The sequence below is a fragment of the Pigmentiphaga sp. genome (assembly GCF_033795525.1).
In the GTDB taxonomy this organism is placed as follows: domain Bacteria; phylum Pseudomonadota; class Gammaproteobacteria; order Burkholderiales; family Burkholderiaceae_B; genus Pigmentiphaga.
In genome coordinates, this window is sequence record NZ_JARYGM010000011.1 from 57,554 (window position 1) to 108,810 (window position 51,257).

44 protein-coding genes, 1 tRNA gene and 1 pseudogene (1 of these 46 cut by a window edge) are annotated in these 51,257 nt (G+C 63.9%); 39 read left to right on the forward strand and 7 right to left on the reverse strand.

All coding sequences use genetic code 11. The features are described from left to right. Positions 1–528, reverse strand: partial view of a YiaD family glycine zipper/OmpA-like lipoprotein gene (locus tag QHC78_RS18370; RefSeq protein ID WP_319747144.1) — the 5' portion only. It extends 117 nt beyond the left edge of the window; the window shows 528 of its 645 coding nt (coding positions 1–528); the start codon lies at positions 526–528; its stop codon lies off the left edge, out of view. Positions 529–668: 140 nt separating this feature from the next. Further along, positions 669–1,487, reverse strand: a complete 819-nt coding sequence (locus tag QHC78_RS18375) for an alpha/beta hydrolase (RefSeq protein WP_319747146.1) — start codon at positions 1,485–1,487, stop codon at positions 669–671. 229 nt (positions 1,488–1,716) lie between these two features. On the opposite strand from QHC78_RS18375, the gene QHC78_RS18380 reads away from it, so the two are divergent. The 12 genes from QHC78_RS18380 (at position 1,717) to QHC78_RS18435 (ending at position 11,923) form a co-directional block, all read left to right on the forward strand. After that, positions 1,717–2,292: a BPSL1445 family SYLF domain-containing lipoprotein gene (locus tag QHC78_RS18380; protein ID WP_319747148.1), complete on the forward strand. Its 576-nt coding sequence runs from the start codon at positions 1,717–1,719 to the stop codon at positions 2,290–2,292. A gap of 147 nt (positions 2,293–2,439) precedes the next feature. Next, a complete protein-coding gene (locus QHC78_RS18385) occupies positions 2,440–2,727 on the forward strand; it encodes a hypothetical protein (protein ID WP_319747149.1) in 288 nt (95 codons plus the stop codon). A gap of 9 nt (positions 2,728–2,736) precedes the next feature. Further along, a complete protein-coding gene (locus tag QHC78_RS18390) occupies positions 2,737–4,146 on the forward strand; it encodes a hypothetical protein (protein ID WP_319747151.1) in 1,410 nt (469 codons plus the stop codon). Continuing rightward, a complete protein-coding gene (locus QHC78_RS18395; RefSeq protein ID WP_319747153.1) occupies positions 4,143–4,862 on the forward strand; it encodes a hypothetical protein in 720 nt (239 codons plus the stop codon). Before QHC78_RS18390 ends, QHC78_RS18395 begins: the two co-directional genes overlap by 4 nt. After that, on the forward strand, positions 4,859–5,530 hold the full coding sequence (locus QHC78_RS18400; protein WP_319747154.1) for a hypothetical protein: 672 nt from the start codon (positions 4,859–4,861) through the stop codon (positions 5,528–5,530). Before QHC78_RS18395 ends, QHC78_RS18400 begins: the two co-directional genes overlap by 4 nt. Beyond that, on the forward strand, positions 5,527–5,724 hold the full coding sequence (locus QHC78_RS18405) for a hypothetical protein (protein WP_319747156.1): 198 nt from the start codon (positions 5,527–5,529) through the stop codon (positions 5,722–5,724). The genes QHC78_RS18400 and QHC78_RS18405 overlap by 4 nt, the downstream gene beginning before the upstream one ends. Before the next feature lie 41 nt (positions 5,725–5,765). Continuing rightward, complete coding sequence (gene cpaB / locus QHC78_RS18410) at positions 5,766–6,710, forward strand: Flp pilus assembly protein CpaB (protein ID WP_319747158.1); 945 nt, start codon at positions 5,766–5,768, stop codon at positions 6,708–6,710. Continuing rightward, positions 6,707–8,128: a type II and III secretion system protein family protein gene (locus tag QHC78_RS18415; protein WP_319747159.1), complete on the forward strand. Its 1,422-nt coding sequence runs from the start codon at positions 6,707–6,709 to the stop codon at positions 8,126–8,128. The genes cpaB and QHC78_RS18415 overlap by 4 nt, the downstream gene beginning before the upstream one ends. Continuing rightward, the gene (locus QHC78_RS18420) at positions 8,128–9,822 is read left to right on the forward strand and encodes a TadA family conjugal transfer-associated ATPase (RefSeq protein WP_319747161.1); all 1,695 of its coding nucleotides are present in this window, start codon (positions 8,128–8,130) and stop codon (positions 9,820–9,822) included. Before QHC78_RS18415 ends, QHC78_RS18420 begins: the two co-directional genes overlap by 1 nt. Beyond that, positions 9,819–10,676, forward strand: a complete 858-nt coding sequence (locus QHC78_RS18425; RefSeq protein ID WP_319747163.1) for a type II secretion system F family protein — start codon at positions 9,819–9,821, stop codon at positions 10,674–10,676. Before QHC78_RS18420 ends, QHC78_RS18425 begins: the two co-directional genes overlap by 4 nt. Positions 10,677–10,749: 73 nt before the next feature. Then, positions 10,750–11,619, forward strand: coding sequence for a type II secretion system F family protein (locus QHC78_RS18430; RefSeq protein WP_319747165.1), 870 nt, complete (start codon positions 10,750–10,752; stop codon positions 11,617–11,619). 1 nt (position 11,620) lies between these two features. Continuing rightward, complete coding sequence (locus tag QHC78_RS18435; protein WP_319747166.1) at positions 11,621–11,923, forward strand: DUF192 domain-containing protein; 303 nt, start codon at positions 11,621–11,623, stop codon at positions 11,921–11,923. 99 nt (positions 11,924–12,022) lie between these two features. Here the strand turns inward: QHC78_RS18435 and argH are convergent, their stop codons facing one another. Beyond that, positions 12,023–13,444 (reverse strand): argininosuccinate lyase, encoded by a 1,422-nt coding sequence (gene argH, locus QHC78_RS18440; protein WP_319747168.1) that lies wholly within the window; start codon positions 13,442–13,444, stop codon positions 12,023–12,025. A 22-nt stretch (positions 13,445–13,466) separates the two neighbouring features. Here argH and QHC78_RS18445 point away from each other — a divergent pair, with 22 nt between their 5' ends. The 7 genes from QHC78_RS18445 to cysW all read left to right on the forward strand — a co-directional run bounded on the left by QHC78_RS18445 (position 13,467) and on the right by cysW (position 21,094). After that, on the forward strand, positions 13,467–14,273 hold the full coding sequence (locus QHC78_RS18445; protein ID WP_319747170.1) for a LytR/AlgR family response regulator transcription factor: 807 nt from the start codon (positions 13,467–13,469) through the stop codon (positions 14,271–14,273). Further along, positions 14,270–15,409: a GNAT family N-acetyltransferase gene (locus tag QHC78_RS18450; protein WP_319747172.1), complete on the forward strand. Its 1,140-nt coding sequence runs from the start codon at positions 14,270–14,272 to the stop codon at positions 15,407–15,409. The genes QHC78_RS18445 and QHC78_RS18450 overlap by 4 nt, the downstream gene beginning before the upstream one ends. A gap of 176 nt (positions 15,410–15,585) precedes the next feature. Next, positions 15,586–17,670 carry an NAD(+) synthase gene (locus QHC78_RS18455; protein WP_319747174.1) on the forward strand — a complete coding sequence of 695 codons (2,085 nt, stop codon included), beginning with the start codon at positions 15,586–15,588 and terminating at the stop codon, positions 17,668–17,670. Between the two features lie 53 nt (positions 17,671–17,723). Beyond that, the gene (locus QHC78_RS18460) at positions 17,724–18,062 is read left to right on the forward strand and encodes a P-II family nitrogen regulator (RefSeq protein ID WP_087783252.1); all 339 of its coding nucleotides are present in this window, start codon (positions 17,724–17,726) and stop codon (positions 18,060–18,062) included. Positions 18,063–18,209: 147 nt separating this feature from the next. Then, positions 18,210–19,226 (forward strand): thiosulfate ABC transporter substrate-binding protein CysP, encoded by a 1,017-nt coding sequence (cysP, locus tag QHC78_RS18465; RefSeq protein WP_319747177.1) that lies wholly within the window; start codon positions 18,210–18,212, stop codon positions 19,224–19,226. Between the two features lie 157 nt (positions 19,227–19,383). Further along, positions 19,384–20,220 (forward strand): sulfate ABC transporter permease subunit CysT, encoded by an 837-nt coding sequence (cysT, locus tag QHC78_RS18470; RefSeq protein WP_319747180.1) that lies wholly within the window; start codon positions 19,384–19,386, stop codon positions 20,218–20,220. A 13-nt stretch (positions 20,221–20,233) separates the two neighbouring features. Then, positions 20,234–21,094 (forward strand): sulfate ABC transporter permease subunit CysW, encoded by an 861-nt coding sequence (gene cysW / locus QHC78_RS18475; protein WP_319747182.1) that lies wholly within the window; start codon positions 20,234–20,236, stop codon positions 21,092–21,094. A gap of 15 nt (positions 21,095–21,109) precedes the next feature. Here cysW and QHC78_RS18480 read toward each other — a convergent pair whose 3' ends face one another. Next, positions 21,110–21,769, reverse strand: a complete 660-nt coding sequence (locus QHC78_RS18480) for a Smr/MutS family protein (RefSeq protein WP_319747184.1) — start codon at positions 21,767–21,769, stop codon at positions 21,110–21,112. 14 nt (positions 21,770–21,783) lie between these two features. Further along, on the reverse strand, positions 21,784–22,740 hold the full coding sequence (gene trxB, locus QHC78_RS18485) for a thioredoxin-disulfide reductase (RefSeq protein WP_319747186.1): 957 nt from the start codon (positions 22,738–22,740) through the stop codon (positions 21,784–21,786). 207 nt (positions 22,741–22,947) lie between these two features. Here trxB and QHC78_RS18490 point away from each other — a divergent pair, with 207 nt between their 5' ends. The 14 genes from QHC78_RS18490 (at position 22,948) to QHC78_RS18555 (ending at position 38,902) form a co-directional block, all read left to right on the forward strand. After that, positions 22,948–25,290 (forward strand): DNA translocase FtsK, encoded by a 2,343-nt coding sequence (locus tag QHC78_RS18490; RefSeq protein ID WP_319747189.1) that lies wholly within the window; start codon positions 22,948–22,950, stop codon positions 25,288–25,290. A gap of 39 nt (positions 25,291–25,329) precedes the next feature. Next, complete coding sequence (lolA, locus tag QHC78_RS18495; RefSeq protein WP_319747191.1) at positions 25,330–26,007, forward strand: outer membrane lipoprotein chaperone LolA; 678 nt, start codon at positions 25,330–25,332, stop codon at positions 26,005–26,007. An 18-nt stretch (positions 26,008–26,025) separates the two neighbouring features. Then, positions 26,026–27,351 (forward strand): replication-associated recombination protein A, encoded by a 1,326-nt coding sequence (locus QHC78_RS18500; protein WP_319747193.1) that lies wholly within the window; start codon positions 26,026–26,028, stop codon positions 27,349–27,351. 133 nt (positions 27,352–27,484) lie between these two features. Continuing rightward, positions 27,485–28,165 carry a hydrolase gene (locus QHC78_RS18505; RefSeq protein WP_319747195.1) on the forward strand — a complete coding sequence of 227 codons (681 nt, stop codon included), beginning with the start codon at positions 27,485–27,487 and terminating at the stop codon, positions 28,163–28,165. 78 nt (positions 28,166–28,243) lie between these two features. Next, positions 28,244–30,133, forward strand: coding sequence for an amidohydrolase (locus tag QHC78_RS18510; RefSeq protein ID WP_319747196.1), 1,890 nt, complete (start codon positions 28,244–28,246; stop codon positions 30,131–30,133). A gap of 27 nt (positions 30,134–30,160) precedes the next feature. Continuing rightward, complete coding sequence (locus QHC78_RS18515; RefSeq protein WP_319747198.1) at positions 30,161–31,780, forward strand: MFS transporter; 1,620 nt, start codon at positions 30,161–30,163, stop codon at positions 31,778–31,780. Between the two features lie 81 nt (positions 31,781–31,861). Continuing rightward, positions 31,862–33,184 (forward strand): serine--tRNA ligase, encoded by a 1,323-nt coding sequence (serS, locus tag QHC78_RS18520; RefSeq protein WP_319747199.1) that lies wholly within the window; start codon positions 31,862–31,864, stop codon positions 33,182–33,184. 69 nt (positions 33,185–33,253) lie between these two features. After that, the gene (locus tag QHC78_RS18525; RefSeq protein WP_319747201.1) at positions 33,254–33,430 is read left to right on the forward strand and encodes a DUF1328 family protein; all 177 of its coding nucleotides are present in this window, start codon (positions 33,254–33,256) and stop codon (positions 33,428–33,430) included. Between the two features lie 89 nt (positions 33,431–33,519). Next, positions 33,520–33,610, forward strand: a tRNA-Ser gene (locus QHC78_RS18530). Between the two features lie 111 nt (positions 33,611–33,721). After that, positions 33,722–34,912: a tyrosine-type recombinase/integrase gene (locus QHC78_RS18535; RefSeq protein ID WP_413816490.1), complete on the forward strand. Its 1,191-nt coding sequence runs from the start codon at positions 33,722–33,724 to the stop codon at positions 34,910–34,912. A gap of 375 nt (positions 34,913–35,287) precedes the next feature. After that, complete coding sequence (locus tag QHC78_RS18540) at positions 35,288–35,602, forward strand: helix-turn-helix transcriptional regulator (RefSeq protein WP_319747204.1); 315 nt, start codon at positions 35,288–35,290, stop codon at positions 35,600–35,602. A gap of 8 nt (positions 35,603–35,610) precedes the next feature. Next, on the forward strand, positions 35,611–36,906 hold the full coding sequence (locus QHC78_RS18545) for an AAA family ATPase (RefSeq protein WP_319747205.1): 1,296 nt from the start codon (positions 35,611–35,613) through the stop codon (positions 36,904–36,906). A 233-nt stretch (positions 36,907–37,139) separates the two neighbouring features. Continuing rightward, positions 37,140–37,763, forward strand: coding sequence for a rolling circle replication-associated protein (locus QHC78_RS18550; protein ID WP_319747207.1), 624 nt, complete (start codon positions 37,140–37,142; stop codon positions 37,761–37,763). 227 nt (positions 37,764–37,990) lie between these two features. Then, a complete protein-coding gene (locus QHC78_RS18555) occupies positions 37,991–38,902 on the forward strand; it encodes a hypothetical protein (protein WP_319747208.1) in 912 nt (303 codons plus the stop codon). On the opposite strand, the gene QHC78_RS18560 is transcribed toward QHC78_RS18555, so the two are convergent. Beyond that, positions 38,903–39,319 carry an NUDIX hydrolase gene (locus tag QHC78_RS18560; RefSeq protein ID WP_319747210.1) on the reverse strand — a complete coding sequence of 139 codons (417 nt, stop codon included), beginning with the start codon at positions 39,317–39,319 and terminating at the stop codon, positions 38,903–38,905. After that, on the reverse strand, positions 39,316–39,648 hold the full coding sequence (locus QHC78_RS18565) for a hypothetical protein (protein ID WP_319747211.1): 333 nt from the start codon (positions 39,646–39,648) through the stop codon (positions 39,316–39,318). Before QHC78_RS18565 ends, QHC78_RS18560 begins: the two co-directional genes overlap by 4 nt. Positions 39,649–39,793: 145 nt before the next feature. On the opposite strand from QHC78_RS18565, the gene QHC78_RS18570 reads away from it, so the two are divergent. From QHC78_RS18570 to QHC78_RS18595, 6 genes and pseudogenes are all read left to right on the forward strand, one after another. Beyond that, positions 39,794–40,684, forward strand: coding sequence for a helix-turn-helix transcriptional regulator (locus QHC78_RS18570; RefSeq protein ID WP_319747212.1), 891 nt, complete (start codon positions 39,794–39,796; stop codon positions 40,682–40,684). Further along, the gene (locus QHC78_RS18575; protein WP_319747214.1) at positions 40,681–43,596 is read left to right on the forward strand and encodes an SNF2-related protein; all 2,916 of its coding nucleotides are present in this window, start codon (positions 40,681–40,683) and stop codon (positions 43,594–43,596) included. Before QHC78_RS18570 ends, QHC78_RS18575 begins: the two co-directional genes overlap by 4 nt. A gap of 36 nt (positions 43,597–43,632) precedes the next feature. Next, positions 43,633–46,785, forward strand: coding sequence for a site-specific DNA-methyltransferase (locus tag QHC78_RS18580; RefSeq protein WP_319747215.1), 3,153 nt, complete (start codon positions 43,633–43,635; stop codon positions 46,783–46,785). Beyond that, positions 46,785–50,171, forward strand: a complete 3,387-nt coding sequence (locus QHC78_RS18585; RefSeq protein ID WP_319747217.1) for a DEAD/DEAH box helicase family protein — start codon at positions 46,785–46,787, stop codon at positions 50,169–50,171. Before QHC78_RS18580 ends, QHC78_RS18585 begins: the two co-directional genes overlap by 1 nt. Positions 50,172–50,325: 154 nt before the next feature. Next, positions 50,326–50,667, forward strand: a complete 342-nt coding sequence (locus QHC78_RS18590) for a hypothetical protein (protein WP_319747220.1) — start codon at positions 50,326–50,328, stop codon at positions 50,665–50,667. 102 nt (positions 50,668–50,769) lie between these two features. Then, positions 50,770–51,180, forward strand: a pseudogene (locus QHC78_RS18595) (DUF932 domain-containing protein); the annotation flags it as partial. Positions 51,181–51,257 lie beyond the last annotated feature (77 nt).

Here is a 51,257-nt window from a genome sequence, read left to right on the forward strand (position 1 = left end):
GGGGGAAACGCCCTTGCTGATCAGGTAGTTGGTGACTGCCAGCGCGCGATTCTGCGACAGGGTCTGGTTGAGCGACAGCTGGCCGGTATTGTCGGTGTGGCCGACCGCCTTGGCGCGCAGTTCGGGATGTTCATTCAGCGTCTTGGCTACGCTGTCGAGCACGGGCAGCAGGGCTGGCTTGAGCGCATAGCTGCCGGTATCGAAGGAAACATTGCTAGGCACGTTGACCTTGAGCGAGCCATCCGGCTGTTCCGTCATGTCGATGCCGAGGTTCTTGGAACCCGATTGCTCGACGTTCTGCTTGACCGTCTTCCAGTTGTAGCCGACCAGTCCGCCGGCGACTGCACCGAGACCTGCGCCGATGGCTGCTCCCCGGGAGTTACCCAGCAGTGCTCCCAGGCCGGCCCCGAGCGCGGCCCCACCGCCAGCGCCGATGGCCGTGTTGGTGTGCTGCTGGTTGGCGCAGCCGGCGACGAACGCACCGAGCGCGGCGACCAGCGCAAGTTTGGAGAGAGTCTTGGTTTTCATGTTGAGCTCCTGGTGTGGACTGGGCATAAGGCGTCGTTACGTATTGACTGCGCTTAAGCCTGGCAGATGTTAGCGTCTACCCCAGGAGGGGAATCGAAACATTTTGTACGTTTATGCGCATTGTTTGCATTTTCCGCGGGTCAAGCTGATCGCGCCTGGCTTCGCACGAATTGCCGGATGCGGTCCATCGCGTGCAGCGATGCGGGCGCGGAGGGTTCCACCGTGATGAACATGTGGCATTCATTGTCGTATTTCAGCACCTCGATAGCGCCGCCGGCCCGACGGTACTGCTCGCCGAAAGCGTCGGCTCCGAAGTGGTCCACATTCGTGTCGCCGGTGCCTTGTATCAACAATACAGGGGGCAAGTGAAGCCATTCCCCGCGTTCCATGACGAGGTGGGGGTTGTCGCGTTCCATCGCCGCCTCGTCCGGCCAGAAGGCGCGATGCGCGTCCACGAGCTTCACGATGCGGCGCTCCTGCGCCATGCGGTAGCGTGCGAGCGGATCCAGAATGGGCCAGCAGACAACCGCATAGTGGACCAGCGGCGCCGCGTCGTCCGGAGGGCCGGCATAGCGCGGGTCGTGGGGACGCAGTACGTTGAGCATCAGGAGGTGCCCGCCGCTGGACGTCCCCAGCCCACCGACCCATTCCGGTCGGCTGCCCAGCTCCGCAGCATGCTGGCGGGCCCATCGCAGGCCGGCGTTGACGTCGGCAATGGTCCCGGGGAACGTTACTTGCGGAGGCATGCGGAACTCCAGCGCGAAAACGGCAATGCCTTCCTCGGCCAGCGTTTCGTGCATGGAGGCATTGTTGAGGCGGTTGCCGCGTATCCACGCGCCGCCATGCACGTCGACCAGGAGCGGTACCGGGGTGTCGCCCTGAGGCCGATACAGCCGGCCCAGCAGCGTGTGTCCGTCTGAAGAGGGGAATTCGATGTCTTGAACGTCAAATCCGGACATGGGGTGCCTGTGGCGGGAACGGTCGCTTTCGTGGGATCTTCGCACAAATAGTCGCTTGTCGTTCGGAGCGTTTTCCCGACCGGGCCGCCCATGCCTACGCACAAGCCGGTTACGTTTGTGTACGCCGTTTTGACGTATATCCGGCAGAATGCCTATGCTTGTCCCTGCCGGCCGGCGTGCCGGCTTACGGAAGCCGACTTCCCGGCAAGTTCACTCAAGGAGAGAGAACATGAAACGTCGCCAGTTTCTCTACGCCAGCGCGGCTGCGGGCCTGCTCGTCGCGGCAGGCTGCACTACCACCAATCCCCAGAACGGGGATGGTTCCCCTGCCGCAAGACGGGCGCGGATCGATTCGGGTGTCAACGAGGCGCTCAACCGGCTTTACGCGACGGTCCAGGGGGCTCGCGAACTGGGTACCAAGGCCGAGGGCATATTGGTGTTCCCCAGCGTCATCTCGGCCGGCCTGGTCGTCGGCGGCGAATATGGCGAAGGGGCGTTGCGCGAGGGGGCACGCACCACCGCTTACTACAGCACCGCAAGCGGCTCGTTCGGCTTCCAGGCCGGCGCACAATCCAAGGCACTGATCTTCATGTTCATGAACCAGGCCGAGCTCGACCGCTTCAAGGCCAGCAAGGGGTGGACCGCCGGCGTGGACGGCTCGGTCGCGGTCGTCAAGGCGGGCGTCAATGCCGCGGTCGACGTCAATACCGCGCGTGCGCCGGTCGTGGCGTTCGCCCTCACCAATGCCGGACTGATGGCCAACCTGACGGTCGAAGGGACGAAAATCACCCGGCTCGATCTGTAGCGGGCGCGGGGCCGTACGGGCAGGGGATGACAAGCCTGTCCGTCACGGGATCCTCGCATTGCGGGCGCCTCGGCCTACCGGGAAACTGGCGAGGCGTCCCGCAGACGGCCTGGCATGGCGCCAGGCGCGCGGGGCGGGAGCCTCGCCATGTCTTTCTTCGTTCCCCCTGTCTTGCGGAACCGGCAGCTCGGCCAATCGATGGTGGAGTACGTCATCATCGTCGCGTTGGTGGCCGTCGCCGCGATCGCCGTCTATCAATTGTTCGGCCAGGTCGTGCGGTCCCAGACCGCGGCCATGGCGCGCGAAATCGCTGGCGAGGACGGGTCTGCCGAATCGCGCGCAGCGCAAACCGCGGCCAAGAGCGCCAAGTCGCAAACCTCGGCGCGCTCGCTCAAATCGTTTACCGGCAATGCCGCCCAGGCCGGCGCCAACTGAACCGGCATCATGGCGCGTACACAGACCGGACAAGCGCTGGCCCTGGCCGTGGTCCTGCTCGCAGTGGCCGGGGCCGGCCTGCTCCAGGCGTTCAATGGCGGACAACTGCTGCGCGAAAAAGTCCGCCTGGCGAGCGCCCTTGACGCTGCAGCTTATAGCGGCGCCGTCATGCAGGCCCGCGGCCTCAATTTCCTGGCCTACACGAACCGCGCGCTGGTGGCCCACCAGGTTGCCATGGCCCATGCCATCACGCTGGCATCCTGGGCGCGGTTCGGCGACGCCGAGTCCCGGCAGGTCGCGCGCTCCAATCCGCCGGCCACGCTGATCGGCGGGTTTTTCGGCCCGGGGCATGGGCTGGCCTACCGCAGCGCGGCCAGCGCTCGGGGCGCCGGGTCCGTCGCGGACTGGGGCAGCGGGGGGCTGGCACGTGCCTTCGCGGAACACGACCGTGTCGTGCACGACGTACTGGTGCGCGCGCAGGCGGCCGTCCAGGGTTCGCTTGCCGATGCCCGCACAGCAGCGATGCGTGCCGTACTGAGTGCCCACTATGGCGACCAGGCGAGCCGCCTCGACGAACGGCCGTTGGCCGATACCCTTCCGGGCTTCGTCGCGCGCTATGGCGGCGCGGCCCGGCTCAGGCTCAAGTCGATGGTCGAAGAAGCCGATTCGCGCTATGGCTTTCTCGCCCCGCGAAACCATGACGCCCGCAGCCTGCTGCCTACCGAATGGCGTTGCCCGTGGCGGCGCCACGAGCTGCGGCGCCGAGGCTCCACATCCCTGATCGGCCTGGACGCGTGGCGGTCCGTCGATACCCAGTCGTTCCACGCGCTGCGTTCGAACAGGTGGATAGGGTGTTATTACCGCGAATATCCCATGGGTTGGGGAGGCATCAAGAACGACGCCGCGCAGCCGGACGATGATCTGCCCCATGTCGCCGATCCGCCGCCCGATTTTGCCGACGAGGATTTCTGGCGCTGGGTACAAGGCCATACCGATTGGAATCTGCTCGACACCGCGGCCAATCCGCTGGCGAATTCATTTGCGCTATCGCAGGTCGACGTATGGCAGGGCAGGGGACTGCCGTCTTTCGCCGAGATCGCTCAGGCAGGACGCCCCACAGACGGCACGCAGCCGTTGCGGTTTGCCGTCAGGGCAACGCGGGCCGCAGAGGCCATGTCGACCAGCGACGCAGCGGGGCCTCAGGCGGGCGCCGGCCGGCTGCTCTTCGCCACCCGCCTGCCGGGTGGCGAGATGGCCGCGGTCAGCGCGGCGGAAACCTACTATCGGCGTCCCTTTGCCAGAACCGATGGCAAGACCGAGCGAGCCAGTCTGTTCATGCCGTACTGGCAGGCGCGTCTCAGTCCCGTCACGTTGGCCGAGCGCACCGATGCCTGGCGCCGGCAGGGAGACAAACCATGATCGAGCGGCGTATCCGCCGTCATGGCGGCCAGGCGGCTGTCGAGGCGTTGCTGGCCCTGACCGTGCTGGGCGGGCTGCTGATCCTCGCAGCCGCCTTGGGAAGACTCCAGGACCTGACGCTGCAAATCGGCTTCGCCAGCCGGCATCTTGCCTTCGTCGTGGCCCAGGACATGCCGCGAGAAGAGCAACGGCGGGTGCGCGACTACTTCTTCGACCCGGACCGCCACCACTGGCACAACCACGACGGCTCGGCGTTGGTGCGCGACCCCGGCGACCCGGCCATCCGCCTTGCGCGGGCCGGTGCCTTGCCTGCCGGCGCCCAACTCGGGGGCACCGAGGGGACGGCGAACGCGTTGGCAGTAGAGCTTTTGCCGTCCCCGCAGGGCATGGCAACGGGATCGATAGGCGTGACCGCGCGATTGGCGCCGGCACCGGCGATCGCCCCATGGCTCGCCACTCGCCCCCGCCTGTCCAGCCGGTTCGCCATTCTTGGCCACGCCGGCCATGCGGATGGCGACCGTGAGGCGCAGGATCGCCTGGCCCGTGCCCCGTTGGCCTGGGGATCGGCGGCGCAGGCTACAGCCCGCGCGGGAAAGGCATTGCTGCCGGCGCTGGGCAGAGTCGATGCGGCCTGGAACCGCCCCTTGCCGCAGTTCGACTGGCTTTCTGCCTGGGCGGGAGTGGTCCCTGCCGACCGGCTGGAGGGGGCGCCGTGAAGGTCCGCCGGATCGTGGGCGCGGTGCTGGTCCTGGCCGCGATGGGAAGCCGTGCCGACGCGCCGCCCCCGGTGCTGCCGCCGGACGTGGCCGATCTCGGATGGGGCGGGCCGTTGCAGCTCAACGGTACGGACATGGAGCTTCGCCTGTTCGCCGCGAAGGTGCCGCCCTTGGTGCTCGCCGACCGGCTCGTCCGCCAGCCCGGGCAAGCTCCGTGGCTGTTGCCGCTGCCTGACGGGGTCATGCTGACAGGAAGCGACCGAGGGCGACCGTGGTTGATGCAGTTGCGCCGGTCCTCGGATGCGTCCACCACCGTGTTGCTGGCAACTGCCCGTTCCACCGCCAGCTATCCGGCGCCGTCGCCGCCGGCCTGGCTGCCCGATGGAGCGGTACTGCTTCTGGATTTCGAGTTCCACGACGAGGGAGGGAAAGTCGTGCAGCAGGTTTACGGGTCCGGCGATGCCGCCGAGATTTTCCAGCGGAGCCTGCAGTCGAGGCTGCGGGCACTGGGATGGCGGCCATCGAAAGGGTCCGCGTTTGGCGCAGTAAGCGAATGGCACCGCGCGAACCGGCGCTTGCAGCTAATCGTCGTCAAGCGGGCCGCGGGCCGCAGCGGTGCGCTGGCGGTCGAGACAGCCGGGCAGGCACCGGCATGGAGCTGGCGATGATGCGGGAATGGAATGCGGTGGCCCGCTATCAGCGGGGTCAGTCGGCCATCGAGTACCTGGTGGTCGTGACCCTTGTGCTGGGCTTGGCCGGAAGCGGATGGCTGGGGGAAGGGGGCGGCTTGCTGGGGTGGCTGCTCGACGCCTTGCGCGGCTTTCATCATCGCTTTGCCGCTTCGCTGGCGCTTCCGCTATGAAGCTGCGCGCGCCCCGTATACGCCTGGACCGGAAGTGGTGGATGCTAGCCGTCGCCCTCATGGCCGGGAGCGCCGCCGCCTGGCTTAGCCAGCGGCAGATCCAGAATCGTATCGATGCTATCGAGGCCGAGGCGCAGGCGGCAAGAACGCCTGTCGTCGTCGCCGCGTTCAACCTGGAAGCGGGGCAGCGTCTGACCGCCGATATGGCGGCGGTGCGCGATATCCCGGGGGAATGGCTGCCGACCGGCTTCATCGATCCGGCGCGCTTTGCCGATGTCGAAGGAAGCGTATTGGCCTACCCGGTGCGCGCCGGCGAGCCCATCGCGTCGGTACACCTGGAATCGGAGCGCCCCGCGGCGCTGGCCGAGAGACTGCACGAGGGCCGGCGGGCCGTCACCATTCCGGTCGATGAAATCAGTTCGGTCTCCGGATTGTTGCAGCCCGGCGATCTGATCGATTTATACGTGTCGTTCGAGCATCGCGGCAAACGCGTCACCATGCCGCTGCTGCAGAAAATGCGTGTGCTGGCTACCGGGCGCCGGACCGAAACGCCGGATGGCACTGGCGATGCGCCCCATGGAGGGTTTTCCACGGTGACGCTCGACGCCTCCCCGGAGGAGGCGGTGAAGCTCATCACCGCGCGCGATAGCGGTGTGATGACCGCCATGCTTCGCCGTCCTGGCGACGGGAGCCCCGCCTCCGCGCGGGCGTCCGGCGACCTGCCTGCATTGTTGGGGCTCAAGGACGCGGCCCCGCCCGAACCGCGCAAGAAGCCCAAAGTGGAGGTGATCTACGGCGACCGTGCTCCCCGCCGCATTCCCGGGCTCGGAGAAGTGGCGCAGGACGAGCCGGCGCTGCCGGATGGGCGTGACTTGTCCATGGCGTTCTCCTGGGGAACGGGCGAGGACGCCACGATCGGCGCACGGCCGCCGGCCGCGTCTCCGGTTCGTCTGCCTGCCCGTACCGTCGGGGAGGGAAAGCCGTGAAGACAGCATGGATGGGTCGTGCGGTGTCCCGTTGCCTGGCTGCCGCTGCATGCGCCCTGGCCGCAACCTCGCCCGCCTCCGCCGACACGGGCACCGCGGAGTGGCCCCCATGGCTGGAACAGGAATCCGCGGCGCCGGGCGCGGGGTTTCGCGCCGGTTCGGAGTTGCCGGATATCGAGATGTTCGTCGGCGAGACCCAGGTGTTTCCGGCACCAGGCATCGGACGCGTGGCTGTGGGCAACGGGCGCGTCATCCACGCCGCAACGGCCGACGAACGCGAGGTGGTTGTTTTCGCCAATACGGTGGGCACGTCGTCGCTGGTCATCTGGAACAAGGATGGCGCGGTGCAACGCATGCGCATTACGGTCGTTGCGGGACAATCCTCGCGCGTGCAGCGGGAAATCGAAGCCTTTCTCGCAGGCATTCCTACTGTGCGCAGCCGCATCGTCGGCGACAAGGTCATTGTCGAGGGCGATGACCTGAGCGATGCCGACCAGGCCAAGGTCGCGATGCTGGCGCGCCGCTATCCGCAGGTCGTGGATTTCACCGGCCAGCTCGGATGGGAGCGCATGGTCATGATGGACGTCAAGGTCGTCGAGATGCCCCGTGCGCGTTTGCGCGAGCTCGGTGTCCGCTGGGATGGCGCCAGTACCGGCGGATTGAATGCAGGCTTGGCATGGGACGCCGCGGTGGGACGTCCCTTGCAGGCATCGCCAGGGGATGCATCGGTGCGGCCCGGAGACAGTCCGATCGCGCTGCCCTTTCCCGCCTTGTCGCCGGCGGGATACCTGGGCATGAACGCGCTGCTTACGGCTCGCATCCAAGCGCTGGCCCAGAGCGGCGAAGCGGTGATTCTTGCCCAGCCGCAACTGTCAGCCCGCAGCGGCTCCACGGCACGCTTCCTGGCCGGCGGCGAGGTGCCGTATTCGACTACCGACAGGAACGGCGCAACCAATACCAGTTTCAAGCCCTACGGTGTCACCCTGCAGATTGCGCCTCGGGTGGACGCCGGCGGCACCGTGCGGTCCATCATCGATGTCGAGGTGAGCGCCGTGGATCCGTCCGTGGCCGGCTCGGGCGGCCCTGCGCTCAAGGTACGCCGGACCTCCACCGAGTTCAACGTGCGCTCGGGCGAGACCCTGGTGCTGAGCGGCTTCCTGTCGCGTGAACAGTCGGAAGACCTCGACGGGTTGCCCGGGCTGTCGAGCCTGCCCATTCTCGGTCCGTTGTTCGGTTCGCGCCGCTTCCAGCGCCGCGAAACCGAACTGGCCATCTTCGTCACGCCGACCGTGGTGACCGAGCGCAATCCTGCCCTGCGCGAGCGCATAGACCGGGGCGAACGGGTACTGCGGGACACCTTCGGCCCGGAGCGGCTCAACGTCCCGGTACGGCCCGAACCCTTTTCCATGGAGTATTGATGCTGGAAGTCGAGATCCTGACCGATGAGGATCGTGCGGCGTCGCTGATGGTGGCGTCGCCGGCGGTCATCGGGCGCGGCGAGGGCTGCGAAGTCCGGTTGCGCCATTGGCGTGTCGCGCGCCGCCATGCGCGGCTTACCGAGCGGGCCGATGGTGTGTTCGTGGAAGACATGGGCTCGCTGGGCGGCACGATGGTCAATGGCCGGCGCATCCTGCAGTACGGCCCATTGCTCCCCGAGGACGAAATATTCATCGGTACGGCGATGCTGCGCGTGCGGCCGGTACAGGGAAAGCCGCCACAGGCCGCGTCCTCTGCCGGTGGAACGCCGCCTGCCGAGGCGATGGGTGCGGCGCTGCCCGCCACGGCAGACGGCGCGGGGCACCTTGTGCACGACCAAGCGATGATTGAATGGCGCCGGAGGCTGCATGCGCGGCTGCTCGATGCGCTGGACCTGCGCCGGCGGGATGTGTCGGCCATGAGCGATGCTGCGTTGAGGATAGAGGCAGACCGCCTGCTGGAGAGCCTGGTGGCGGAAGCCGAGGCGGAAATTCCGCCCGGCCTGGATCGATCGGCGCTGCGCCGGCAGGTGGTGGACGAGGCGGTGGGCCTGGGGCCGCTTGAGTCGCTCCTGGCCGATCCCGACATTTCCGAGATCATGGTGAACCGGCACGATGAGCTGTATGTCGAGCGGGCCGGCGTGTTGTGCCGGCATCCCGCTGTCTTCAGCAGCGACCAGTCGGTGCTGGGCGTGATCGAGCGCATCGTCTCGCCGCTGGGGCGCAGGATCGACGAGAGCTCGCCCATGGTCGACGCCCGGCTGCACGACGGCTCGCGGGTCAATGCGGTCATCGCGCCCTTGGCCCTGAAGGGGCCGGCGCTGACCATACGCAAGTTTCCCGCGCGGCGGCTGCACATCCAGGAGCTCGTCGAAGGCGGGTCGCTGGACGGGCATATGGCCAGGTTCCTGCATTTGTGCGTCGAGCAGCGCAAGAACATCGTGGTATCCGGCGGCACGGGGTCGGGCAAGACCACGCTGCTGAACATCCTCTCGAACTTCATTCCCCCGGGCGAACGGGTCATCACCATCGAGGATGCCGCCGAGCTCAAGCTCGCGCATGAACACTTGGTTGCGCTGGAGGCGCGTCCTCCGAACCTGGAGGGACGCGGCGCGGTCTCCATTCGCGATCTCGTGCGCAACGCGCTGCGCATGCGACCGGATCGCATCGTCGTCGGCGAGTGCCGGGGCGCCGAGGCGCTGGACATGTTGCAGGCCATGAACACGGGCCACGAGGGATCGCTGACTACCTTGCACGCCAATACGCCGCGCGATGCCATGTCGCGGCTGGAGACCATGGTGCTGATGGCGGGCATGGACCTGCCGCTGGGCGCGATACGGGAACAGATCGCGTCGGCCGTCGATATCGTCGTCCAGCAGAGCCGTACGCCGGCCGGGCGGCGTCGCGTGACCGCAATCGTGGAAGTCAGCGGCATCGAAAGCGGCCGCATACAACTGCAGGAACTCTTCCGCTTCGAACGGCCCAGGCCCGCCGAGCCCGATGGGCCGGGCTATTTCCAGGGGTGCGAGCTCATGCCGAGCTTCTTCGACGACTGGATGAGCGGCGGCGTTCCTGTCTCGCCGCAGTGGTTCTGCCAGCGTACCGCCGTGCCGGATCGCCCGCGGAGCTTCGCATGAACGGGTGGCAGAGCTGGGCGGTTGCCATGGGGGTACTGGTATGCGTGTCGCTGTTGGTCTGGATTGCGCACGGCCTGGTACGCGAAAGCCTGTCGCGCTATCGGGCGGTGTTCACGGAAACGGCGCGCGTGCGCATGGGTGAGTTTTTCTTCTTCGTGGATGTCAATCAGTTGTGGTTCGCCCATGTGGCCATCATCGGCGTGTTGGCCGCGGCCTGCGGGATCTTGGCGCAAAGCTGGACGATGGCGGCGGCGGGCGCGGTCGCGGGCGCGGCATTGCCTCGCTATGTCGCTCGGCGTTTGCGGGCGCGCCGGATGCGGCGCTTCGACGAGCAGCTGCCGGATGCACTCCTGGCCTTGGCCAGCGCGCTGAGGGCGGGAGCCAGCCTGCAAGCCGGCTTGCGCCAGATCGTCGCCGAAAGCCAGCCGCCGCTGGGACAGGAGCTCGCGTTGATGCTGCGCGAGCAGCGATTCGGCATCGGTATGGACCAGTCCTTGGCCCATCTGCACGATCGCGTGCCGACGGAATCCACGAGCCTTGTCGTGGCGGCGCTCAGGATTGCGGCAGACACAGGCGGCAACCTGGCGGAGACGCTCGAGCGCATCGGCGCCACCATACGCGCCCGGTTGCATATGGAAGGCCGGATACGGGCGTTGACCGCCCAGGGCCGGTTGCAATCGAGGATAGTCGGCGCGTTGCCTTGGCTGTTGATCGTGGCATTGCACTACTTGGAGCCGGAAACGATGCAGCGGCTATGGACCACGGCGCAAGGGTGGGCCGTACTGGCCCTGGTCGCTTCGCTCGATTTGCTGGGGTTGTGGATGATTTCCCGCATCGTCCGGATCGACGTATGAACGCCACGGCGCCCACCCTGGTCCTGCCGCGGGGCCATCGGCGCGGCGAGATGACGCGACAGCGGAGACGGCCATGGGAATGACTGCATTGCTGGCCGGCACCGCCGTGGCTGCGTTGGCGGTCCTGGTCTATTTCCTGGTAGCCGATTCGGCACCGGTACACGGCCAGACGGTGGAAGCACCGCCGCCGGCCTTCCGCCTGGCCTGGCGCCTGATCGTCGTGGCGGCCTACTACTGTCGTCCCTGGCTGTCATGGCAGCGGCGACGGCGGGTCGAGTCCATGCTGGTCCAGGCCGGACTGCGGCATTGCCTGGGTCCGCTTCATGTCGTGGGTGCGCAAGTCCTCTGCGCGGGAGCGGCTGCCGTCGCCTCGGCCATGGCCGCCGTTGCGGCCGCCGGCATGGCGGCAGGCGGGGGCGGGGTGGTGGTCGGAGCCGTGGCTGGGGCGTGCTATCCGCGGCTTTGGCTGGCCGACCGCATCCGCCGCCGCCGCGCGGAGGTGCGGCGAGCCTTGCCGTTTGCGTTGGACATGACAACCTTATGCGTCGAGGCCGGCTTGCACGTCGGCGCGGCCTTGCAGCAGGCCGCCCAGAAAGGGCCGCCCGGGCCGTTGCGGGAGGAGTTGCGGCGGGTGCTCGGCGACGTGCGCACCGGTGTGCCGCGCGCTCGTGCCCTGCGCGATATGGCCGAGCGGCTGGACGTCCCGGAGGTGCGGGCCTGGGTCGGTACGCTGGCGCAAGCCGACGCGCTCGGCATGAATCTGGCGCCCATCCTGCGGGCGCAATCGGATCAGCGCCGGACGGAGCGCTTCCTGCGCGCGGAACGGCTTGCGATGGAGGCACCGGTCAAGATGCTGCTACCGCTGATCGCCTGCATTTTTCCCTGCTCGTTCGTGGTCATCGGCTTTCCGATCGCGATCAAGCTGATGGACCCGGGCTGGTAGCATGCACTGGCGCGAGGCCACGAGTTTCTTCGGACGCCTTCGCGGGCTGCTCGGGCGCCCGCGCCCCGGCCTGGGCGAAGCTTGGTGGATTGCGCCTTGCCGCGCCGTTCACACGGCCGGCATGGCTTATCCGATCGACGTGGTATTCGTGGGCACAATGGGCCAGATTCTGCGCATCGTGCCGGCCCTGCCGCCTTGGCGCCTGGCGTGGTGCCTGCGCGCGCGAGCGGTCATCGAGCTTGCCGAAGGCGAGGCCGCCCGGCTGGGATGGAAAGTGGGGGACCGCGTCGGCCGGCCCGGTTGAACCGGCGCGATCGCCCAGGCCGGATAAGCGGCTGAGAGCCGGAACACCAAGAAAAAAGGGCCGGACATGCCGGCCCCTCACTCCTTCATCTTGTCTTTTTTATGCCCGCGTTTCGTCCAGCACGCGCTGGGCTTCCTCGCGCACCCGCGCCGGCGCGGTACCGCCCACGTGGGCGCGCGCAGCCACCGAGCCTTCGAGCGTCAGCACCGCATGGACGTCTTCGCCCACCGCGGAGTGGAAGGCACGCAGTTCTTCCACCGACAGGTCGGCGAGATCGCAGCCGCGTTCGACGCAACGACGTACCGCCAGCGCCACCGCTTCGTGGGCATCGCGGAAGGGCACGCCTTTCTTGACCAGGTAGTCGGCCAAGTCGGTGGCCGTGGAAAAGCCTTGCAGCGCGGCGGCGCGCATGGCATCCGGCTTGACCTGGATGCCGCCGGCCATGTCCACGAAGATGCGCAGGGTATCGCGCACGGTGTCGGCGGTATCGAAGAGCCCTTCCTTGTCTTCCTGGTTGTCCTTGTTGTAGGCCAGGGGCTGGCCTTTCATCAGGGTCAGCAGCGCGACCAGGTGGCCGTTGACGCGGCCGGTCTTGCCGCGGGCCAGTTCGGGCACGTCGGGATTCTTCTTCTGCGGCATGATGGAGCTGCCGGTGCAGAAGCGGTCGGCCAGGTCGATGAAGCCGACGCGCGGGCTCATCCACAGCACGAGCTCTTCGGACAGGCGCGAGATGTGCGTCATGATGAGCGCCCCGGCGGCGCAGAACTCGATGGCGAAGTCGCGGTCGGAAACCGCGTCCAGCGAGTTGCGGCACACGCCGTCAAAGCCCAGTGTGCGAGCCACCCGTTCCCGGTCGATGGGGTAGGTGGTGCCGGCCAGCGCCGCGGCGCCCAGCGGCAGGCGGTTCACCCGCTTGCGGCAATCGGCCAGGCGTTCGGCGTCGCGGCCGAACATTTCGGCGTACGCCAGCAGGTGATGGCCGAAGGTGACGGGCTGTGCAACTTGCAAGTGCGTAAAGCCGGGCAGGATGGTGGCGGCATGCTCGAGCGCCAGGGTGGCCAGGGCCTGGCGCAACTGGCGCAGCAGGTCGAGCAGGGTGTCGATCTCGGCGCGCAGCCACAGCCGGATGTCGGTGGCCACCTGGTCGTTGCGCGACCGGCCCGTGTGCAGGCGCTTGCCTGCATCGCCCACCAGTTCGGTCAGGCGGCGTTCGATGTTCAGGTGCACGTCTTCGAGGTCGAGCAGCCATTCGAAGCGGCCGGCATCGATTTCGGCCTCGATGGCGGCCATGCCGCGGCGGATGTCATCGAGGTCGGCTTGCGTCAGAATGCCGACGGCATGAAGCATCTCGGCATGCGCAAGCGAGCCCTGGATGTCGAACTTGGCCAGGCGTTTGTCGAAGTCCACCGAAGCGGTGTACCGTTTGACGAGGTCGGAAACCGGTTCTGAGAACCGGGCCGACCAGGCTTCGGCTTTCTTGGCGAACTGGTCTTGGGGGCGGGGGTCGGTCGGTTTGGACATGGCGCGGATTATAAAGCGGGTTATGGCGGTTACTGAATCGGGATCGGGTTCCCCTGGCGTATTGATCGTAGGTCGCGATGCGTCGTTCTGCCGCCGTTTGTCGTCGCAACTGAAGGTGCTCAGGCGCAGTATGCCGCTGCACCTGCTGCCGCCCGCCGTAGGCGCGGAACAGGCGCGGAGGGCAGTGCCCGGACCGGCCGTGGTGCTGCTCGACCTGGGGCTGCCGGACGCCTCGGCGTATACGCTGGCCCACGAGTGGGCCGAGACGGGGCAGGGCGCAGGACTGGTCCTTATCCTGCCGTCCATCGACTGCCGGCCCGAGGCCGCGCGGCTGCGTGCGGCCGACCTGCTGCTGCCGCCCGTGCACCTGGACCGCCTGGCGCAGGCGCTGCGGAGCGCCCTGGCGCGGATAGGCCCGCCGGGCGGCAGGCACGAGGCGTCCCGGCCGGCGCTTGTCGCCCGCAGCCGCAACGGCGACCAGGCCGTGCCGGTGGATCAAGTAGTCTACCTTCGCGCCGATGGGAAGTACGTGAATTTGCGCACCCGCAGCGGCGCGTATCTGATCGAGCGGCCGCTGGCCGATCTGGCCCGCAGCTATCCCGACCGGTTCGTGCAAGTCCATCGGAATGCATTGGTGGCGCGCACGGCGATTGCCGGCGCGCGGCGGGTGACGCCGGAACTTACCGGCTGCGATGCCGATCCCTATTGGGAACTCGTGCTGGACGGCGTGCCCGAACGCATTGCCGTGGCCCGGCGGCGCTGGCCGCTGGTGCGGCGTTGCCTGCCTGGCGACGAACTGTCTCATTCACTCATGACGGAGGCGACTTGACCGACACTGCCGTCGAACTGATCGACGACCTGAGCGCCATCGACCCGGCGGATTGGAACGCCCTGGCCGCGGACCATCCCTTCGTTACCCATGCGTTTCTCGATGCGCTGCATGCGACCGGCTGCGCGGTCCGGCGCACCGGGTGGCAGCCCACTTATCTCGTCCTGCGCCGCGGGGGCCGGCTGCTGGGCGCCATGCCCCTCTATGTCAAGGCGCATTCCCGTGGCGAATATGTATTCGACCATGCCTGGGCCGAGGCCTTCGAGCGCCATGGCCTGGACTACTACCCCAAGCTGTTGTGCGCCGTGCCGTTCACGCCGGTAGGGGGTCCCCGCCTGCTGGCGGCCAGTCACGAAGACCGGGTACTGCTGGCGCGGGCGGCCATCGAAGTCGCGCGGCAGGCCGAGGTCTCGTCCTTGCATGTGCTGTTTCCCCGCGACGAGGACTTGCTGGCGCTGCGCGAGGCGGGCTACATGATGCGCGAAGGCGTGCAATTCCATTGGCGCAACGAGGGCTATGCGAGTTTCGACGCCTTCCTGGGCGCCATGAACCACGACAAGCGCAAGAAGATCCGGCAGGACCGCAAGAAGGTCCAGCAGGCCGGAATCCGTTTCCGGCACCTGCGCGGCCAGGCCATCACGCCGGACGACCTGGCGTTTTTCTATCGCTGCTATGCGTCCACCTACGCCCATCATTGGTCCTCGCCCTACCTGAATCCCGCCTTCTTCGAGGCCCTGCATGCGGCGATGCCGGAGGCCATGCTGCTGGTCCTGGCCGAGCGCGAGGGCGAGCCGGTCGCCTCGGCGTTGAATATCGCGGCCGGGGACACGCTGTACGGCAGGTACTGGGGCTGCGTGGATTTCGTATCCGGCCTGCATTTCGAAACCTGCTACCTGCAGGCCATCGAATACTGCATCGCCAACGGCTATGCATGCTTCGAAGGCGGCGCCCAGGGAGTCCACAAGATGTCGCGCGGCCTGCTGCCCACGCCGACGTGGTCCGCGCACTGGGTCGCCGACCAGCGCTTCGCTGCCGCCATCGCCGATTTCCTGAAGCGCGAGACCCGCGGCATGAACCAGTACCTGGACGAACTGGAGTCGCACACCCCGTTCAAGGCCCCCGCGGAGCGGGACTGACCGGGGCGGACGCCGGCCTGACCGGTCCCTGCCGAGACGCCGCCCAGCCATCGGCCTTATCATGTCGCCAGGATCGGCGCATACCGCACAGCGGATCGATATCCGGGCCTGCGTGGCGGCCCGCTTCGCGATAACCGCCGGCGGCTGCGGACGCGCCCAAGAAGGAACATCACAAAATGAAAGGCAACTTCTTCAACCTGTATTCGCACCAGTTCGCACGGGTGGCCGTCGGCGTCCCCCGTTGCAAGGTGGCCGATCCGGCCTTCAACGCAGCCCAGACGGTGGACCTGGCGCGGCAGGCGGTCGAGCAGGGCGCCGCATTGGTGGCGTTTCCCGAACTCGGCATTTCCGCCTATACCTGCGACGACCTGTTTCACCAAGGGGCGCTGCTGGAGGCTTGCGAGCAGGCGCTGTCCACCATTGTCGAGGCCTCGAGTTCGATGCCGGCCGTGCTCGTGGTCGGCCTGCCGCTGCGCGTGAACCATGCCTTGTTCAATTGCGCGGTGGTGGTGGCGAGTGGGCGCATCCTGGGCGTCGTGCCCAAAACCTACCTGCCCAACTATGGCGAGTTCTATGAAGCGCGCCAGTTCACGCCGGGCGATTGCACGGTCGCCACCCACGTCGACGTGGCGGGTCAGCGCGCACCGTTCGGGCCCTCGATGCTGTTCGAGGTGACCGACGTGCCCGGGCTGCGTTTCCACGTGGAAATCTGCGAAGACGTCTGGGTGCCGATACCGCCGTCGTCCTTCGCAGCGTTGGCCGGGGCAACCGTGCTGGTGAACCTGTCGGCCTCGAACATCGTCGTCGGCAAGTCCGGCTACCGCCATCAACTGGTCGGCCAGCAGTCCGCCCGCTGCCTGGCGGCCTACCTGTATACCTCGGCGGGGCGGGGCGAGTCGTCGACCGACCTGGCCTGGGACGGCCAGGCCATCATCTACGAGAACGGGGAATTGCTGGCGGAGTCCGGGCGCTTCCTGGACGACTCGCATCTCATCCTGGCCGACGTGGACCTCGAACGCCTTGCCCACGAACGCATGCGGCAGACCACCTTCGGGCAATCGGTGCTGCGCCACAAGGCCGAAACCGAGCGTTTTCAGACCATCGCGTTCGAGCTGGGCCTGGGCGCCGACCAGCCACTGCCGCTGCAACGCCGGGTCGAGCGCTTTCCGTACGTGCCGGCCGACCGCCGCCGCCGCGACGAGCGTTGCAACGAGGTCTACAACATCCAGGTCCAGGCGCTGCTGCAGCGGCTTTCGGCCATCGGCACCGACAAGGTCGTGATCGGCGTCTCGGGGGGGCTGGATTCGACCCATGCGCTGCTGGTGTGCGCCAAGGCCATGGATCGGCTGAATTTGCCGCGCACCAACATCATCGGCGTGACCATGCCGGGTTTCGCGACCAGTGGGCGCACGCTGCAGCAAGCGCGGGAGCTGATGCGGGTGGTGGGCTGCACGGCCCTGGAAATCGACATCCGGCCCAGTTGCGAACAGATGCTCAAGGACATCGGCCATCCCTATGCCGAGGGCAAGGATGTCTTTGACGTGACATTCGAGAACGTGCAGGCCGGCGAACGTACCAGCCATCTTTTCCGGCTGGCCAACTTTCACAATGCGATCGTCATCGGCACCGGCGACCTCAGTGAGCTGGCGCTGGGCTGGTGTACCTACGGCGTGGGCGACCACATGTCGCACTACAGCGTGAACGCCAGCGTGCCCAAGACCTTGATCGCGCACCTGGTGCGCTGGGTGGCCGAAACGGGCACCGTGGGCCCGGACGGCAGCCAGGTATTGCTCAACATCCTGGGTACCGAGATCAGTCCGGAGCTGGTGCCGGGGCAGTCCGACGGCGCGCCGTCGCAGCGGACCGAACAGTTCATCGGCCCCTACGAACTGCAGGACTTCAACCTCTACTACATTCTGCGCTACGGGTTTTCTCCGGCGAAGGTGGCGTTCCTGGCGCTGACTGCCTGGGAAGACCGCGACAAAGGCGACTGGCCCGAGGAAGCCCATGTGCCGCGCAACCAGTACGACTTGGCGGCCATCAAGCATAACCTGGGCATTTTCGTGTACCGGTTTTTCAAGATCAGCCAGTTCAAGCGTTCGTGCGTACCCAACGCGCCCAAGGTGGGCTCGGGCGGGTCGCTGTCGCCGCGCGGCGATTGGCGCGCACCCAGTGATTCGGAAGAGGTGGTGTGGACGGCCGATCTGGCCCATATTCCCGACGTGGAGTCCGGCGCGGAACAAGAGCGCGGGCAAGGCTAAAATCCGCCCAGCCGCATTCTCAACATTACGCACAGCATCCTAAAGGTCCAGCCATGAAGCAAGTCACCGCCATTATCAAGCCGTTCAAACTCGACGAGGTCCGCGAAGCGCTGGCCCAGGTCGGTGTCAATGGGCTGACCGTGACGGAAGTCAAAGGGTTCGGCCGGCAAAAGGGGCATACCGAGCTGTACCGGGGCGCCGAGTACGTGGTGGATTTTCTTCCCAAGATCCGGATCGAACTCGTGATCGCCGACGCGCTGGTCGACCAGGCCGTGGAAGCCATCATCCGGGTGGCGCGTACCGGGAAGATCGGCGATGGCAAGATTTTCGTGACCCCGGTCGAGCAGGTGATCCGCATCCGCACGGGCGAGACGGGCGAAGCCGCGGTTTGATGCCGAAAGCGGCGGCATGGCCGCCGCTGGCGTCCGCCATATATTTCTAATAAGAATAAAGAAATGATAAATATATGTTTTGATGGAATATGTAGATTTGTTACGTTTACGGTTTACGAATCTACTGACCGACAAGGACGCCGTTTCATGCTGAAGAAGATCATCGTGCTCGCGGCCGCCTCGGTTGCGGTGCTTACCGCGGCCACCGGGACGGCGCAGGCACAGGACAAACCGCTGCTCAATGCCTCGTATGACGTCGCGCGGGAGGTATTTGCCGCCGTCAATCCCAAGTTCCAGGCCTATTGGAAATCCAAGACCGGCAACGACATCAAGATCGACCAGTCGTTTGCGGGTACGTCGCGCCAGGCGCAGGACATCATCCAGGGCAAGAAAGTGGACGTGGTCACTTTCAACCAGGTGCCGGACGTCGAGATCCTGGCCAAGCGCGGACTGCTGCGCAAGGATTGGCAGAAGGCCTTTCCCAACAACAGCTCGCCGTACTACAGCACCATCGCCTTCATGGTGCGCAAGGGCAACCCCAAGAACATCAAGACCTGGGACGACCTGGTCCGCGATGACGTGAAGCTGGTGTTCCCCAATCCCAAGACCTCGGGCAATGCGCGCTATACCTACCTGGGCGCGTGGCTGTATGCCAACGAGAAGTTCAAGGGCGACCAGGAGCAGGTCCGACAGTTCGTCGGCAAGATGTTGCACAACGTGGTGAACTTCCCGACCGGCGGCCGCGGCGCCACGGTGGCCTTTGCCCAGAACGGGCAGGGCGACGTGCTGCTGACCTTCGAATCGGAAGTCATCAACATCGCCAAGGGCGAAGAGTTCAAGTCCGGCGGCTATGAAGTGGTTACGCCGCCCGTCTCGGTGCTGGCCGAGTTCCCGGTTGCCGTGGTGGACCGGGTGGTCGACGAGAAAGGCACGCGCCAGCTGGCCACGGAATACCTGAACTACCAGTACACGCGGGAAATCCAGCTGCTGCTGACCACGTTCAACTACCGGGTCCACCATCCCGACGTCGCCAAGGTCGTGGCCGACCGTTATCCCAAGGTCCGCCTGATCGACCCGACCAAGGTGCTGGGATCGTGGGACGACATCACCAAGACGCACTTCGGTTCCAACGGCGTGCTCGATCAATTGCTCGCCCGGCGCTGAGCAAGGGCGGTCCGGCCCCCAAGGGGGCCGGTGCCTTACAATCGCTTTTCGATGGCGCGATCACCCCATGGAAGTGGGGTGATCGCGCCTCTTTGAAAGGTCGTCTCCAGAATCGCCTATTGCTGGGCCGGTCTCGCGCCGGGTCCGTCGTCCATCCGTGAATCCGTCCTTCCGTTTCTTCCGCCGTCCGCCCGTCCTGCCGGGGTTTACGCCAACCTTCGGCTTTTCGGTGCTGTTCCTGAGCCTGGTCATCCTGATCCCGCTGTCGGCGCTGCTGCTCTACGTCAGCGACATGACCTGGAGCCAGTACTGGCACGCCATTTCCGACCCCCGCGTGGTGCAGAGCTACAAGGTCACGGTTTCCGGCGCTTTCTATTCCACCGTCATCGTGACCGCGATCGGCTTCGTGCTGGCGTGGATCGTCTCGCGCTACGAATTTCCGGGCCGGCGCTTGATCGACGCGCTGGTGGACTTGCCTTTCGCCCTGCCCACGGCGGTCGCGGGCATCACGCTTTCCGCGCTGTTCGTCCCGACGGGCTGGCTCGGCCGCTGGTTCGAGCCCCTGGGCATCAAGATCTCGTACGCCTATCCGGGCCTGGTGATCGCAATGATCTTCACCAGCCTGCCGTTCATCGTGCGTTCTCTGCAGCCGGTGCTGGAAGACCTGGAGCCGGAGTTCGAGGAGGCCGCGGCCACGCTGGGCGCCACCCGTTGGCAGACGTTCTGGCGCGTGCTGCTGCCCAGCCTGGTGCCGGCCACGATCTCCGGGGCGTCCCAGGCCTTCATCCGCAGTCTGGGCGAGTTCGGCGCCGTGATCATGATCGCGGGCAACATCCCGTTCCAGACCGAGGTCACGTCGCTGATGATTTTCGTGCGCCTGCAGGAGTTCGACTATCCCGCCGCCGCCGCCATCGCTTCCGTGGTGCTCGTCGCTTCGCTGCTTCTGCTGTTCCTGCTCCAGGTCGTCCAGGGACGCCTGCTGCGCCGCACTTGACCTTGCCATTGCCATGACAGCCAAACGGCCCACACTTCTCCATCAAAAGCTGCTGATCGCCCTCGGCATGGTGCTTGCCGTGCTGATGCTGGTCGTGCCCCTGGTCCTGATCTTTTCCCAGGCGCTCTCGGGCGGCTGGAACCTGCTGGCGCAGAATCTCAACGAAGACTTCATGAAGCACGCGATCGGCCTGACCGTGCTGACGACGCTGGTCACGGTCCCAGTCAACCTCGTGTTCGGTATCCTGCTGGCCTGGTGCGTGACGCACTACGATTTCATCGGCCGGCGGCTGCTCGTCACCCTGGTCGACATTCCCTACGCCACCTCCCCGGTAGTGGCGGGCCTGTGCTATCTCGTGGTGTACGGACTGGAGAGCGCCTTCGGACAATGGCTCTACGGGCACGACATCCAGTTGATGTTCGCCTGGCCGGGCATCATCATGGTGACGGTATTCGTGACCTCGCCCTACGTGGCCCGTATCCTGATCCCGCTGATGCAGGCGCAAGGCCCGGACGAGGAAATCGCCGCGCTGTCGCTGGGCGCGTCCGGCTGGCAGATATTCCGCCGGGTGACCCTGCCCAATATCAAATGGGCGCTGCTCTACGGCGTGGTCATTACCAACGCCCGCGCGGTGGGCGAATTCGGCGCGGTATCGGTCGTCTCGGGTTCCATCATGAACCAGACGCTCACGCTACCTCTGCTGGTCGAGCAGCTCAACAACGATTACAAGACGGCCGCCGCATTTACCGCCGCGGCGCTATTGGCGTGCATGGCGATGTTGACGCTGGTGTTGAAGACCATCATGGAATGGCGGCAAAAGCAGCGGGACGACACGCCTGCGCATTTTTCGCCGGAAACCATCGCCAACCCCTGAGGCCGGCGACTGCTCTCAGGCCGGCCGGGCGACACCCTTGAGCAGGACCAGTACGACGCCCGAGCCGCCATCGTTGTCGCGGGCTTCGACAAAGGCCAGCACCTCTTCTTTCTGTACCAGCCAGCGCCGCACCTTTTCCTTCAGGATGGGGGTGCGGTTCTTCGAGCCCAGGCCCTTGCCGTGGATGATGCGCACGCAGCGCATTTCCTGCCGCACGCAGGCACGCAGGAATTCGCCCAGCGCCTCGCGGGCTTCGTCTACCCGGTAGCCATGCAGGTCGAGCTGGGACTGGACCGTCCATTGACCGCGCCGGAGCTTGCGCACCACGTCGGGGCCGAGGCCGCTGCGGCGGTAGGAAAGCGTATCGTCGGTTTCTATCAGCCAATCGGCGCCGTACTCGTCGGAAATGGACTCGCGCAGTACCTCGGAATCGTCTTCCCATCGCTTGTAAGGCAAGGGGGGAGGGGGAACCGGGGCGGGGTCGACGCGGCCGTCCGGTTTGAGCGGTACGACTTCGCCGATCAGGACGCGGAATTCCGCGGCCGCGCGGCGAGCCTCCGCGGCCCGGCGGCGCGCTTCCCGTTCGGCCGCCTCCTCGGCCTGCCGGCGTTCCTGCAGCTCGCGATGCAGTGCCTTGAGGCCGGCCAGGCCGGTGCGACCGGATCTGCCGTTCATCCCGGCACGCGGCGCTACACCGCTTCGCCGTCCAGCCAGCGCTGGGCGTCGAGCGCCGCCATGCAGCCGGTACCGGCGCTGGTGATGGCCTGGCGGTAGACGTGGTCCTGGACATCGCCGGCGGCGAATACGCCAGGTACGGACGTCATCGTGGCCAGGCCGTTCAGGCCGCTGCGGGTCACGATGTAGTCGTCCTTCATTTCCACCTGGCCCTTGAAGATGCCCGTATTGGGCTGGTGGCCGATGGCGATGAAGACGCCGCTGACGGCGATGTCCTCGGTCTCGCCGGTCTGGTTGTTGCGCAGCCGCGCGCCGGTGACGCCGGAGTCGTCGCCCAGGACTTCCTGGAGCTCGTTGAACAGCTTCAGGACGATGCGGCCTTCGGCCACTTTCTCGTTCAGCTTGTCCACCATGATGGGCTCGGCGCGGAATTTGTCGCGGCGGTGGATCAGCGTGACGGTACGGCAGATGTTGGCGAGGTAAAGCGCCTCTTCCACTGCGGTGTTGCCGCCGCCGACCACGGCCACGTCCTGGTTCTTGTAGAAGAAGCCATCGCAGGTAGCGCAGCCGGATACGCCCCGGCCTTTATAGGCTTCTTCGGAAGGCAGGCCGAGGTACTTGGCCGAGGCGCCGGTGGCGATGATCAGCGCGTCGCAGGTATAGGTGCCCGAGTCGCCTTCCAGCTTGAACGGCCGCTGGCCCAGGTGGGCGGTGTGGATATGGTCGAACACGATGTTGGTGTTGAACCGCTCGGCGTGCTGCTGGAAGCGCTGCATCAGCTCCGGGCCCTGTACGCCATTGACGTCGGCGGGCCAGTTGTCCACCTCGGTGGTCGTCATGAGCTGGCCGCCTTGCTCGACGCCGGTGACCAGCATGGGCGACAGGTTGGCGCGGGCAGCATAGATGGCGGCGGTGTATCCGGCCGGCCCCGACCCGAGGATGAGGACTTTCGCGTGTTTGTCTTGACTCATAATCTCAATGTTTCCATGGCGCCCTGCGCCGACTCGTACCTATGATGATAGGTGATTCCGGTTGCGTCGATTTCAACCTGGCCTGCGCATGGGCGCGTGGCAGGACCCCATTATAGGTTTCGCCTTGTTGCACTGTGCTTGGGTTTTTCTATCGTTACCATAGGCGGGCAGCCCGCTTGCGGCCCGCCTGCCACTTATAATCACGGCATGGCACGTACCGCTACCGCGGGGAATACCCGCAACTCGCAAACCGCTGGCAGCTCCGCCGGTGCCTTGCCCGGCCGCCTCTCGCGCCTGTTCCGCGAGGCCCGCTGGATCCTGTTCGCCGCCCTGGCGGTCTATCTGACGCTGGTCCTGGCTACCTACAATTCCGCCGATCCGGGCTGGTCGCACGCCGTGCAGATCGACCGGGTCCACAACAGCGGGGGCCGGTTCGGCGCCTGGCTGGCCGATTTGATCCTGTTCCTGATCGGTGCATCGGCCTGGTGGCTGGTGGTCCTGTTGTTGCAGCGGGTCTACGCCAGCTACCTGCGCCTGGCGAACCAGTTCCTGCGGGGTGGTGCGGATTCCGACGTGCCCCAGCGCGTGCGCTGGGAGCAGGGCCTCGGATTCTGCGCCCTGCTTATCGGTTCGGTGGGCCTGGAAGCCTTGCGCCTGCGGTCGCTGGGCGAGTCCCTGCCGCACGGCAGCGGCGGCATGATAGGCGAAACCATCGCCAAATACGCTTCCTCGGCTTTCGGCTATACGGGTGGCACGCTGTTGCTGCTGGTGCTGTTTGCCATCGGCGCCAGCCTGTTTTTCGGTTTTTCCTGGTTGGTGGTGGCCGAGAAGGTCGGTTCCTGGCTCGAATGGAGCGTGCGCCGGCTCAAGAATGCCTGGCAGGCCCGCGAGGACCGGCGGGTGGGCGAGGTTGCCGTGCAGGCACGGGCCGAGGTGGTTGTTGCCAAGCAGGAAAAGCTGGTACACGAACAGCCGGTCCGGATCGAGCCCGCGGTGACCGTGGTACCCAAGTCCGAGCGCGTCGAAAAGGAAAAGCAGCAGATCCTGTTCGCCGAGATGAGCGACGGCCAGCTGCCGCCCCTGAGCCTGCTCGATCCGCCCCCGGCCAACCAGGAAACGGTTTCCACCGAGACCCTGGAATTCACCTCGCGCCTGATCGAAAAGAAGCTGGCTGACTTCGGTGTGCAGGTGTCGGTCGTCACCGCCCAGCCCGGGCCCGTCGTCACCCGTTACGAGATCGAGCCGGCGGTCGGCGTCAAGGGCAGCCAGATCGTCAATCTGGCCAAGGACCTGGCGCGGGCGCTGAGCCTGGTCAGCATCCGGGTGGTGGAAACCATCCCGGGCAAGAACCTCATGGGCCTGGAGTTGCCCAACATGCGGCGCCAGACGGTCAAGCTGTCCGAAATCCTGGGTTCGCAGACCTACCATGGCAGCGCGTCGGTGCTGACCATGGCGCTGGGCAAGGATATTGCCGGCAAGCCCGTGGTGGCCGACCTCGCCAAGATGCCCCACTTGCTGGTGGCGGGCACCACCGGTTCGGGCAAGTCGGTCGGGATCAACGCCATGATCCTGTCGCTGCTGTATAAGGCCGACCCCAGCCAGGTACGCCTGATCCTGATCGATCCCAAGATGCTCGAGATGAGCGTCTACGAAGGCATTCCGCACCTGTTGGCGCCGGTCGTGACCGATATGCGTCAGGCTGCCAACGCGCTCAACTGGTGCGTGGCCGAAATGGACAAGCGCTATCGCCTGATGAGCAAGCTCGGGGTGCGCAACCTGGCGGGCTACAACGCCAAGATCCACGACGCCATCAAGCGCGAGGAACCCATTCCCAACCCGTTCTCGCTCACGCCGGAATCGCCCGAGCCGCTGCAGCCCCTGCCCATGGTGGTGGTCATCATCGACGAGCTGGCCGACCTGATGATGGTGGTGGGCAAGAAGATCGAAGAACTGATCGCCCGCCTGGCCCAGAAGGCCCGCGCCGCCGGCATCCACCTGATCCTGGCGACCCAGCGGCCCAGCGTGGACGTGATCACCGGCCTGATCAAGGCCAACATTCCGACCCGTATCTCGTTCCAGGTTTCGTCCAAGATCGATTCGCGCACCATTCTCGACCAGATGGGCGCCGAAGCGTTGTTGGGGCAGGGCGACATGCTCTACATGCCGCCCGGGTCGGGATTGCCGACCCGCGTTCACGGGGCCTTCGTCAGCGACGACGAAGTGCACCGGGTGGTCGAGCAGTTGAAGGCCCAGGGCGAGCCCAACTACGAGGAAGGCATCCTCGAAGGCGCCATCGACGGCGAGACCGGCGATGGACTGGGCAGCGTGACGGGCATGGGCGATTCCGAATCCGACCCCATGTACGACCAGGCGGTGGAAGTGGTGCTCAAGCACCGCCGGGCCTCCATATCGCTGGTGCAGCGCCATTTGCGCATCGGTTACAACCGTGCCGCCCGCTTACTGGAGCAAATGGAACGTTCGGGTATGGTTTCCGCCATGCAGTCCAACGGCAACCGCGAGATCCTGGTGCCCGCCAGCCAGGGCGAGTAACCGGTCCGGCCGCCGCGCTGCGCTACGGAGATTCCCGCTATGAATTTCGTTTCCAAGACAGCCGCCATCCTGGCGCGTACCGCGGCTACCGCCGGGCTGGCCCTGGCACTGGCCGTGCCGGGGGTGGTGCGGGCAAGCGCCATCGATCAGCTTCATGCCTTTGCCGGCAACACCCAGTCGGCGCGCGGCAGCTTTTCCCAGGTAACACGCGGCAACGGCAGCCAAGCCGCACCGGTGCAGTCCGGCGAGTTCGCCTTCCAGCGGCCGGGCCGCTTCCGCTGGCAAGTGTCCAAACCGTATGAACAATTGATTGTCTCGGATGGCAAGGAGTTGTTTCAGTACGACCCGGACCTGAGCCAGGTGACCGTTCGCACCGTCGGCGAAGCCATCGGCTCCTCCCCCGCGCAGATCCTGTTCGGTTCAGGGTCGCTTGAGCAATCGTTCAACGTGGCCGAACAGCCCGAGCGGGACGGCTTGCAATGGCTGCGCGCCACCCCCAAGAGTCCCGATGCCGGCTTTTCGCGCGTGGACATCGCGTTCAAGGACGGCTTGCCGGCCAGGCTGGAGCTGCTGGACGCCTTCGGCCAGACCACCTCCATCACCTTCACCGGCATTGTCCGCAACCCCCAGTTGCCGCAGGACAGCTTCCGCTTTACTGCCCCGGCCGGGGTGGACGTGGTGCGGATGGACGGCCAGCAACCGGCAGGCGCGCGCTAAGGACGCCGGGAGGCCTCCATGTCCGACCTGTTCCCCGACGACGATCCGCCTACCCCCAAGGCGCCCGACGCGGCCGCGCCGCTGGCCGAGCGGCTGCGGCCGCGCTCGCTGGATGAAGTGGTCGGCCAGAGCCATCTGCTGGGCCCTGGCAAGCCGCTGCGCGTGGCGTTCCAGTCGGGCCGGCCGCATTCGATGATCTTCTGGGGGCCGCCGGGCGTGGGCAAGACCACGCTGGCGCGCCTCATGGCCAGTGCCTTCGATGCCCAATTCATCGCGATGTCCGCCGTGCTGGGCGGTGTGAAGGACATCCGCGACGCCGTGGTTGCCGCGCAGGCGGCGCAGGCCAAGGGCCGCCGCACCATCCTGTTCGTCGACGAGGTCCACCGCTTCAACAAGGCCCAGCAGGATGCCTTCCTGCCGTACGTCGAAAGCGGGTTGTTCACTTTCATCGGCGCCACCACCGAGAATCCTTCGTTCGAGGTCAACTCGGCACTGTTGTCGCGGGCGCGGGTGTACGTGCTGCAGCCGCTGAGCGTCGAGGAACTCAGGACGCTTATTGCCAAGGCCGTGGCCACGCTGGGCGACATCGAATTCGACGAAGCGTCCCAGGCGCAACTGGCTGCCTGGGCCGACGGCGACGCCCGGCGGGTGATCAACGCCGTCGAAGTGGTTGCCGATTCGGCCCGCGGCGCGGGGCGTACCCAGGTCGACGCCCAATGGCTGGAGACCGCGCTGTCGCAGAACCTGCGCCGCTTCGACAAGGGCGGCGACGCCTTCTACGACCAGATCAGCGCCTTGCACAAGGCCGTGCGCGGATCCGATCCCGACGCCTCGCTCTACTGGTTCTGCCGCATGCTCGACGGCGGCGCCGACCCGCGCTACCTGGCCCGCCGCATCATACGCATGGCGGTCGAGGACATCGGGCTGGCCGATCCGCGCGCCCTCGATATCGCCATGGCGGGCGCCGATGTCTACGAGCGGCTCGGCTCGCCCGAGGGGGAACTGGCATTGGCCCAGGCCGTGGTGTATCTGGCCTGTGCCGCCAAGTCCAATGCTGTCTACAGCGCCTACAACGCCGCCCGGCGCTTTGCCGCCGACAACGGCAGCGCGCCGGTGCCCATGCACCTCCGCAATGCGCCGACCAAGCTGCTCAAGCAGCTGGGGCACGGCAAGCAATACCGCTACGCGCACGACGAACCCCATGCCTATGCCGCCGGCGTGGACTATTTCCCGGACGGGCTGCGCGCCAGCTTCTACCAGCCCACGGATCGCGGCCTCGAAGCCAAGATCGCCCAGAAGCTGGCCTTCCTGCGCGAACTCGACCGGCAGGCCTCGGACGATTAAGAGGCTTGTTCCGGACCGCATCCTGGGCGCAGAATGCGCCTACGATGCGGCGGTGCCGCGGTACCCGACATGCAATGGCAATGCCGTCATTGGGAAAATGGTCTTGTAGTGCCTACACACGAGGAGCGGATCCATGAGCGGGTATCTCGAGGTGCTGACCCCCCAGAATTGCCAGCTGATCTTCATCGACCAGCAGCCGCAGATGGCCTTTGGCGTGCAGTCCATCGACCGCCAGGCCCTCAAGAACAACGTAGTGGCGTTGGCCAAGGCGGCCAAGGTCTTCGGCATACCGACCACCATCACCACCGTGGAGACGGACGGTTTTTCCGGCAATACCTATCCCGAACTGCTGGCGGTCTTTCCCGAGAACAAGATCCTCGAGCGCACGTCCATGAATTCCTGGGACGACCAGAACGTGCGCGACGCGCTGGCGGCCAACGGGCGCAAGAAAGTCATCGTCTCGGGCCTGTGGACCGAAGTCTGCAATACGACCTTCGCGCTGTGCGCCATGAAGGAAGGCGGCTATGAAATCTACATGGTGGCCGACGCCTCTGGCGGCACTTCGGTGGATGCCCACAAGTACGCCATGGACCGCATGGTCCAGGCGGGCGCCGTACCGATGACCTGGCAGCAGGTGATGCTGGAATGGCAGCGCGACTGGGCGCGCAAGGAAACCTACGATGCGGTCACCGGCATCGTCAAGGAGCATTCCGGCGCCTACGGCATGGGCATCGACTACGCCGTTACGCACGTGCACAAAGGGGCGGAGCGCGTCCAGCATGGCGAGCGGATCGGCCCCAACCCTGCCAAGTAGCGGCGCCCGGCGCCCAGCCGCGGGCAGTGCCCGCTGTCCTATTGCAACGCTGGTTCCGGCCGGGGAGGCCCGTAGAACATGAGCGCTCGAAGCATTGCCGACCTGGTGCTGCACCACGGCCGCATCACGACCCTGGACCCCGGCAAGCCCGTGGCCAGCGCGGTAGCGATCAAGGACGGGAAGTTCGTCGCCGTGGGCGACGATGCGGAAATCCTGGCCCTGGCCGGTCCCGCGACGACCGTCATCGACCTGGACAACCGGAGCGTACTGCCGGGGCTGGTCGACAATCACACTCATGTCGTGCGGGGCGGCCTCAACTTCAACATGGAGCTGCGCTGGGACGGCGTGCGCTCGCTGGCCGATGCCATGGACATGCTGCGGCGCCAGGTCGCGGTCACCCCGCCGCCCCAATGGGTGCGGGTGGTGGGCGGTTTTACGGAACACCAGTTCACCGAGCAACGCCTGCCGACCATCGAGGAAATCAACGCGATCGCACCCGACACGCCGGTATTCCTGCTGCACCTGTACGATCGGGCGCTGCTCAATGCCGCGGCGCTGCGCGCCGTGGGCTACACCAAGGACACGCCCGAGCCCCCGGGCGGCGAGATCTCCCGCGATGCGAACGGCCAGCCCACGGGACTGCTGCTGGCCAAGCCCAACGCGCAGATCCTGTATGCCACGCTGGCCAAGGGGCCCAAGCTGCCGTTCGACTACCAGGTCAACTCGACGCGCCATTTCATGCGCGAGCTCAATCGCCTGGGCGTGACCGGCGTCATCGATGCCGGCGGCGGATTCCAGAACTACCCCGAGGATTACGCCGTGATCCAGCAACTGGCCGACGAAGGCCGGATGACGGTGCGCCTGGCCTACAACCTGTTCACCCAGAAGCCCAGGCAAGAAAAAGAGGATTTCCTGAACTGGACCGCCAGCGTCGCCTACAAGCAGGGAGACGACTATTTCCGCCATAACGGCGCCGGCGAAATGCTGGTATTTTCCGCGGCCGACTTCGAAGACTTCCGCCAGCCGCGGCCCGACATGCCGCCGGAAATGGAGGGCGAGCTCGAAGAGGTCGTGCGCATCCTGGCCCAGAACCGCTGGCCGTGGCGGCTCCATGCCACCTACGACGAAACCATCTCGCGCGCGCTGGACGTGTTCGAGAAGGTCAACCGGGATATCCCCCTGCAGGGGCTGAACTGGTTCTTCGACCATGCCGAGACGATTTCCGACCGCTCCATCGATCGCATCGCGGCGCTCGGCGGCGGCATCGCGGTCCAGCACCGGATGGCCTACCAGGGGGAATATTTCGTCGAGCGGTACGGGGCGCGGGCGGCCGAGGCCACGCCGCCCATTGCCCGCATGCTGGAGAAGGGCGTGAAGGTGTCGGCCGGCACCGATGCCACGCGCGTCGCTTCCTATAACCCGTGGGTCTCGCTGGCGTGGATGATCACCGGCAAGACCGTCGGCGGCCTGCAGATCTACCCGCGCCGCAACTGCCTGGACCGGGAGACGGCCTTGCGCATGTGGACCGAGAAGGTCGCATGGTTTTCTAATGAAGAGGGCAAGCGGGGCTGCATCCGCCCCGGCCAGTTCGCCGACCTGATCGTGCCCGATAAAGACTTCTTCGCCTGCCCCGAAGACGAGATTTCTTTCATGACTTCCGAGCTCACCATGGTGGGCGGCCGGATCGTGTACGGCGCGGGCGACTTTGCCGACCTGGACGACAACCCCTTGCCACCCCCCATGCCGGACTGGTCGCCGGTACGCCGGTTCGGCGGCTATGCCGCCTGGGGCGAACCGGACGGCGCGGGCCGCGACTCGCTGCGCTACCGCCGGGTAGGGGCGTGCGGGTGCGCCCATTCCTGCGGCCTGCATGGGCACGATCACGCCAGGGCGTGGGCCGCGACGCTGCCTGTGTCGGACGCGCAGGGGTTCTTCGGCGCCCTGGGCTGCTCCTGCTGGGCGGTCTAACGATGGGTCCGGCACGGGACGCAAACCATGGCGAATGAACCGTCGGCGGCCGCAAGCGGCTTCGCCCCACTGCGGCAAAGGCTGTTTGCCGTCCTCTGGGGGGCGACGGTGATCGGCAACACCGGCAGCTTCATCCGCGATGTAGCCAGCGCCTGGATCATGACCGACCTGTCCTCCTCGCCGACCGCGGTGGCGATGGTGCAGGCGGCCGCCACCCTGCCGATTTTCCTGCTGGCTATTCCCGCCGGCGTGCTGGCCGATATCCTGGACCGGCGCAAGTTCCTGATAGGCATCCAATTGCTGTTGGCAGCGGTGAGCGTCTGCCTCATGCTGCTGTCGGCAGCCGGGCTCCAGTCGGTCACGTCGCTGGTGGCCCTGACGTTCCTGGGCGGCGTGGGCGCTGCGCTGATGGGGCCGACCTGGCAGGCCATCGTGCCGGAACTGGTCGACAGAAAGGACGTCAAGAGCGCCGTTGCGCTCAACTCGCTGGGCATCAATATCGCCCGCGCAATCGGCCCCGCGTTGGGCGGCCTGATCCTGGCCGGCCTGGGCGCGGCCGTGACCTACGGCGCCGACGTGGCCAGCTACGTCTTCGTGATCGCCGCGCTGTTATGGTGGAAACGCCCCGTCGCGGCCGACGACGCACTGGCCGAACGCTTCCTGGGCGCTTTCCGCGCCGGCCTGCGCTATGCCCGCGCCAGCCGCGAGTTGCATATCGTCCTGCTGCGGGCCTTCGTGTTCTTCGCCTTGTCCAGCTCCGTCTGGGCCTTGCTCCCCCTGGTGGCGCGCACCTTGCTCGGCGGCGGGGCAGGGTTCTACGGCATCCTGCTGGGCGCGGTGGGCCTGGGCGCGATAATCGGGGCCGTGGCCCTGCCCAGGCTGCGCGACCGCATCAGTGCGGATGGCCTGTTGTTCCTGGCCGCCGCGGCGACTGCCGCCGTCATGCTCTTCCTGTCCATCGTCCGGATCCAATGGCTGGGCGTGGCGGCACTGCTGCTGCTCGGCGCCGCATGGATCACCGCGCTCACGACACTCAACGGCGCGGCGCAATCCATCTTGCCGAACTGGGTGCGCGGGCGTTCGCTCGCCGTCTACCTTACCGTCTTCAATGGCGCCATGACCGCTGGAAGCCTGGCCTGGGGCGCGGTGGCCGAACTGATAGGCGTCGCCCTGACACTGGTGGCGGGTGCCGTCGGGCTGTTGATCGCCGCCCTGGCCGCGCACCGGATCAAGCTCCCCAAGGGCGATGCCGACCTCGTCCCGTCCAATCATTGGCCCGAACCCTTGACGGCGAACCCGGTCGAGCACGACCGCGGCCCGGTCCTGATCCTGATCGAATACCGCGTCGCGCCCGCCGACCGTACCGCCTTCCTGGCGGCCATCACACGCTTGTCCGCCGAACGCCGCCGCGACGGTGCCTATGGCTGGGGGGTGACGGAGGACGTCGCGGATCCCGACGTGGTCGTGGAGTGGTTCATGGTGGAATCCTGGGCCGAACACCTGCGCCAGCATCGCCGCGTATCCAAGGCCGACGCCGACGTCCAGGAGGAAGTACAGCGGTTCCATCGCGGGGAACAGCCGCCCGCAGTGCGGCATTTCCTGGCGCTCGAGCCGGGCAGGGCGGGGGAGCCTGCGCCGGGACGCTAAAATCCCCCCATGCCCCGGTCGAACCCGCCGATGCGCGGTCCGCCGGGGCAACCTTTTCCTTTTTTGACGCGACTCTTTCCCATGCTCGATATCGCCCTGCTGCGCAAAGACATCCAGGCCGTGGCCGACCGGCTCAAAGACCGGGGCTACACCCTAGACCTCGCCGGTTTCAACTCGCTCGAGTCGCGGCGCAAGTCGGTGCAGACGGAAACCGAAAGCTTGCAGGCCCGCCGCAATGCCCTCGCCAAGCAGATCGGCATGCTCAAGGCCAAGGGCGAAGATGCCTCCGCCGTACTGGCCGAGTCCCAGGCCATCCCCGCTCGCCTCAAGGCGCTGGAAGACGACCTGGCCGGCATCCAGCGCGACATGCAGGACATGCTGCTGGCCGTGCCCAACCTGCCCCACGCCAGCGTGCCCGTCGGCGCCTCCAGCGACGACAACGTCGAAGTCCGCCGCTGGAGCCCCACCGGCAGCGAGCCTGCGCCGCTGCCTTTCGAGGCCAAGGACCACGTCGCGCTGGGCGAGCCGCTGGGCCTGGATTTCGAAACCGCGGTCAAGCTGTCGGGCTCCCGCTTCACGCTGATGCGCGGCCCCATCGCCCGCCTGCATCGCGCCCTGGCCCAGTTCATGCTGGATGTCCAGACCGGCGAGCACGGCTATACCGAGTGCTACACGCCTTACATCGTCAACACCGCCACCCTGGTCGGCACCGGCCAGCTGCCCAAGTTCAAGGACGACATGTTCTGGGTCACCAAGGGCGGCGAATCGGTCGACGAAAACGGCAATGCCGTGCCGCGCGAAGAGCTCTACCTGATCTCCACCTCGGAGATCACCCTGACCAACACCGTCCGCGGCGAGATCGTTCCCGCCGAGTCGCTGCCCATCAAACTGACCGCGCACACCCCGTGCTTCCGGTCCGAAGCCGGCAGCGCCGGCCGCGACACCCGCGGCATGATCCGGCAGCACCAGTTCGACAAGGTGGAAATGGTGCAGGTCGTCCATCCCGAGCGTTCGTACGACGCGCTGGAAGAAATGGTCGGCCACGCCGAAGCCGTGCTGCGCAAACTGGAATTGCCGTACCGCGTTGTCCTGCTCTGCACCGGGGACATGGGCTTTGGCGCCGCCAAGACCTACGACCTGGAAGTCTGGCTGCCGGCCCAGGGCGCGTATCGCGAGATTTCTTCGGTGTCGAACTGTGAAGCCTTCCAGGCGCGGCGCCTCCAGGCCCGCTTCCGCAACGCCCAGGGCAAGCCCGAACTGCTGCATACCCTCAACGGCTCCGGCCTGGCCGTGGGCCGCGCGCTGGTCGCGGTACTGGAAAACTACCAGCAGGCCGACGGCAGCATCATCGTGCCGCAGGCCTTGCGTCCCTATATGGGCGGCCTGGAGCGACTCATTCCGTAACATTCCCGGCATGCCGGACGCCTCGACGTGCGATAGCTTGGGGATCACTTGCACCCGAAGGAGTCCGCCATGCTGAAATGGGCTTTGATCTTTTTCGTCATTTCCATCATTGCCGCGCTGTTCGGGTTCACGGGCATCGCCGCCGGCGCCGCGTCCATCGCCAAGTTCCTGTTCTTCCTGTTCGTGGTCCTGTTCGTCATCTTCCTGGTGCTCGGCTTGACCGTGTACAAGAAGATTTCCGATTAGCGGGAGGCGACGGGTGCTAGACTTTTCTGCTATACTTTCCGGCTGTTGTTTAGTTCGGCCACGGACTAGGCATGCACTGCACGGTGCACGGAGAGGTGGCAGAGTGGTCGAATGTACCTGACTCGAAATCAGGCGTACGGTAACCCCGTACCGTGGGTTCGAATCCCACCCTCTCCGCCAGATTTTTGCCCGGACAAGTCCAGGGAAATGCAGAAACCCCGTAAAGTTCAACGACTTGCGGGGTTTTTTCTTTTCAGGGGCGTCCAAGTCGGTCGATTGCGATCCAGCTCGATTCTTCAAATCCGCAAGGCAAAGCCCTCTGACAAACCGCGCAAGCTTTCTGATGGAGGCGGCCTGTACCTGCTCGTGAACCAGGCGGGCAAGTATTGGCGCTGGAAGTACCGATTCGAGGGCAAAGAGAAGGTCATGGCGCTGGGGGTGTACCCCGAAGTGACCTTGGCCGAAGCCCGCGAGGCGCATCAGGCGGCGCGCAAGCTGTTGGCGGCGGGAGTAGACCCTGTCGCCGAGCGCAAGCAGCAGGTCGTCCAAGCCAAGATAACCTTCCAGCAGGTGGCGCGGAGCTGGTGGGACCATTGGTCGCCGGCCCGAAGCGCCCGCCACGCAGAATACGTCATCCGTCGGCTGGAAAGCGACGTGTTTCCGCTCCTGGGGAATCGGCCCATCGATGAAGTCCAGGCCCCCGAACTGGTGAAGATGACCAAGGCCATCGAGGAGCGAGGCGCGCTCGACATTGCCAAGCGCTCGCTGCAAACCTGCGGACAGATATTCCGCTATGCGATCGCCCACGGCCACGCCACGCGTAACCCCGCCACGGAAATCCGGCCTAGCGACATCCTGACGACCCGCAAGAAGCAGAACTACGCCCGCCTGGACGCCAAGGAACTGCCCGAGCTGCTGCGGCACATCGAGGTCTACCAGGGCAGCAGCGTCACCCGCTTGGCGATGAAGCTGATGGCAATGACTTTTGTCCGCACCAGCGAACTCATCGGGGCTCGCTGGGACGAATTCGACCTCGACAATGCCCGCTGGGACATCCCCGCGGAGCGCATGAAGATGAAGGCGCCGCACATCGTCCTGCTGTCGCGCCAGGCGGTCCAGTTGCTGCGCAACCTGCACACCCTGACTGGGCACCGCGCCCTGCTCTTTCCTGGCGACCGGAACCACGACAAGCCCATGTCGAACAACACCATCCTCAAGGCGCTGGAGCGCATGGGCTACAAAGGCAGGATGACCGGGCATGGATTCCGCGGCATTGCCTCGACCGTGCTGCACGAACACGGCTGGCCGCACGAGCATATCGAACTGCAATTGGCGCACCAGGAACGCGACGACACGAGCGCCGCGTACAACCATGCCTTGTACCTGAAGCCCCGGGCCAAGATGATGCAGTGGTGGTCGGACTATCTGGATCGGTGCATGGCGGGAGCGTCCATTACCTCGCTACGGGAAGAGGCGGCATGACCAGCTTGCCGGACAATGGCATGGGCACAAGCCATTGCGTTTTTTGCGCGGGAGTGATTCAATAGCGCCCGTCGCAGCGCGTGTCCCTCACCCCTGCGGCCGGCAAACCAGTACGGTGGGCCAGAGGCAAATCAGTCGTCTCCTAGCACCTACTCTCCAAAAGACGCAGCCCCTGCGTTGTGAGCATTTCAAGAGCGATGCTCCGCATATAAGCCCGCACCGGGTAAACCAAAAAATTCTGCTTAAAGCGCAAACCGATCCGGTCTCGGCATCGGCGCTTCGCTTCGCTCAATCGCGCCGCATTTCTGCCCGCGCGAACTCACCCTAAGACATCTATTGCTCAACGACTTATCCGCACACGCGGAAGGAGAAGACATGGCTTACGCATTTGCAGGGGCCTCTGCTACCCAGGAACACCAACAGGCCGCACATCATTGCGCCTCTCCGGATCAAGCCAACGTCCAAGCTTCGGCTCAACACGTTACGCTGATCCGCAGCGCCGAAGTTCAAGCGCGTACCGGCTTGTCGCGCAGCTCTATGTATGCGCGCATGAATCCCGGCGACCCCGCCTACGATAGGAGCTTTCCCCTCCCGGTGAACGTATCGTCTACCGGCAAGGTCAGCAATCGCTGGATCGCATCCGAAGTGGATGCATGGATCGTCAGTCGCCCGCGCACTCGCCAGCAGTAGGGGGAACAATGTCGCAGGTGATCCATTACGCCACGCCGGAGGACGGCGTCGAACTCATTCGTGCGGACGATGTACCTTCCCGGGCCTCGGACTGGCTGATGAAAGGCTGCTGGCCCGAAGGTGAGCTCGTCATCCTGGGAGGCAACGGGGGCTCGGGCAAGACACTGATTGCCATGGATTTGGTGGCGACGCTAAGCAATAGCGGCACGCGGTGCGGCAAATTTCCCGATGGCACCCCGGCCCGGCACGGCGCCGCCTTGATCTGGTCTTGCGAAGACGATTGGCAGCGAACCCTCATGCCGCGCCTGGATGCGGCAGGGGCCAACTTCAGGCATATTTTCTTTGTCGGCGACGTTATCGAGTTCAGTAGCCGCCGCAGCTTTGACTTCAAGCGGGATTTGCCAGGCTTGATTCGTCGTATCGAAGAGATTGGCGACGTGAGGCTCCTGGTGATCGACACGGTGATGGAGGTTATTTCTGGTGGCGGCGCCAGCGCCAAGAAAGTCCGCCAAGACCTGCTGAAACTGGTCGAGATCGCGCACAAGTACCGTATTACCGTCATCGGTATCGCGCACTTGGTCAAAGACGCGAAAAAGGGGGACTTGGTCAAGAGCCTGGCTGGTAGCCAGGCCTTCAGCAACCTGGCGCGCCACGTGCTGATCGCCATGCGGGTCAATATCCGCGGGCAAGGCCTGGATGACCCATCGGTTGGCGTCTTGACGTGTGCCAAGAGTAACCTCAGCAAGGCGGGCGGTGGATGGCTGTATGAGATTCACCCAGCATGGGTACAAGCCGTGGATGGACGTGAAATCGAGACGTCCCGCCTCATCTGGCACCGTCAAATGCTGCCGGGTTCTGCAGAGGAAATCCGGGATTGGGCCACAGCCGAAAAGAGCGAGATGGCGGCCAGCCCACGCAACCGAGCCGAAGAGTTCTTGGTGCGGTTTCTGGCTGATGGGCCAGTACCAGCGAGCGAAGTCCATGAGCGGGCGGGAGAGGACGGTATCACACCGAAGATGCTACGAACCGCCAGAGAGCGGCTGGGGGTGGTGTCGACCCGAGTGAGTGGTGACCGGCCGGGTGAGTCCTGGAACGAATGGTCATTGCCCGAGACGGACCGGGAGAAGGAGCCATTCCCGTTTCTCGACCCGGACTACGGGCACGCAGGGCAACCTGGGCAAGCAGGGCAACCTAGGCAAGCAGAGGAGCCAAAGGGGGCGCATGAGGCGACCCAAGGTAGCAAGACGGCACAGTTGTTCGATGCCTTCATGGGGTGGAGGCAAGGCGGCCCGTTCAATTCGTGATTGCAAACCTTTCTGTGGCGACATAAAAGCCCGTCCTCAAGACCGTGCATCCCCGGCGCCGGCTACCGAGCCACGTCGGGGATTCTCCCTTTGACAGCGTCATTTCGTCGGGGTGCTGGTCATGCTTCTTATGAAATAGATAAAGAAGCACTCCATTCCAGGATCAGGATCAGGACCAATAAAAAAATATCAACACGATTGATTCGTTGGTACCAACACCAACGAGATCAATCATGTTCGATGAAAGCAGCCATGAGCATGGCATCAGCCGTGACGATGAAATCAGAAGCCGCAAGGCATCCCAAGCCAGAGTCCGCAGGAACCGACGCAGAGGACTGGAGTTTGAAGAAGCGATGTTCCGCCGTAGCTCCCGCTACCTGGTGCTCTTCCTGACGTTGAACTACCAGAAGCCGTATCGCCCGGATGTGAGCCTGGCAACAATACAAAGGCATCGTGACCGGCTCATCCGCAACATGGAGTCCAATCCGCTGCTCAAGGGCATACGTGGTTGCATCTGGCGCCTGGAGGAAGGCGGGCGTGGTGGTGGCCTGCATTTGCATTTCTTGATCTTCTACTCGGACGAACGCAAGGCCGACGTGATGGTCGCCCGGGAAATCGGCGACTACTGGGCTAGGGTCGTGACGCGGGGATGGGGAGACTACTGGAACTCCAATGCCCACAAAGCGGATTTTAGGCGTCGTTGGGGCGTGGGGATCGGGCAAATCAATCGTTGCAACGATCCGAAGCGTGAGTCTCTGCGTCTCTTCATCGAAAACTACATGGCGAAATCCAACCAGGTGCCAAAGGATCGAGCAGAGGATGATAAGCTTTTCGGAGTAAGGCATCTTGCTCGGTAGTTGTAAGCCGGAGTTGAAGTGCGGCCTAATTCTCGCTTACCAATCGAGATTATATACTGCGTGAATGAAGCGCCTATTTAAGTTTTTCGTCGGGCTGCCGATAATTCGATCAGTGGCGTGATCATATCGCGATGATGGGGCAGCGCCTGCAATCGATGGGCGCAGGATTCGCGTTAAGCAAATTGCGATATTGGTTAGAACCAACGCACAGGCAGATGGGATACTGGATGGCTTACGACAACAGAATCAAACACGCCCTGCATGACCCGAAGTGGAGTTATGACGAGGCGAATCGCGTGCGGCCTTCGAATGCCACTATGGTACTCCCCGTTGAGTATACAAAAGACATGGAGGAAAGCCTCTACTGCCCTGAATGTTTTACGCCTATATCCCGATCACCAAAAGACAAGGATTACTTTTCGAATGGTCGCTCGTGTTGCTTCATGCACCGCATGGCCTACCGCGCTATTCCTTGCTCACTTCGCACTCCGCTCGCCGACGGAAAAAGATACCTGACGGAAGAGGATGCGAAGCAGGCTATCGCGAGCGACCAGCTCGCGATTGTGCATTCCTTTATGAAACATCGGCCGCATAAACCAGATGGGGAAGCCGAGCCATATGGGCAAAGTGCCGTCGAAGATGAAGATGGGCCACTTTCGCAAGTTCCCATCGGAAGACATCGAGGCGAAACATTCGCACTTCCGAGCCGGATTACGACAATTGCAGGACTGTGCCGACGCTTCGATGTCAATCTTTACAAATACTTCGTACTTCCCGGCACCGATGTTGCTCGAAAACTAACCAACCTCTTAATCAATATTGAGACAGTTACGGAGAAATGCGATATTCCTCGCCTCTATTACGGAAGCATCCTGCGCTCATGGAATGCCGGCGTTAAACCAAAGCCGACTAATATTCGTATGACGAGGTTGCGTGCTCATCCCGATATCCCGGATTTCACGATCAAGGTGCCGGCGGGTGAGCAGGAAGATAAAGGCATCAACGACGAATCAGCAGGCCGCATTGTGATTTTCTGGGGGAAAATAACATCGAATGGCGTTGGGTTGGCAGCCTCAGGTTTGGCATGGGGTGAGTTCGCATTGCTCGCCGAGAAATATCAGAAGTTACTTAGCGTCTAGCTAGGTTTCGCGGATAGCCAGCGCGGTATCAAGCACAGCCAAATCCCGCTTGCGCCCCGTCGTATTGGTGGTCTGCATGATGTGCTGTCGCGCCTCGGCGGGCGTCATCCACTTGACCGAGGCCGTTTCCTTGTCGTCGGGCGCTACGCCGCCCGCGCCGATCTCGGCCGTCATCAGGAAGTAGCGAGTTACCGACGTGCCGCCTAGATACTCGCCTGGGAGCAGGGAAACGATGGTTGCATCCACGCCGGTTTCTTCCTTGACCTCGCGCAGCGCGGTTTGCTCGGGGGTTTCGCCAGGGTCTGTACGCCCCTTGGGAAATGTCCACACATAACCGTCGAAGTGGTTTTTGGGCTCTCGCAAGAGCACCAGCCCGTTGCTGTCGAAGATAACCCCGCCATAGGCTTTCTTGCTCATTCGTCATCCCCCATGCCGTAGAGGGCATGCCACACACGCCCATAGCGCTGCGCCCGCGCCTTGCCCTGGCGCTTGGCGACCTCGTTCTTGAAATTGTCGTAGGTGACGTCTTGCACCATCTTGCCCACGGCTTGCGCGAACTGCTCGTGGCTGACGGTGGCCCGCCAGGGGTAGTCCGTGCCGGCATGGCCGACAGTAGGGGATAAGCCGGGCAGGTACTGCTCACGCAGTTTGTCCAGGTCTTGCCGCACACGGGCACGCACGGTCAGGAAGTTCGTGCCGGGCTTTTGCACGGCGGAGAAGAATCCAATATTGGTCATCAGCCACATGGCAGCGCCTCCCTAGCGTGGTCTGTATGCGCCAAGCATAGATCAAATTGATTCTAATGATGGATTAAAATAATGTTAATAAGAGCTCGCCATGGTGCGTCGGTGAATGTAAGATTGCGCCTGTCGTCCATCCGCCACCCTCCCGATGTCCCAAGATCGCCTCCGAGACCTCAGCCACCCGCAGCGCGACCGCCTGGCCTACATCGAGCAAAAGCTCTGGTTCGTGGGCGACATGCGCCGACAAGACCTGGTGGACCGCTTTGGCATACAGACCGCCGCGGCGACGCGCGACTTCAGCCTCTATCGGGAGTTGGCCCCCGGCAACATGGCCTACGACAGCCGCACCAAGATCTACCTGCTGGGGCCCGACTTCAAGCCGCTGTTTACCTATTCCCCCGAACGCATCTTGACTTGGTTGTCGGAGGGCTTTGGGGATGGGGAGCCCATCAGCTCACGCACCGGCATCATCTGCGATATTCCCAGCCGCTTGGCCCAGCCCGACCTGGCCACCCTGGCCATCGTGACGCGGGCCATCAAGCAGCAGCAGGTGCTGCGCATCAAGTACCACTCCCTCAGCACCGGCAAAAGCGAGCGGGAGATCGTGCCGTTCGCCCTGCTCGATACCGGGTTGCGCTGGCATGCCCGCGCCTACGACCGCAAATCTGGTGAGTTCCGGGATTTCGTGCTCACTCGGATCATGGACGCGAGCGTGGTGCGCGACAGCGTGACCCAAGACAGGGAACGCCCCGACCAGGATATCCAGTGGTCGCGCATCGTCGAGCTGGAGCTGGTGCCGCATCCGGATCAGCCGCATCCCAAGGTGACCGAAATGGACTATGGGATGCGCGACGGCGTGTTGAAGATGCGGGTGCGTGCAGCGACCGTGGGCTACACCTTGCGCAAGTGGAGCGTGGATTGTTCACCGGATCACAGCCTGCGTGGACCGGAGTTTCGGTTGTGGCTGAAGGATCACCTGGCGCTGTATGGCGTGGTGAATGCGGTGTTGGCGCCAGGGTATGTAGGGATAAATAAATGATCTCTGCATATCATGCCAAGTACTACGCCCATGAATTAATCAGGCGGCACGCCGCCGACGGCGTAGATCGCCTGTCGCAGTCGCTGTTCGATGCCAGCGTTGATCTGAACCCTCACCAGATCGAGGCGGCGTTGTTCGCCCTGCGCAACCCCTTGCAGGAAGGCGTGCTGTTGGCCGATGAAGTCGGTCTCGGCAAAACCATCGAAGCCTCGCTGGTGGTCTGCCAGCACTGGGCCGAGCGCCGCCGCCGTTTGCTGGTGATCTGTCCGGCCAGCCTGCGCAAGCAGTGGGCGCAGGAACTGCACGACAAGTTCGCCGTGCCATCCACCGTAGTGGATACCATCTCCCTGCGCAAGAAATCTGCTGGCGACATCCTCGCCACCCTGCAGGGTTTGGTCGGTAAGACGGTCGTGATCATGTCCTACCAGTTCGCCGCCAAGCTGGAGGCAGAGTTGCGCGCCGTGCCATGGGACGTGGTCGTCATCGACGAAGCCCACAAGCTGCGCAATGCGCACCGCGCCAGCAACCGCACCGGGCAGGTGCTCAAGCGCGCACTGGAAGGCCGCAAGAAGCTGCTGCTCACCGCCACGCCGCTCCAGAACTCGCTGATGGAGTTGTACGGCCTGTCCACCCTGATTGACGAGCATTTGTTCGGCGACGAAACCGCTTTCCGCAAGCAGTTCATGAACAGCTGCACGGGCATGGACGAACTGCGCGAGCGCATCGCCAGCTTCGCCAAGCGCACTCTGCGGCGCGACGTGCTGGAATACATAAAGTACACCGAGCGCAAGGCGCTCACCCAGCCGTTCAACCCCACTGACGACGAGCAGGCGCTCTACGAGCGCATCTCGACATTCCTCCAGAAGGAAGACTCCTACGCCCTGCCAAAACAGCAGCGCCATCTCACCGCGCTCATCCTGCGCAAGCTGCTAGCCTCCAGCTCGCACGCGGTCGCGGCTACGCTCGTTACTATCCGCGAACGCCTGCAAAACCTGCTGGCGGCAGGCGCGACCGAAGACGACGGCACGGAACTGGTTGAGCGGCTCATCGCCGAGGACGATCTGGAGCAGGACTATCTGGAAGAGGAAACCAGCGAGGACGAGGAAGCCTCATCTGATCTTGCGCAAACATCAGTAGACGACGGCAAGCCCAGTCCCAACGCCGCCCGCGCCGCCATCGGCGCCGAGATCGAGGAACTCACCGCCTTCATCAATGCCGCACAGGCGCTGGAAACCGACACCAAGGCACAGGCGCTGCTCAAAGCGCTCACGTTGGGCTTCGGCAAGATGGCGGAGCTGGGCGCGCCGCGCAAAGCCATCATCTTCACGGAATCTAAGCGCACGCAGGAATACCTGCATCGCTTCCTCTCGGCTAATGGCTACGCGGGCAAGCTGGCGCTGTTCTCCGGCACCAACACCCATGAGGAATCGACCGCCGTCTATCAACGCTGGCTGGAGGAATTCAAGGGCACGGATCGCGTCACCGGCTCGCCGCAGGTGGACCGCCGCACCGCGTTGATCGATCACTTCCGCAAGGACGACGGCACCGGCGCGGAAATCATGATCGCCACCGAAGCCGCCGCCGAGGGCGTCAACCTTCAGTTCTGCGCGCTGATCATCAACTACGACTTGCCGTGGAACCCACAGCGCGTTGAGCAGCGCATTGGCCGCTGCCACCGCTACGGTCAACGCTTCGACGTGGTGGTCATCAACTTCCTCAACACCCGCAACCAAGCCGACCAGCGCGTGCTGGAATTGCTGACCGAGAAGTTCAACCTGTTCTCCGGCGTGTTCGGGGCGAGCGACGAAGTGCTGGGCCGCATCGAGGGCGGTCTCGACTTCGAGAAGCGCGTGCTCCAGATCTACGACACCTGCCGCCAGCCGGAACAGATCGAAGCCGCCTTCAACCAGTTACAAGCGGAACTCGAAGACGCCATTGCCGACCGCATCAAGGAAACCCAGACCCAGTTGCTGGAGAACTTCGACGAGGATGTTCACGACCGCCTCAAGCTGAGGCTGAACGAAGCCGAAGCCCGCCTAGACAAGCTGGGCCGCTGGTTCTGGGGCGTCACCCGCTACGCCTTGAGCGAGCGCGCCCGCTTCGACGAGCAGTCCTACGCCTTCTCCCTGAACACTCCGCCGGACGGCATTGCATCAGGCCGCTACCAGCTCATCCGTGGCACGGCGCAGCCCGACATGCTGGCCCACGCATACCGCTTGAGCCACCCGCTGGGCGAATGGAGCATCGGTACCAGCCTCAGCGCGCCCACACCCACCGCCGCCGTGAAGCTGGACTACAGCAAGCACGGCGTGCGCATTTCCGTGGTCGAGAAGCTGCGCGGAAAATCCGGCTGGCTCACTCTGGCGCGACTCGAAGTCACCGCCTTCGAAACCACCGAGGCGCTGCTGTTCTCCGGCCTCACCGACGACGGCGAACCGCTTGATCAGGAAACCTGCGAAAAGCTGATGAGCATCCCGGCGGCAAGCCAGCCCGCCGTACTCCAAGCCACCGTGCCGCCAGCCTTGCTCGCCAACAGCCAGCGCGCGGTCGCCGCCACCATCGCGCAGGTGCTGGAAGCCAACCAGCGCCTGTTCAACGAGGAGCGCGACAAGCTGGAACGCTGGGCCGATGACAAGCTGCTGGCCGCCGAGGAAGCCCTGAAGAACACCAAGGCACGTATTGCCCAGTTGAAGCGCGATGCGCGCAAGGCCGTCACCTTGCAGGAGCAGGACGTCATCCAGCGCGAGCTATCGGATCTGGAGCGCAAGCAGCGCCGCCTGCGACAGGAAATCTTCACCGTCGAGGACGAAATCATCGCCAAGCGCGACGAACTCATCGCCTCCCTCCAGCAGCGCCTGCAAGAAAAGACCAACAACGAAACCCTGTTCAGTATCCGCTGGCAGGTCACGTAAGCCAAGAATCAGAAAACCCCGAGATCAGGGCACGCCATGACCAACAAACACAACCCCAAATTTCAGGAACTCGTCGTCAAGCTGCGCGAGATTTTTCAGATCGACCGCCCGGAACTCGACTTCGGCATCTACCGCATCCTCAACGCCCGCGCTGGTGAAATCAACGACTATCTGGAAAACAGGCTGGCCGAGAAGGTGCAGGCTGCGCTGAGCAGCGGCAACGAGGCCCAGCGTGAGCAGGTGGCGCGGGAACTGAAAGAAAAGGAGGTCCAATATCAGGCCGACGGCATTGATCCTGGTACTGTTCCCAAGGTGAAGGAACTGCGCGAAAAGCTGGCGCAGTACACGGCCGGTGCATCCGAACACGAAAACGCCGTGTTCTCGCACTTGCTGACCTTTTTCTCGCGCTACTACCAGGACGGTGACTTCATCAGCCAGCGTCGCTACAAGGGCGACACCTACGCGATCCCCTATGCGGGCGAGGAGGTGATGCTGCACTGGGCCAACAAGGATCAGTACTACACCAAGAGCGGCGAAAACTTCAGTAATTACAGCTTCAAACTGGAAGACGGCCGCACCGTGCATTTCCGGCTGGTAGCCGCCGACACCGCCAAGGACAACCGCAAGGACAATGACAAGGAGCGCCGCTTCGCGCTGGTCGAGAAGAAGACCGTCACCCGTATCGACGATCAGGGCGACGAATACGAGGAAGACATCCTGCCGGTGGAGGAAGTGGATGGCGCGAACGGCAAAGAGCTGATCGTCCGCTTTGACTACGCCGCCCAACCCAAGGGCACCAAGCAGGAGGCGCTGGTCACGAAAGCCGTGGAAACCGTACTGGCCGATGCGGCGGTGAAGGCTCGCTGGCTGGCGCTTGGCAATCGTGTGCCCACCGAGAAGAACCCGCAGCGCACGCTGCTGGAAAAGCAGCTGACCGACTACACCACCAAGAACACGGCGGACTACTTCATCCACAAGGACCTGGGCGGCTTCCTGCGACGCGAGTTGGACTTCTACATCAAGAATGAAGTAATGCGCCTGGACGATGTGCAGAACGCGGGCGCGTTCGCCGACATCGAGAAAAACCTGCGCATGATCCAGTGCCTGCGCGCCATCGCGCTGGATCTGATCGCCTTCCTCGCCCAGCTGGAGGAGTTCCAGAAGAAGCTGTGGCTGAAGAAGAAGTTCGTGGTGTCCAGCCACTACTGCATCACGCTGGATCGGGTGCCGGAGGCGCTGTGGCCGGAGATCGTGGCGAACGAACGGCAGTGGACGCAGTGGAAGGCGTTGGGCGTCTGGTCGAAGAATGCACCGGGGACGATGGAAGACTTGAAGGCTGGGCTGTATCGGATGGTGGATACAAGCCTGTATGACATCGGATTCAAACGTGCAATTCAGGCAGCGATTGACGACATCGATGGAAATGTAGATGGCTTGATCCTCCAAAGTGACAATTTCCAAGCGCTCAATCTTCTTTCGAGGCAATACAACGGGAGCATTCAGAGCATTTACATTGATCCGCCGTACAATACCGATGCAGGGCCGATCATCTACAAAAATGAATACAGAAGTTCGTCGTGGGCCAGCTTAATCTATTCGCGGGTTGAAGCATCCAAAGGGCTTTTAACACCAGACGGTGTTTTGTGCGCCACGATAGATGATTACCAAGTCAATGAACTGGCGTATGTGCTCCTGCAGATCTTTGGCAGCGAACATAAGTTGGGAACATCGGTTATCCGAAACAACCCGTCCGGTCGATCAACAGTTAGCGGGCTGTCGGTCTGCCATGAGTACGCGTTCTACTTCCGAGCTGGTGAATCTGGCGGCCTTCACCGCCTGCCTCGCTCTGAAAAACAACTTGAGCGTTTTACCGAAGAGAATGGCGTATACGTTGATTGGCGGAACTTCCGTAAGGATGGCGGCGCTGTCACGCACCGTGCCGCCCGTCCCAAGCAGTACTATCCGGTCTATGTGAAGGTTGCCAGTAAGAGCCTTCGGATTCCTAACCTTGAATGGAACAAGGATGCGAAATCGTGGGTTGCATTGGAAGAACCCGCTTCGGACGAGGTAGTTCTGTATCCCGTTGACGACAAGGGCCGTGATCGAGTCTGGAGCTTGAATCACACTTCCGCGATTGAAAAAATTTCTGATCTTGAAGTCCGATCGGACAAGGACGGCGGAGTTCAGGTATATCGGAGACACGCCCCGTCTGACGGAGTTCTCCCGCGTTCGTGGTGGGACAAAAATACCTATGCTGCTCGCGAATACGGCAGTGCAACCTTGACGGCCTTGTTCGGTGAAACTGGAACCTTCTCATTCGCCAAATCACCGTATGCCGTTCAGGATTGCATATGGGTATCTGGTATGGCGCAGAACGATGCTGTTGTCCTGGACTATTTCGCGGGTTCAGGGACAACGGCTCATGCCGCTATATCTCTTAATCGACAAGATGAAGGCTCCAGAAAGTACATCCTTGTCGAACAAGGAGACTATGTGTGGTCTGTCACGGTGCCGCGCATCCAGAAGGTCGTGTATTCCTCCGAGTGGAAGGAGGGCAATCCAACTGCGCCGGAGTCTGGCATCTCCCACTGCTTCAAAATCCTCAAACTCGAAAGCTATGAAGACACCCTGAACAACCTGCAACTGCGCCGCACTGACGCACAGGGCGACCTGTTGAACTCGCTGCCGCAACACGCCAAGGACGACTATCTGCTCCACTACATGCTGGACGTGGAAAGCCGTGGCTCGCTGCTGTCCGTCGACGATTTCAGGAAGCCGTTCGACTACACGCTCAACATCGCCGTGGATTCGGCGGGCGCGTTTGAACCGCGCAAGGTCGATCTGGTGGAAACGTTCAACTACCTGATAGGCCTTTGCGTGAAGCACATCGACGCCCAGCCAGAACGTGGCTTCGTTACCATCACCGGCACGTTGCCGAGCGGTGAAAGCTGCCTGGTGCTGTGGCGCGACTGCGATGTACTGGACTACGAAGGCGTGAGCAAGCTGTGCGACAAGCTCGCCATCAACCCGGCGGACAACGAGTTCGACGTGGTGTACATCAACGGCGACCACAACATCCCAACCGTGCTGACCCAGACCGCAGAGGAAGGCGGCGCGACCCGCGTGCTCAAGCTGCGCCAGATCGAGCCGGAGTTTCTGGAGCGCATGTTCTCGGTGGAGGATGTGTGATGGCACGCCCCCGCAAGAACACGGCTGCCTCTGGCGGCGCGGCAGCTACCCGCAACACCGGCAAGAAGCGCAGCTTCCATCAGGAACTGGTGCTGAATCGCTGGGTGTTGGGCTTTTTCCAGGGTGGCACGCTGGCCGCGCTCAAAATGCGGCTGGGCGACGACCGCTTCGAGGGCATAGACGAGGACGGCCAGACCAAGTTCTTCCACGAGCTGACCCGTGGCCTGTTCGACCCGAACAAGGTGCCCGAGGCTGATCTGCGCCGTTACGACCTGAATGTGGTCGCGCACTGGCAGGTCATCACCGCCCATCGCAACAAGCTGGAAGGCCACGAATTGCAGATGAAGTACTTCCAGTACCTCTCGCTGCTGTTCACCGAGTTGTACCTGGACTGGTATTTCAACCACCGCCAAGACCTGCTCGACGGGCTAAACGAGGAGTTGACGCGCTACCGCACTGAAGCTGGCGCGGAGCCGTTCCGCGACTTCGAGGCGGATGACCTGAACAAGATCGCCTTTTGGAACGCCACGGGCAGCGGCAAGACGCTGCTGTTGCACGTCAACATCCGCCAATACCTGCATTACTTCCAGGCAGGTGTGTCGGGCCAGTATCCGGACAAGATCATCCTGCTAACGCCCAACGAAGGCTTGAGCCGCCAGCATCTGGCGGAGCTGCATCTATCCGGTTTCGGCTTCGCGCAGTTCTTCAACAAGGCGCAGACGCCGCCGCGCGGCACCATCGAGATCATCGACATCAACAAGCTAGGCGATGAGATGGGCGACAAGACCGTCGCCGTGGACGCCTTCGAAGGCAACAACCTCGTGCTGGTCGATGAAGGGCACCGTGGCACGGGTACGGCGGCAGGCGCATGGATGGCGCGACGCGACGCACTGGTGCGTGGGGGCTTCGCCTTTGAATATTCGGCCACCTTCGGGCAGGCCGTAGCCAAAGGCATGACCGTGGTGCAGGCCGAAGAGGACATCCAAAAGAAGCGCGCCAAGATGCTGTTCAACACCACCAGCCTGGGCAGGCTGGATGATAGCCAGAAGGCACAGCTTGCGTTGACGGCGGAGGACATGCGTCGCGCACGCATCACTGCCACGCGCGAGGTCTACGCCAAGTGCATCCTGTTCGACTACTCGTACAAATTCTTCTATGAGGATGGCTACGGCAAGGAGTCGCTGATCCTCAACATGAACGGCGACGCCTATGAACAAGCCGACAATGCTGCCAAATACTTCACCGCCTGCCTGCTGGCGTTCTACCAGCAGTTGTGGCTGTGGAGCACGCACCGAGACAAGCTGACGGACTTCAACATCGAGAAGCCTCTGTGGGTGTTCGTGGGCAACACGGTGTCGGGCGAGGATTCGGATATTCTGGAAGTGGTGAACTTCCTCGCCGCCTTCCTCAACAACGACGCGCGGATCAAGACCTGGCTGGCCGACCTGATTGCCGACAAGGCTCAGATTCTGGACGCCAAGGGCAACAACATCTTTGCGCAGAAATTCACCCCATTGATGAACGCGCACGCCACTGTGGACGCGCTATACGCCGACATTCTGCAGCGCGTGTTCAATGCCTCTTCCCGCCAGCGGTTGAAGCTGGTCAACATCAAAAGCAGCAAGGGCGAACTGGCATTGCGAGTGGGCGACGCAGAACCCTTCGGCCTCATCAATATTGGCGACGACGCGGGCTTCTTCGGAATGGCGGAGGACGCAAAGGCCTTCGACAGCGAGCGCGACGACTTCGGCGGCGCGCTGTTCGGTACGCTGAACAACAAGGACAGCAAGCTCAATGTGCTAATCGGTTCGCGCAAGTTCACTGAAGGCTGGAGCAGTTGGCGTGTCTCAACGATGGGCCTGCTGAACATGGGCCAAGGCGAAGGTTCGCAGATCATCCAGCTGTTCGGACGCGGCGTACGCCTGAAGGGCAAGGGGTTCTCGCTCAAACGCACCTTGCCGCAGGACAGGCCCAAGGGTGTGCATCTGGACAAGCTGGAAGCGCTGAACATTTTCGGTGTTCGCGCCAGCTACATGGCGGCATTCAAGGACTATCTGCGTGAGGAAGGCATCACGCCCAGCGACGAAGTGCTGGAGCTGGACTTCCCGACGCGCGCTAACCTACCCAAGGGCAAGCTCAAGACGCTGGCGCTCAAGGACGGCTACAAGGACAACCAAAAACTTGGCTTCAAACGCACTCACTTCCCGTGGCTGTACGAAATCCCCGAGCAATTCCAGGACAAAATCAAGCCACCGCACGTCGTGCTTGACCTATATCCGCGTGTCGAGGCCCTGTCCACGCAGGACAAGACAACAGTCACAACGACCGAGGCTCGGCTTAAGGGCAAGCTGAGTGCGAATCTTTTCCCGGTGTTCGATTGGGATCGCGTATATCTGGCCTTGCAGGACTACAAGCTGCAAAGAAGCTGGAGCAACCTACGGCTGGATCGGCAGAAGCTGATCGACTTCTGCGCGGGCGCGCCGGACTGGTATACGCTGTTCATTCCGGCAACGGAACTGAACGTGACCACCTTCGCTGACATCCGCAAGCAGGAAGATATCCTGATGCGGCTGCTGATCGACTATACCGACCGTTTCTACAAGGCGCTGAAGACCGGCTACGAAGGCCAGTTCTACGACATCACCCATATCGATGAAGAGCATGGGTCGATGCTCAAGCTGTACCAGTTCGAGATCGAAAATACGGACGACGGGTTGGAATATCAGGCCAAGCTGGAAGTGCTGAAGAAGCTGGTGGCGGACGGCAAGATCGGTGAGGCGAGTCAGTGGAATGCACCGCACATGGTGGCCATCAGCTTCGACCGCCACCTGTACTACCCACTGCTGGCGCTGGAAGACAAAGATGCCGTACCGTTGAAGCTGCGGCCGCTGGCTTTCGATGCACCTAGCGAGTGGGAGTTCGTCCGTGATCTGGAGGCGTTCTACAACTCGGCTGACGGCAAAAAGGCCATCGGCCAACGCAGCCTTTACCTGTTGCGTAATGCGGCTCGGGAGGAAAAAGGCTTGGGCTTCGCGCTGGCAGGCAACTTCTACCCAGATTTCCTGCTGTGGTTGGTGGACGATGCCAGCGGCAAGCAATGGCTGACCTTCGTCGATCCGAAGGGGCTACGCAACCTCGATTTGTCGCACCCCAAGCTGGGTCTCTACAAGGAAGTGAAAACGCTAGAGGCTACCTTGGCACAACAGGCCAAACCCGGTGAGCCACCGTTAGTGCTGAATGCCTTTATCCTATCGCCAACGAAGTTCGCGGATCTGCTGAATGTGGGTGATCCATCGAAGAAAGCCGATTTAGAAAGTCGTCATGTTTTGTTCATGGAGGACGGGGGAGCGAACTATCTTGCGAAACTATTCGGGGTATTGACGTAACTTGGCATAGGTAAGCTCTCGTAATCTGGTATGGCCGGGAAAGCCCAAGGCTAATGCCCTGACCCCGGCCACGCCGAAACACCATTTCAGATTTTTTCACCCACATATCACCTCCCCGAGCACACCCCCCGTGTGCCCTACTCACGAGGTCGATATGCCCCTTTCCTGCCCCCGCTGCGACTCGCAGCACATCACCACCCTCGACTACGCCCGCAAGACCGGCACGGTCGTAGGCACTACCGCCGGCGCAGCCGGTAGCGCTGCTGCTGCCCTGGGTGGCGCGCAAACCGGCGCGGCGCTCGGCATGGTCGCCGGGCCGGTCGGCTCGCTCTTCGGCGGCCTGGCCGGTGCGCTCATGGGCGCGCTGATCGGCGGCGCCGCGGGCGGCGCTGCTGGCGCGGCCATCGGCGAGCAGGTCGATGCCACCTTGCTCGACAACTACGTGTGCCAAGCCTGCGGCCATACCTTTGGCAAGCGCCATCTGGCGCACAGCTAGACGCCCATCCCTGTTTCTGTTCCCACGCACAGCCTACGGCCCTTCGGGGCCGTAGGCGTTTGTGCTGTCCGTTCCCGTCATTTCCCTATCCAAGGAGCAACCATGCATCTCGTACAATCCATCGCCTATGTCGGCCAACAGCCCTGGCACGGCCTGGGCAATCCGCTCACTCCTGGCCAGCCGCTGGAGGTCTGGCAGCGCGAAGCCGGTATGGACTGGACCATCGAGAAGGCCGACGTGCGCTATGTCGCCGGCAGCGACAACGTCGGCTCCATCCACGCCTTCCCGGACCAGAAAGTCCTGTACCGCTCGGACACCAAGGCCCCGCTGTCGGTCGTGTCCCGCCGCTTCAATGTCGTGCAGCCGCGCGAGGTCATCGAGTTCTACCGCGACCTGGTGGAAGCGGGCGGCTACGAACTGGAGACGGCTGGGGTGCTCAAGGAAGGCCGCAAGCTGTGGGCGCTGGCCAAGACCGGCCAATCCGCCTGCCTCAAGGGCCGAGACAAGGTGAATGTGACCTGCTCTGAGAAATTCGCGCCACACGGTGTTTGAGAAAATAGCTTCCGACGCGAGAAGGAAGCGAGATGAAG

What these genes read in the sequence shown, in the direction of transcription:
- QHC78_RS18375 (WP_319747146.1), bottom strand. Translation starts at nt 1,487, where the DNA reads ATGTCCGGATTTGACGTTCAAGACATCGAATTCCCCTCTTCAGACGGA.
- QHC78_RS18380 (WP_319747148.1), top strand. Translation starts at nt 1,717, where the DNA reads ATGAAACGTCGCCAGTTTCTCTACGCCAGCGCGGCTGCGGGCCTGCTC.
- QHC78_RS18385 (WP_319747149.1), top strand. Translation starts at nt 2,440, where the DNA reads ATGTCTTTCTTCGTTCCCCCTGTCTTGCGGAACCGGCAGCTCGGCCAA.
- QHC78_RS18390 (WP_319747151.1), top strand. Translation starts at nt 2,737, where the DNA reads ATGGCGCGTACACAGACCGGACAAGCGCTGGCCCTGGCCGTGGTCCTG.
- QHC78_RS18395 (WP_319747153.1), top strand. Translation starts at nt 4,143, where the DNA reads ATGATCGAGCGGCGTATCCGCCGTCATGGCGGCCAGGCGGCTGTCGAG.
- QHC78_RS18405 (WP_319747156.1), top strand. Translation starts at nt 5,527, where the DNA reads ATGATGCGGGAATGGAATGCGGTGGCCCGCTATCAGCGGGGTCAGTCG.
- cpaB (WP_319747158.1), top strand. Translation starts at nt 5,766, where the DNA reads ATGCTAGCCGTCGCCCTCATGGCCGGGAGCGCCGCCGCCTGGCTTAGC.
- QHC78_RS18420 (WP_319747161.1), top strand. Translation starts at nt 8,128, where the DNA reads ATGCTGGAAGTCGAGATCCTGACCGATGAGGATCGTGCGGCGTCGCTG.
- QHC78_RS18425 (WP_319747163.1), top strand. Translation starts at nt 9,819, where the DNA reads ATGAACGGGTGGCAGAGCTGGGCGGTTGCCATGGGGGTACTGGTATGC.
- QHC78_RS18430 (WP_319747165.1), top strand. Translation starts at nt 10,750, where the DNA reads ATGGGAATGACTGCATTGCTGGCCGGCACCGCCGTGGCTGCGTTGGCG.
- QHC78_RS18435 (WP_319747166.1), top strand. Translation starts at nt 11,621, where the DNA reads ATGCACTGGCGCGAGGCCACGAGTTTCTTCGGACGCCTTCGCGGGCTG.
- argH (WP_319747168.1), bottom strand. Translation starts at nt 13,444, where the DNA reads ATGTCCAAACCGACCGACCCCCGCCCCCAAGACCAGTTCGCCAAGAAA.
- QHC78_RS18445 (WP_319747170.1), top strand. Translation starts at nt 13,467, where the DNA reads ATGGCGGTTACTGAATCGGGATCGGGTTCCCCTGGCGTATTGATCGTA.
- QHC78_RS18455 (WP_319747174.1), top strand. Translation starts at nt 15,586, where the DNA reads ATGAAAGGCAACTTCTTCAACCTGTATTCGCACCAGTTCGCACGGGTG.
- QHC78_RS18460 (WP_087783252.1), top strand. Translation starts at nt 17,724, where the DNA reads ATGAAGCAAGTCACCGCCATTATCAAGCCGTTCAAACTCGACGAGGTC.
- cysP (WP_319747177.1), top strand. Translation starts at nt 18,210, where the DNA reads ATGCTGAAGAAGATCATCGTGCTCGCGGCCGCCTCGGTTGCGGTGCTT.
- cysW (WP_319747182.1), top strand. Translation starts at nt 20,234, where the DNA reads ATGACAGCCAAACGGCCCACACTTCTCCATCAAAAGCTGCTGATCGCC.
- QHC78_RS18480 (WP_319747184.1), bottom strand. Translation starts at nt 21,769, where the DNA reads ATGAACGGCAGATCCGGTCGCACCGGCCTGGCCGGCCTCAAGGCACTG.
- trxB (WP_319747186.1), bottom strand. Translation starts at nt 22,740, where the DNA reads ATGAGTCAAGACAAACACGCGAAAGTCCTCATCCTCGGGTCGGGGCCG.
- QHC78_RS18490 (WP_319747189.1), top strand. Translation starts at nt 22,948, where the DNA reads ATGGCACGTACCGCTACCGCGGGGAATACCCGCAACTCGCAAACCGCT.
- lolA (WP_319747191.1), top strand. Translation starts at nt 25,330, where the DNA reads ATGAATTTCGTTTCCAAGACAGCCGCCATCCTGGCGCGTACCGCGGCT.
- QHC78_RS18500 (WP_319747193.1), top strand. Translation starts at nt 26,026, where the DNA reads ATGTCCGACCTGTTCCCCGACGACGATCCGCCTACCCCCAAGGCGCCC.
- QHC78_RS18505 (WP_319747195.1), top strand. Translation starts at nt 27,485, where the DNA reads ATGAGCGGGTATCTCGAGGTGCTGACCCCCCAGAATTGCCAGCTGATC.
- QHC78_RS18510 (WP_319747196.1), top strand. Translation starts at nt 28,244, where the DNA reads ATGAGCGCTCGAAGCATTGCCGACCTGGTGCTGCACCACGGCCGCATC.
- QHC78_RS18515 (WP_319747198.1), top strand. Translation starts at nt 30,161, where the DNA reads ATGGCGAATGAACCGTCGGCGGCCGCAAGCGGCTTCGCCCCACTGCGG.
- serS (WP_319747199.1), top strand. Translation starts at nt 31,862, where the DNA reads ATGCTCGATATCGCCCTGCTGCGCAAAGACATCCAGGCCGTGGCCGAC.
- QHC78_RS18525 (WP_319747201.1), top strand. Translation starts at nt 33,254, where the DNA reads ATGCTGAAATGGGCTTTGATCTTTTTCGTCATTTCCATCATTGCCGCG.
- QHC78_RS18540 (WP_319747204.1), top strand. Translation starts at nt 35,288, where the DNA reads ATGGCTTACGCATTTGCAGGGGCCTCTGCTACCCAGGAACACCAACAG.
- QHC78_RS18545 (WP_319747205.1), top strand. Translation starts at nt 35,611, where the DNA reads ATGTCGCAGGTGATCCATTACGCCACGCCGGAGGACGGCGTCGAACTC.
- QHC78_RS18550 (WP_319747207.1), top strand. Translation starts at nt 37,140, where the DNA reads ATGTTCGATGAAAGCAGCCATGAGCATGGCATCAGCCGTGACGATGAA.
- QHC78_RS18555 (WP_319747208.1), top strand. Translation starts at nt 37,991, where the DNA reads ATGGCTTACGACAACAGAATCAAACACGCCCTGCATGACCCGAAGTGG.
- QHC78_RS18560 (WP_319747210.1), bottom strand. Translation starts at nt 39,319, where the DNA reads ATGAGCAAGAAAGCCTATGGCGGGGTTATCTTCGACAGCAACGGGCTG.
- QHC78_RS18565 (WP_319747211.1), bottom strand. Translation starts at nt 39,648, where the DNA reads ATGTGGCTGATGACCAATATTGGATTCTTCTCCGCCGTGCAAAAGCCC.
- QHC78_RS18570 (WP_319747212.1), top strand. Translation starts at nt 39,794, where the DNA reads ATGTCCCAAGATCGCCTCCGAGACCTCAGCCACCCGCAGCGCGACCGC.
- QHC78_RS18575 (WP_319747214.1), top strand. Translation starts at nt 40,681, where the DNA reads ATGATCTCTGCATATCATGCCAAGTACTACGCCCATGAATTAATCAGG.
- QHC78_RS18580 (WP_319747215.1), top strand. Translation starts at nt 43,633, where the DNA reads ATGACCAACAAACACAACCCCAAATTTCAGGAACTCGTCGTCAAGCTG.
- QHC78_RS18585 (WP_319747217.1), top strand. Translation starts at nt 46,785, where the DNA reads ATGGCACGCCCCCGCAAGAACACGGCTGCCTCTGGCGGCGCGGCAGCT.
- QHC78_RS18590 (WP_319747220.1), top strand. Translation starts at nt 50,326, where the DNA reads ATGCCCCTTTCCTGCCCCCGCTGCGACTCGCAGCACATCACCACCCTC.